Raw genomic sequence first — 54,775 nt, 5'->3', positions numbered from 1 at the left:
ACTTGGTAGGTCGATACCTTTCAGATCCAATCAATACCAAAGCAGTTGCCGGTGAAATTCTCATTCGCAATTCACGAGAAAACTGGATCACTAAGGCGCAGGAGTGGGATTACTTTTTAGGCATTGCTACTATCAAGCGGATTCAGTCTTTATTTCAAGGCACTTTAGTAGCACAAGGCGCGTTCTCTTTATATGACCGCAAAACAGTCCTAGAATTAGGTGGTTGGCCAGAAATGGTTGGCGAAGATATTGTGCTGACTTGGAGAATTCTGTCTGCAGGTCATAGGGTAGGGCATGCTGAGGATGCTTTGGCTTTTACGGATTGCCCCAACACCTTAAGTAAATTTATTCGTCAAAGAAGGCGCTGGTCTCGGGGATTGATAGAGGCCTTTAAGGATAATCCCATGATTCTTTTTAAGCCTAGACTATCCACACTCTATATTTGGTGGAATACGATGTTTCCACTGATGGATATTGCTTTTACCTTTGGCTTTATTCCTGGACTAATTCTCGCTTGCTTTGGTATTTTTTGGATAGCAGGCCCCATGACGCTATCGCTTTTGCCAATGGCTTTTTTACTCAATTGGCAAATGTATCTTAAAGGTAGGGCGATGTTCAACGATGAGCATTTAACAGTTCGGGCAAATATCTTGGGCTTCTTGTCTTATGTTTTTGCCTATGGTTTAGTACTTCAGCCAGCATGTGTTTATGGGTATTTCTCTGAGCTGTTTAATTTTAGAAAAAGCTGGGGCACTAAATGAGAAACTTTCTCCTCTTCAAATTACTGAAGCAATCTTTAATATATATCCTATTTGCACAGATTGTAATAACGCCCCTTGCTATTGCTCAGGGGCTTCCATTGGGTGCGAGAATTTATCAAAGTGTCGATACAGAGCGTAATTCTGTTAGCAAGATCATGGCTGAGTACTGGCGTGATGGAAAGAATGGTCAGGATGGGATTATTTTTGATTCACCATTTCAGCCCTATTATGAGGCGAATGATATCGAGGTGATGACTCAGGAGCGTAAGTCACTCAGGGTGTCTACATCATCTGAAAATATGGCTGGTACTTTTTACAATTTCCCTAAACCTATTTCAATGCGAAATAAGAGCCTTCGGTTTCGAGTTAAAGTCTCGAACTGGTCTCAGATTAAAGAGCTTAGTCTTATTTTAAGTTCGGGAGATGACTCTTTTACTCGTAGCTTTACGCTTGACCTCACAGAGAAATTACATGGTCAAACTAATAATAATTGGGTGGAAGTAACAGCGCCCATTAGTAATTTCTTTTCATACAATAGTCCCAACATGCTTGATATTTACTCTGCATTATGGAGAGTACGTGACAAAGGTGTGTCACGAGTAGAGACTGAAATAGCTGGATTTCAAATTATTGACAACGGTAGCATTGCGCGTATTAGCATTACCATCGATGATGGTGATCTCGATAGTCTTATTGCAAAGCGCATCATGGATCAATACGGGATGAAAGGTTCGCTATTCATTGATCCATCTGCAATTGGACAAAAAGGATTCTTGTCACAAAAGCAGCTTGATCTATTTGCAAGAGATGGTTGGAATATTGGCGGTCATGATATTAACTATAACCTTCGAGCCATGTCGACGCAGGAGGTTGATAGTTTTCTTGGCTCAACAGCCTCTTATTTAAAGGATCGCCAATATGCTGGTCGTGAGTATTTTGCTTATCCTGGCGGTCTAGATGATCCACGAATTAATGCTTTAGTGTTAAAACATTTCAAGTATGGCCTAAATGTTGATAGTACAAGCAATGCTGGAAGTACTATTAGTGACTACAGAATTAACCGTATGAGCATTGATCGTTGGACTACTTTAGCTCAGGTTAAAAAATGGATTGATGATGCAAAATCTAATCATGAATATTTAGTATTAAATTTTCATACATTTAGTGCTGCTCGTAGTACAGATGAAAATATTAGCCCTGAATTATTTTTAGAAATAATTCAATATATCGATGCTAGTCAAGTACTGGTACAAACTGTATCTGAAGCTGTAGAGAGTATTAACACTACTCAACTTAGCGAAGAAATAAAAGGCTTTCCAAGGATAAGCCTATTACCTATTGCTCAAGTAGATCGTATTACGCTCATTGATCCACGAAGACAGGATTTTGGTGTTGGTCTTGCGCAGACTGTCTATAGCAACCCAGGCGCTACATATTTAGGTCAGGAGTTACAGTTCTTGGCTAACTATAACGATGGTAACTATGCATTAAAGGGTGGTTTGGGTATTGGAGTATTAAGTGGAAAAAACTATTTAGTTGGTGATATGACAGCTATGAAATTTGTGAATGCAAATAGCTTAATTGCATTTGGGGTCTACGGTGATGTAGTCAATTCAGTTTTAGGTCTTCAACAAGGTGTTACTCAGCAGGGATGGAATATTGGAGGAGATCTATACAACGATTATGGAGGCCTATCGCTTAGCGGAACTCAAAGCTATTTCACGCAAGGAAATACTCAAACTGGTGGAACTGCAAAAATTTATGCGATGACTGCTTACGAGGGCGTACACATTTACATTAAGGACCGTTACTATATTAATAGTCAGGCAGATACTCCACTTTTCTATTCTCCACAATACTATCAGAGACTTACTACTGGCCTCGGCTGGCGAAAGGTTCTAGGTGAAAATATATATAGTGGTTGGGTTGATGCTGGACAAGCTAATGCTGCAGGAACAAAAATCTTTGCTGGCTCGGGAAGGTTCGCTTTAGACCATGTTCAAAATAAGGCAATCACTTATGGTGTAGCACTTGGCACTGATATCAGTGCGGCTAGTAATTATCAGTACTATTATTTGGATGCGCATTTTAAATACACTTTTTAATCGAAAATAGGCAATGAGTTTCCTTAATTTGATGCAAACGGTGTGCGTTAAGCCATAGCAAGAATATAGAGATATCAATACTAATGTTGAGTTCGCGGCTACGAGCCCAGTAGCATCAAATGATTATTACTTTAAGACTCGGGCAGGTTATGGAAAGTCTGCTAGGTTTTTAGGGCCTAATTACTTTTATCGCTATGTGATGGAAGAGTTGATCATCCCGTTTTAATATCATGCCCTCTTAAGGGGGGGGGTAGAGGCGCCCCAAAAGGCAACACGATTTCGCCCTTCATTTTTAGCTTGATACATTGCTAAGTCAGCCTGATTGAGTAATTCATTTAAAAGTATGTCCTGCTTATATTCCATGTTTTCATTCGGGTTAAAAATCGTTCCCCCAATACTAATTGTGATTTTTATTGAGGAAGAGGAGCTTGTTTCATTTGCCGTATTGGCTATGTGTTCGCGCAAACGCTCGGCAATTTGAGCAGCCCCTGTAGCATCTGTTTCTGGTAAAAGAATTAGAAATTCTTCCCCCCCAATACGGCCAACCGTGTCGATGGAGCGAAGGACTTCTTGGGATTGCCTTACTAAATTAATTAAAACTTCATCGCCAACATGATGACCAAGCTGATCATTTACATCTTTAAAATGATCAATGTCCATTTCTAATAAAGCAAAAGAGTGTTTATTTCTACGCGAGCGTTCAATTTCTTCCGAGACTCGATAGAGTATTTCAGTGCGACTTAAACTATTAGTGAGGGGGTCGTGCTGAGCAAGAGTTTCGAGCATCAGTTGATTGTTATCAGACTTGATAATTAATTTCCTAAGTCCAAGAACGCCGAGCAATAAGAATCCTGAAATTGGCAGTGACAATATTGCGTCTAATAAGTCGAAGCGACCAGACTCAAAGATATGAAATATTGGACCAATTCTTCTGCCAATCATTAAGCCAAGACCAGTAGCTAAAAATAACCAGCCCCAGCGATATATCGTTACTGAATGTCGAAATAATGACAGGCTAATAAGCGAGGCAAAGACCTGGCAGAGTAGTGATAAGCAGTAAAGGCCAATTGTTATATACAAAGCGTGCCTTAAATTTCATGATTAGATTAGATAGATTACAACTAAAAATTTAAAGAAAGTCCATAGATACAAGAACTAATGGGTATACACTGAACAAAAGGGTGAGGAATTCCACAAAACTCACAAAAACAGCGTATGACAGATGAATTAAGCAAAGAGCAGATAGTTAAACAGTCAGAACTTCGCTATAGGCGATTATTTGAGACCGCTCAAGATGGCATCTTGATCCTTGATTTTCAAACAGGCGTTATTCAAGACGCTAATCCATTTATTACTAACCTACTAGGCTTTACGAGGGATGAGCTCATCGGTAAAGAGTTATGGGAAATTGGCGCAATGGTAGATAAAGCCGCGGCCTTAACGGCATTTACTGTGCTTAAAGACAAAGGCTACATACGATATGAAGATTTGCCATTAAAAAGAAAAGATGAGCAAATTATCAATGTAGAGTTCGTCAGCAATGCCTATGGCGTTAATGGCGATCGTGTTATTCAATGTAATATTCGCGACATTTCAGATAGAAAAAAACTTGAAAAAGAATTGCTTGAGTATCAACACTCCGTCAATATTTCTATGAATGAAATGGTTGATACTCTTGCCAACGTCATTGTTGCTCGTGATCCCTATACTGGCGGACATCAAAAGCGTGTAGCAAATTTAGCTGTAGCAATTGCTGCCGAAATGAATTTACCTTTACATACAATTGAGGGTATTCGTATGGCCGCTTTAGTTCACGATATTGGAAAAATTACCATACCCGCAGAAATTCTAACGAAGCCTATTGCCTTAAGTAACTTTGAGGTGGCAATGTTAAGAAACCATGTTCAAGCCGGTTACGATATGCTCAAACATATTCACTTTCCCTGGAATATTGCTCAAACAGTTTTACAGCATCATGAGCGTTTAGATGGCAGTGGCTATCCCAACGCAATTAAAGGCGATGTAGTCTGTGAAGAGGCCCGAATTCTGGCTGTGGCAGATACTGTAGAGGCAATGTCATCAGATCGTCCTTATAGAAAAGGTAAGGGTATAGATGCCGCATTAGAAGAGATTGCTATGGGTAGTGACAAGCTATTTGATGCTGATGTAGTTAAGGCTTGCTTAAAGGTATTTAAAGTCGATGGATATGCATTCCCACCACTAATTTAAAGAAATTTTTTGGAATAAGGATTGGCGGTCATTGTTCAATCAAGCGTTACTTAAAGTAACGCTCGTTCACCCAAAAGTACTTTGGAGCAACGAAGTGTTAGATGGTTGCTCTAAAATCCTTTGGTTTTGAAAACCAAAGAGTGAGAGAGCTCTTTTAGTACATGCGTGAATTTGCTTACACATTTGCTTACACACCGACACTGACCACCCGCAGACCCCCTGTTTATAATGGTCTACCTTGGATGTCTGCTCTCATAATCCTTTGGTCCCAGGTTCAAGTCCTGGTGGGCCCACCAGAAAAGCAAACCCTCATCAGCAATGGTGGGGGTTTTGTATTTTGGGCTTCAGAGTCTATTGACTTACTTGAGCATTAAATATGCCAATAAGTATGGTTGGAGATGCTGTTTTGCCGTTCTTACTCTTGATGCCCTTTTCAAGAGTCGTACTTTTAAAGGGCGCTACTCAATTAGGTTGCCTCTACCCAATCTGCCCTTAATAAGGTCAATCCCATATTTGATAACAGCTACAAATAGTATTGATCCCGCAACGTCTCCACAAAACATGGCAACAAAGTGATTCCAGCTTCCCGAATCTAGGCCTCTAACCACAAACCATAATTGATGTAACCCCGAATTTAGTAAAGAGTAAGCTAGGATAACTATTAAAAGTTGCTTTAATGAAATATTACTCAGATCAGGCTCAACGTTTAGGTTGTGAATCACAAAATGCCTACCTAATAGTGGAGCTAATCCACAGATGACGGCTATTCCCATGGTTGAGATCGAATCTGCTTCAAAAAAGCCAATGTAATTAATAAATATAGAAGCTGCGGCTAAACCTAAAGCCCCAGAGTAATCAAGGATAAGAGTAATAAAGATGCGAATACCGGCTGGTAGAAAAATCCAATTTACACCTCTAGCTTCTTCCAGTGGGGTAGTAATGAATTGATTGAAATAAAAGAATGCTATGTAAAGAGTAGCGCTAACAAATATTTCAAAGAGAAATTGGCCTAAAGCCTTTAAATACGGCATTGAATAATTATGGATTTTAAAAATACATAGCACACTAGTGTTTACCCTGCGGGGGGGTAAAATTGACCGCATGAAAGCTATTAAACCTTCAGCCTACGCCCGATTTCTGAATGCCTTGGACTCTTTGGATCGTATGAGCCCAAGTAAGAAATTAGACTCTGTTGAGGAGCAACTCCTCAATCATATTTATCTTGCTTCTGTAAATGGCGAAACACTGCTGGTTGGTGATGTCATCCTGCTCGAGAAATTTGGATCTCAAGCAACTCTTCATGGGCGCCTTAAGAATTTGGTCAGCAAAGGCTTTATCCAGCTTGTCGACGATAAGGCTGATGGTCGCAGAAAGTCGGTTCACATTACCGCCAAAGCTGAAAAGTACTATCAACAATTATCTGAATGTTTGAGCAAGGCAACCAGACTTTAAGTCTTTATAAAGTCTATAAAAATTCAAAATATTTCTTGTAAATTTAAGTAACGATAGTTCTAGAGTTTTTCTAAGTAAGCCGATAGCATTCTCAAATGCATTTTTGGCCAACACTTCACCTCATTAAATTCAAGACCTCTCACGGCTTTAAAGGGTTAATTGCGACCTTTATTGCATTGGTTTTAGCTGGGAATGTCTCGTCTCAGGCTTCTCTAGGTGGAGCTCGTGAGTCAACTGCCAATGCGGTTACTTGCCATAAGTCCTCTATAAAAGAGCCGCTTACCTTCTATGGCAATCCTATGGATACATTTACGCTATATGATGGTTCAAGGTGGAAAGTGTCAAGCAGTGGGGCGTATGAATATAATCCTATCCGCTATCGAAATGTTCTTATTTGCCCCAGTGAGGAGCTGTTAGTAATAGACAAGAGAGCCTTATCAGTTTCAAGGCTGAATCAATAGGCATCACGATAGAAAGCTAGGTTTGGGCATCCTAGGCCCTCCTCAATTCTGCCTAGGGCCACCAAGAATCTCTATAGCCATCTTATTGGCTATTTATTCAATTGACGATTTGTTGTAGGCTGTGCGGCGATCCTGATGCCATCTGAAACAAAAGGCTTAACTCCGAGTGCAATATGCAGCTCGTGGGGATAAATCTTCTTGCCATTAGTAATTACTGTAGAAATCTTTCTAATATCTTCAATATTGGTGGTTGGGTCGCCATCGATAATGATTAGATCAGCAAGTTTATTTACCTCAATAGTGCCTCTGTCATGTAGCGTGTTAGTAACTTTAGCTCCACTCCATGTTGCGATTTGAAGAGCTTTTGCAGGAGAGATTCCAGCCTTCACATAAAGCTCTAATTCACTATGTAATCCAAATCCTGCCAAGGTATCGGTGCCAGCCACAAGAGTTACTCCGTTCTGATGTAGTAGACCTACAAGCTCGACCATCTTATTGTATGAGTTCTTATATCTATTTGCAGTTGCGGTATCTGGAATATTCATCGTTCCAGTTTTAAAGCTGCGCTGAAGATCTGGCGGTAAATGTTCGGCAATGCTCGCAAAAGGATCTGCCATTTCGCCATCTTGTTGCTTTATAAAATCAAAAGCGGATAAGGTTGGATCTATGGTGATTTCTTTATCTTTGAGTAATTTAATAAACTCTCTTACTTCTTGAGAATCAAAGTCTATTGAGCCGGTTTGCTCGGCTGGTAAATAAAATCTTTCTAATGTTCTTGTGTCTGTCTCATTACTTGCTAAAAAGTTGAGTACTACTTGATTGACGTGGTTTAGCTCATTAAATCCAGAATTAATCGCTTCATCAGCTTTCATAAAGCCAGGAACATGACCGCCAACCGTCATTCCCTTGTCGTGGGCATAGGCACTGGTTTCCTTGACGAATTCTTTTGGAAAAGAGCTGTAGATTTTGATGTGACGATAGCCATGCTCCGCATACCAATCAACTGCCTCCTTGGCTTGCTCAAGAGTCTCAATCATGATTCCATCAGACGATGCATATTCACTTTTACCCTCTATGAAGCCAGCAGGGATAATGTGTGGAAAAAGCAATCGATCATTCCGACTATCTCTAATGATCTCTTGAACTTCAGTATTTGAATTACCCATGTCACGAACTGTTGTTACACCGGCAGATAAGTGATACAAGCCCGACCATTTATTGATGTGAGTATGCATGTCAAATAATCCGGGTAAAAGCGTTTTTCCAGTACCGTCTATAGTGTCACCCTTAAACTCAAGCAGAGAATTCGCGGGGGTTATGTTTACTATTCGTTTATCCTCAATCAATACATCATGAGGTTCTGTTAAGAATGCATTCTTACTATCAAATAGACGAATATTTTTAATTAAAAAGGGTCTATAGATTGGGTGTTGGAGTTGTTGAGCCTTTTGAAAGAGAACCCTTTGGTTGGCTAAATTTTGTTTTTCACTGAGTACTGTGAGGTTCTCCTCCCAACCCTTTTCAACTAGGTATGAATAGCCCGGAATAATAGCGGCAAATAATCTGGGATTCTTTCCCGAAGTTGCCCAAATAAAATCTGGCTTTAGACCTATGCCAACCTGCATCATCAGCTTCACTTTTTGCTGATGTAAGCCTTTTGTGAGGGTTATCTCATCAAGCACTTCTTGTTTGAGTCCACCCGATGGTAATAGCGGTAAATAATTATTTTTACTCTTACTGAGGGCGCCGATCATTAAAGAGTTCACCTCCCAAGAAGAATTCATGGGGAGATAAAAACCACTTCGGTTTATGTTTCTTGAGCCATCCTCAGAATTGGAGTGCCATTGAATTAAATTATTTTTGTTTACAAAACTCTCATTGACCTCTCCGCCCATTTCAGATGTGCCTGAAACGCGATAGTGCTTCATCGTTCCATCCGAGGCCAAAATGATTTTTTCTTTTAGCGTTGGCCCCCTGCCATTTTCTTTAAAGTCAAAGTCAACCTCGACCTTATTGCCATGACGTTTGACAATCTGATGGCCTGCTTTGGCCCCATTTTCGAGAAGAATGACGTACTCCACCTCTGCAGAATTTGCTAGCACGGGAACCCATATTAATAAAAGGGTTAACAAGACGTTTCGAGAGAAGAGCATGAGATACAGGGGGCTAGAGCAAAGAGTGCAATATACGCAATCTTTATTACCTGGACATTACATTAATTCATTAATTCGGATTTCCAGGGCCTACTGGTTAGACCACTTTGCTTTTGGTGGACTGAAGTTTATGACAATCCATATTATGAATTCATGATCTAATGCAATTCAATATGAGTACTAAACGTTGGCAGATGCGCAGAAATTGCGCTCTCACTCCAAAGCAGTTGTTGCAGTTTTATATCGTATTGGTCTGCCTATCGTTAATCGTGGCAACTGGATTTTTCCTTGCTGGCGTCTGGATGATTCCCATCTTTACTGCTTTAGAGTTAGCCGCAGTAACCATTGGTTTTTTCATTTACTGTAGGCACGCATTAGATTGCGAAACAATCGAAGTTGAGGGTAAACGTCTTTTAGTGAAAAAGTTCATTGGGTATAAGGAGGCGATTTATGAATTCAATACCCAATGGGCGAAAATTGAACCACCCATTGAAAAATCCAAAACGTTTCACATAAGCCAGTCAGGTTTACGCGTTGAGCTTGGTCAATTTATCAGGGAGGAGCAACAGATTGCCTTGATCGCCCAAGTGCGTGCGCATCTAGGATGATTTTGAGCCGCACAGGCGCCATGCCACCAAAGCGCTAAAGAAAATTTGAGCGCAGATCAATAGAAGTGTGAGGCCATTTAATATTGCAAAGTAGTTTGCAAAAGGCGAGAGCATTACTGGCATGCCATCCTGAAGCGCTGTTTCCCTGAGGTAATCCATGCGGGGGATTAATAAAAAACTTGCAAGAGCAACACATAAAATCAATATTAGTGATGGTAGCCGTGTTGTCTTGAGAGTTGATATCCCTCTTTTGATCAAGAGGTTTGAGAGGCTCATGATGACAAATGCGCATCCTAAAAAGTAATACGAGAGATGCTGAATGATGAGGTGAGCCAACATCCCGCCTGCCTGAGAGTCTTCCATTGAGAGATAAGCGATGAGGCAGCCAAAAGCCTGAGCAATTGTCCCTCCCGCAATCAGCAGGGCGAGTAGACGTAATAGTCGAAGTGAAAGGCTGTGTTGGGTTTTGGGGGATTCAACCATGGGGTAATAAGGGTTAATTAGTGCGCTGCAGCAGAAAGCTTGAATCGGTTTCATACTAGCCCTAATCTCACTTTTTTGCCAAATAACACCATGGAAGTTACTAAAGCAGTCAAGGTTGCCCTTAATACCTTAGTTGACATTGCGAGCCATTCAAGCAATGGTCGGCTGGTGCCCGTGCCAGAGATAGCCCAAAGATTGCAAATGTCGATTAGTCGTATTGAGTTGTTGCTTAGACCTTTGCGGGAATCCGGATTGGTTGTTGGAATCAAAGGACGCACTGGAGGCTACCAGCTGTTAAAAGACCCTCGCATCATTACGATAAAAGACATTGTGTTAGCGATGAATCGTATCAAAAAGAGAAAAGTAGAGGTATCTGATATTGCAAAAGATCTCTATCAGTCATTAGAGACTTACATGATGAATTGCATCTCCAACGTCACATTGGCCTCTGCTATTAAAGATTACGTTCCTCGCTTTAGCGAAGTTCAAACAGCGCCCGAAAGAAAGCCTTATTTCCCCGCTCATTCTGAGGTAAAGGTAAAGCAAGATAAAAGGCCTAAAGGGGAAATTCAAAAGGTGGTGAAGAGTGCATTTAAAAAGGTAGAAGAAGCTCCTCGTGGACCCAATTCTATTTTTAGCTTTGCCGATTACCTCAATAGAAACTCGCCAGCAAACTAAGCTGATAAAGTCATTCGCAGTGGACATTCAAGAGGTTTCGTATCCTGATTTGGCATTTGTCGATATCGAAACTACGGGATCACACTTTGATCGAGATCGTATCACTGAGATTGGTATTAAAACGCTTGCCAGCAATCAAATTGAGGTATGGGAGCGTTTAATTAATCCACAAACGTTTATTCCGCAAAATATTCAAAGATTGACTGGCATCTCTCCGCACATGGTTGAGAATCAGCCATCGTTTGAACAGATCGCACAAGAGTTAAAAAAGGAGCTCGAAGGAAAAATATTCATTGCTCATAATGCCAGGTTTGATTATGGCTTTATCAAGGCCTCTTTCAAGAGGGTCGGAATCGACTTTAAGCCGAAAGTACTATGTACAGTAAAGCTCTCAAGATTGCTTTTCCCAACGCAAGCTCGCCATAACCTAGATACCATTATTAGCTCCCATGATTTAAAAGTGACTGCTCGTCACCGCGCACTAGGTGATGCAGATTTATTGCTTCAGTTTTGGCGAGTATGTGAATCGAAGTTTGGGAAAGCAAAATTAAATGAAGTGATTCATCAGCTAGTTGGAAATCCGAGTCTTCCTCCCAATATAGATAAGGATTTAATAGATTCGATTCCAGACGCTCCCGGCTGTTACATCTTTTATGGAGAGAATAAAGTTCCCATATACATTGGCAAAAGTATTTCATTGCGCAGTAGGGTGATGGGCCACTTTCAAGGCGCTTTAACGCAACGCAAAGAAATGAAACTCTCTCTGCAGATCAGGGATATCGATTGGATCGAGACTAGTGGAGAGCTAGGTGCTCTTATTCTGGAGTCTAGATTGATCAAAGAGCGTATGCCCAGCATGAATATCAAGCTTCGTCGGTCTAAAGATCTATGTGGGTGGAGCTTGGTAGAGGATCAGGCTGGTGTGCTCATACCTACATTGGTGACACACCATCAACTAACACCTGGTTTACAAGATAACTTATACGGTTTGTTTTACAGCAAACGAGAAGCACACTCTTATTTAAAGGCGATAGCCAAAAAATATCACCTTTGTGAGGTATTGCTTGGTTTAGAGAAGCGGGTTGAGGGTAAGTCATGCTTTGGTTATCAGGTCAAGCAGTGCAGCGGAGCATGTCTTCAGCTCACCCCAATACCTTTGCATAATTTGCAACTCAAGACTGCGTTAGAGCTATTTAAAGTACAGGTATGGCCATATGCTGGACCCATCGCCATTAAAGAAGGCGGTGAGATGATCGTCATTGATAAATGGTGCTATCTTGGTACTGCTATTAATCAAGAAGAGCTTTATGAGTTGGCTGCATCGGGTGAGGCAGAGTTCGACCTCGACATCTATAAGATAGTCAAAAAAGCCTTATCGGGAGCTTACAAAAAAGATGTGGTGCCGGTTGCAATTGAATAGGTAAGCCAAAAGCGTGTTGGTTGGGCATATATTTCATTTGCTTGTTATTCTTTGGAATGAATTCAATACCCACATCACAGTAAATGAATATCAATTCTGACTACAGCCAGAGAGTGGTAATTAACCATCACGACTTGCCATGGATCCCAAGTCCACAATTGGGCGTGGAGCGGCGCATGCTTGAGCGTATAGGTGATGAGGTAGCAAAAGCAACTTCAATCGTACGCTACCAACCCGGGTCTCAATTTCAATTGCATTCCCATGATTTGGGTGAAGAGATCTTCGTTTTAGATGGGGTTTTTAGTGATGAGACGGGAGATTATCCTGCGGGCACTTATTTAATGAACCCACCAGGCTCTTCGCATGCACCATTTAGTAAGGAGGGTTGCATTCTCTTTGTAAAACTCAGACATTTAGGGCCAGACCAAGTTGAGCGAGAAGTGATTGATACAAAGATGGCATCATGGTATCAAGGTATGGTTCCCGGTCTTCATGTGATGCCTCTGATGCAGCAGGGAAGTGGATCAACTCTTGTGCGCTGGGCGCCTCAAACTTATTTCAATCCCCATAAGCACTATGGGGGCGAAGAAATTTTTGTAGTCGATGGCGTATTTGAGGACGAGCATGGGCGCTATCCAGCAGGTTCATGGGTCAGAAGTCCACACATGAGCTTGCATCAACCTTTTAGCAAAGAGGGCTGCACAATCTTTGTAAAGACTGGACATTTGCTCTAGTAGAGATTCCAGGATTTAGAATTTACTGATGAATACAAAACTCAAAAGCATTGCTATTTTTTGCGGGTCTAATTTTGGAACTAGACCAATCTATAGAGAAGCAGCTATTAGCCTTGGTCAACTGTTAGCAAGGGAAGAAATTACCTTGATATACGGGGGAACTCAAACAGGATTAATGGGTGTGGTGGCTGATGCTGCTTTAGATGCAGGAGGCAAAATCATTGGCGTGATTTATCAGGGCTTACATGCGCGCGGCCAATCTCATCCAGGTTTATCTTCTCTAGAAATTGCTGAAGATCGACGCCAAAGAAGGGCGCGCATGATTGAATTGTCAGATGCATTTATCGCGCTGCCTGGAGGCTTAGGAACCCTAGAAGAATTATTTGAAGTGGCTACCTTAACGCAAATCGGTGATCACTCAAAACCCTGTGGTGTTCTCAATATCGATGGTTTTTATGATCCCTTAGCAGATCAATTGCATCGTGCAGTCGCTGAAGAGTTTATGAAGCCGGAGCACCGCGATATGATTTTGATTAAACCTACAGCCCAGTCTTTGATTGAGGGCTTATCGACTTGGCAACCACCAGTCATTACTAAATGGATTAATCAACCCAAGGCCTAGATATGAAAAATGCCAACCCTAGGGTTGGCATTTTGCTGTGTGCTTGTTGATTTAGTCTTACTTAATCCAGCTAATAAAGCTTTCTTTAGGGCGTCTCACTTTCTTGAGTTTGACTAACCAGTCTTCATCTTCCTTGCGGTATCCTAGTGGCAGCATGACTACGCTACGCAAACCTTTTTCTTTGAGATTAAGGATTTCATCTAAGGCCTTAGGGTCAAAGCCTTCCATTGGCGTGGAGTCCACTCCAAGTTCAGCTGCTGCGATCAAGGCGGTACCTAGGCCAATATAAGCTTGCTTTGCAGTGTGAATAAAATTAACTTCAGGGCCTTTAGCAGGGTAATTCTTTAAGAGCATTTGGCGATATGCAACGCCAGCATCATTCTTAAAGTTACGAACAGTCTCAGTCATATCAAAAGCGTCGTTGATGCGCTGAGCGGTGTAATCATCCCAAGCGGCAAAAACAACTAGATGGGAGCAATCAGTGATCTGCGACTGGTTGTTCGCAATGGCTTTGATCTTTTCACGCAGATCCTTATTGGTGATGACAATCAACTCATAAGGCTGTAAACCACTGGAGCTGGCGGTGAGTCTTACAGCATCTAGTATCTCCTCTACTTTTTCTGTTGGGACTGACTTACTTGCATCCATCTTCTTAGTGGCATAGCGCCACTGTAGCTTTTCTAAGAGACTCATTTACTTTCCTTTGGTTGATTGGATTAACGATTGACGATATTAGCTGAACTTTTTCATCTTGGCTTGAGCAAAGATGGCTACAGACCATGCTCTATCAAGTGCTGACTAAGTAAAGCGCAGGCTGGTGATTGATAGCCATTGGCTTTCATGGCGAGCAAGAGGTCACGCTTCGCCCATGCATCTTCAAGGCGGATGACTTTTAAATCCATCGCCTTGATTTGGGGTGCGCAGGCCTGGAGAGGCAGAACTCCGACGCCAAGATTCACCGCAATCATTTGGCACATCGCATCATAGCTTCTTACCTGAATACGCAGTCGCATCTGTTTACTGAGTCGCTCTGCTTGTCGAGAGGTCAGCTCCAGTAATGAGCTGCCGCGGTTAAGGCCGACAAAGTCATAGTCAAGACTCTCTTCAAAACTAATACTCTTTTTATTTTTGATTGGGTGAGCTTTACTACAAACAATCACAAGCTCATCATGCCCAATCACTTGGGTATCAAGCCCTGCAGTTGGAGTGCCATCAGCTAGTACGCCAATATCTGCAATGCCATCAAGCAGGGCTTGCACAATATCGCCACTCATTTGCTCTTCAACTTCCACCTGAATTTCAGGATGTTGTTTTAAGAAGCTCGCTAAAGCTGCAGGCAAAAATTCTGTGAGTGATGACATATTTGCCCAAAGACGCACATGACCTTTGATGCCTTTGGCATACTCGCCCAATTCATTGCTAAATTGCTCAAAGCCTTGAAAAAGTCTGAGCGCATGCTGCATAACGGCATGGCCAGCTTGAGTGAGAGTGACCCCTTTGGCTGATCTATCTAAAAGCATCAAACCAACGATTTCCTCGAGCTCGGAAATTCTCCTGCTTGCCGCTGAGAGTGCCAGATTACATTCATGAGCCCCTTTGGTGATGCTGCCGGACTGGGCAATTGCGCAAAAGAGCTTGAGGGTGACAAAGTCCACTCTGGCAGGGTTAATTTGGGGTTTCATAGGGCTATTCTAGCCAAGCCTTCGCAAAATGAGAAGGCTATCTGATTTCATAGCAATTCCCAAGCCCCCAAATGGAGGTTATTTTCTTGGTATTGCAAATTTAGATAGACGAGGATGCTGGATGGAGCCACTCTCAGGATTAAAGGTAATTGAAATGGGGCAGCTCATAGCCGGTCCATTTGCCGCTAAAACATTGGCTGATTTTGGAGCTGATGTAGTCAAGATTGAGCCGCCCAAGGTTGGTGATGCTTTGCGTAAGTGGCGCCTATTAAAAGATGGCACCTCTGTCTGGTGGCAAGTGCAGTCTAGAAACAAGCGTTCACTCTCATTAGATTTGCGTCAAGCAGAAGCCCAAGACATCGTCAGAAAGCTCGCAACAGAAGCAGATATTCTGATTGAAAACTTTCGCCCCGGAACATTAGAGGGTTGGGGGCTTGATCCAGAAAAATTACTCGAGCTCAATCCGAAGTTGATCATCCTCAGAATTAGTGGCTATGGACAGACTGGTCCATATAGAGATAAGCCAGGCTTTGGGGTTGTAGCTGAAGCCATGGGTGGCCTGCGCCATTTAACTGCTGAGCCAGGAAGGGTGCCTGTTCGTGTTGGCATCAGTATCGGCGATACCTTAGCGTCGCTCCACGGTGTGATTGGAATCTTGCTAGCGTTGCAGGAGCGTCACCGTAGCGGTAAAGGTCAGGTTATCGATATTGCGTTGTATGAAGCGGTATTTAATTGCATGGAAAGTTTGTTGCCAGAGTACAGCGCCTTTGGAGAGGTAAGGCAAGCTGCTGGTAGTGCGCTCCCCGGAATTGCGCCTACCAATGCCTATCTTTGTGCTGATGGTGGCTATGTATTAGTTGCAGGTAATGGCGATAGTATCTTTAAGCGCCTTATGAAGTTGATTGGTCGCGATGATTTAGGCAATGATCCACAACTAGAAAATAATGAAGGCCGCGTGAAGAGAGTGGTGGAATTAGATGCTGCAATTGGTGAGTGGGCAAAAACTGTTAGCACTGATAAAGCAGTAGAAGCGCTCGATTCTGTAGCGGTGCCTGCAGGCCGTATTTATACCGTAGCTGATATTGCAAATGATCCGCACTATAGAGCCCGTGAAAATATTCAAACGATCAAAATGCAGGATGGAAGTAGTCTTGAAGTGCCAGGCGTATTGCCGAAGCTTTCGCGCACCCCAGGCTCGATTAAAACCCTTGCACCGAACATTGGTCAAAACACCGACGAGATATTGCAAGAAATTGGTTTGAATGAATCTCAAATTGCCAGCTTGAAAGAGCGCGGCGTAGCATTTACTCAATAAGAAAATACGATGACCAGAATATATTTCAATGATGTTGTGACTAGAGATGGCTTTCAGATTGAGCCAAACTTTATTCCCACTGAAGATAAAGTAAAGCTCATTAATGGCTTAAGTGAATGCGGCTTTGCAAAAATAGAAGTTACCTCATTCACATCTCCCAAGGCGATACCGATGCTTAGGGATGCGGAGGAAGTGATGGGAAAAATCAAGCGCGTTCCTGGGGTTGAGTACACCGTGCTGGTTCCCAATTTACGTGGAGCCGAACGGGCATTTGAATCCCGGGCTGACGAGTTCAATTTAGTCATGTCAACCTCCGAGACTCACAATCTCGCCAATCTTCGGATGACAAGAGAGAAGAGTTTTGCTGGGCTGGCAGAAGTGATTCGATATGTTGATGGCAGAACGCCTATCAACGTTTCTTTATCGACTTGCTTTGGATGCCCGATGGAGGGCGATGTCCCTCAACAGGTTGTGGAGGAGTTCGCTAAACGTTTTGCTGATCTTGGTGTGCGAGGTTTAACCATTTGCGATACAACAGGCATGGCTAATCCTGTACAAGTACAGCAAATGTCTGAGGCTTTGCAAAAGCAATTTCCAGCGATGCAACTGACGATGCATTTTCATAACACCAGAGGTATGGGCCTTGCGAACGTCCTAGCTGCAGTTCAATCTGGCATTACGCGATTTGATGGCTCGCTTGGAGGGTTAGGTGGCTGTCCATACGCCCCTGGAGCTAGTGGCAACATCTCTAGTGAAGATGCTATCCATATGCTTGATGCAATGGGATATGACACCGGAATGGATATTCCTAAGTTGTTAGTTCTTGCGCGTGAATTGCCAGAAATCGTCGGGCATATCGTTCCTGGACAAGTTGCTAAAGCAGGACGCTCTTGCGATTTACATCCAGCGCCTTCCTATATCAATGAATTGAAGTGAGGTAAACATATGATCGACCATTTGGATCATTTAGTACCTACTACCGCCAATGAGGCAGCCTGTGTTGACTTCTATACAAGAGTGCTAGGCATGAAGCTTGAGTCATTTATCGGCGGTACTCCGCCAGTTGAGCGTAAAGCCTTTAAGTTCGGCAATCAAAAAATCAACCTACACATCAAAGGCAAAGAGTTTGAGCCGAAAGCAGCTATACCAACACCTGGCTCACTAGACCTTTGTTTCATTGCTGACCGACCTTTAAATGAGGTGGTTGAGCAATTGGCAAAAGCCCAGTGGCCAATTATTGAAGGTCCAGTGGTACGAACCGGCGCGACATCCAAGATCAATTCAGTCTATGTTCGTGATCCGGATCAGAATCTTATTGAGATCAGCGAGATTATTTTGTAATTTATTCATTTCTGATGCAGATTTAAACTCTCTCCAGAAATGGCGATGTTTTTTGTTTTTGGTTCGCAAATGCATGGTGGATCCACCAATCGATCCGCAGGTGGAAAAGCTATTCTGAAGCAGCGTATTCCATTTGATTAGCCGCGACCAACAAAGGGCATATTCGTTGCCATAATGGTCATATTCAAAATATTGCTCTCTAGGGGCAGTTGGGCCATATGTAATACTGCTTCACCTACATGATCAACATCCATGCGTGGCTCCACTTTGATGGAGTGGTCTGCCTGAATAATGCCAGCGGCCATACGTTCAGTCATTTCTGTAGCAGCATTGCCAATGTCAATTTGTCCACAAGCAATATTAAATGGTCTGCCATCTAGGGCAATCGTTTTAGTTAAGCCAGTTATTGCATGTTTAGTGCTGGTATACGGCGCAGACATCGGTCTTGGGGCATGAGCAGATATTGAGCCGTTATTAATAATGCGACCACCCTGAGGTGATTGTGCCTTCATCATGCGGATTGCCTCTTGAGAGCATAAAAATGCTCCGCATAAATTCGCATTGACGACATTCATCCACTGTTCGTAAGTGAGCTCTTCCATGGGGATAGCAGGGGCGCCAATGCCAGCATTATTAAAGAGCACGTCAATACGCCCAAATTTGTCCTTAAGAGCTGCAAAGAGCTTCTTGACTTGATCTGGCTTGCCGACATCACACGTAACTGCTAAGCAATTTTCTGCTGTACCGCCAATATCCACAATCGCTTTTTCTAGCTTATCAAGATTGCGCCCTGTGAGTACAACTTTATAGCCACCTTTTAAGAGTGCCTTGGCTGCTGCTCTGCCAATTCCAACGCCAGCACCGGTAACGAGTGCTACTTTTTGATTTGCTTGAGTCATGAGGTCTTTCTATATTTGTCTCTAATGAATTTTTTATTAATTTTATCTTCTGCAAGTCTACGCTTTAATGCGTGCACTCTTGCGGGTTTTTTCAAAGAAGTGGTCAGGCTTAGATTTAACCCACTGAATAAAACGTTGCATTTCTGGATGCTCTTGAAGTGCTGACGCGGTATGAAGATGGGTGGCTAGCTCAGTCTCGGTAAATAGTGCATGAATTTGACGATGGCAAATACGGTGTAGATACTCCGTTGTTTTGCCGCCCTTAGATTTCGGCACAAGATGATGCGCATCTTTTTGGGATTCTGGGATAGGACGATCACAAATAGGGCAGATAACTTCTTGAGCCTTAGGTATTAGCTTAGGCTCTAAAGAAATCAGTTTTTGTCGAATTTTTCCAATCATTGGTATTTGGCGTTTGATAGGGTGCCATGCCAGTTTATTAAATAAGTCTTAAACTTGCACTGTGCCAAGATTCTCTCCAAAAACACTTTCTGAATCCGATATTTCCCGCCTAATTGAAATGGCTTGGGAAGATCGCACTCCATTTGATGCAATCGAGCAGTCGTTTGGCTTATCAGAGTCTCAAGTCATCCAATTAATGAGGCACGAGCTCAAAAGAGGTTCGTTTGAGTTATGGCGTAAACGCGTGACTGGCAGAGCAACAAAACACGTCGCTTTAAGAAGTAAGTTAGTCGACCGCGCTTATTGCTCAACCCAATATAAACACAAATGAAATCTTCTAAAAGACTGGTTCTTATTTTGGGGGATCAGCTAGATCTCAAGAGCGCGGCACTAAAAGACTTTAATGTTCAGACAGATGAAGTTCTCATGGTGGAGTCTAAGCATGAGGCTCAGTATGTGTGGTCGCATCAAGCCAAGATCGCTCTATTTCTCTCGGCCATGCGACATTTTGCCCAGTCCTTGCGCGATTTAAATTACCCAATCACTTATATTCAAAACACCTCCTTATCAATCGTTGAGGCCCTCAAAGAAAAGATTCAAAAAGACAACATTACTCACTTAATTTGTCTTGAGCCAGGAGAGTGGCGCCTAAAACAAGAGATTGAGGGCTTGGCTAAAGAGCTTCAGCTGCAGTTGGATATGCGTGATGACGATCACTTTTATTGCTCGCATCAAGAGTTTCTCGATTGGGCATCCGGGAAAAAAGAGTTACGTCTTGAGTATTTTTACCGCTTGATGCGCAAGACCCATCAGATTTTGGTTGATGCAGACGGTAATCCCGAGGGTGGTCAGTGGAATTTTGATCAAGATAATCGCAAGCCATATCCTAAAAAGGGTCCTGGCATCATTGATGATCCTGTGTTGTTTGAGCCTGATGCAGTCACGCAAGAAGTCATTGCTTATGTAAGCCAGACGTACGCTAAACACCCGGGATCATTAGAGGCGTTTCGTTGGCCGGTCACTCGTGATCAAGCATTAGAGGCATTACATTATTTTGTTGAGTATCGCTTGCGTAACTTTGGTGTTTATCAAGATGCAATGTGGACTGATACACCATATGGCTGGCACTCCATACTTTCGAGCTCTCTTAATCTTAAATTGCTCAATCCTCGCGAGGTGATTGCAGCGGTTATCGATGCTTGGAAAAAATACTCCTTAGATTTATCAACTGTTGAAGGCTTTATTCGTCAAATTTTAGGCTGGCGAGAGTTTGTCAGGGGCATGTATTACTTAGATATGCCTAAGATGGCTCAGGATAACTATTACGAGCATCAAAGGGCTTTGCCAAAATGGTATTGGAGCGGAAAAACCAATATGGCCTGCATGAAAGATGCCATTGGCCAGACCATGAAGTATGGATATGCTCATCACATTCAACGTTTAATGGTCACCGGTAACTTTGCTTTACTGGCAGAAATTCTGCCTTCAGCTGTCTGTGATTGGTATTTGGCGGTTTATGTAGATGCCATTGAATGGGTGGAGCTGCCTAATACGGCGGGCATGGCTTTATTTGCTAATGGCGGCCGCTTTACCAGTAAGCCTTACATCGCTAGCGGGGCGTACATTAAGCGCATGAGCAATTACTGTGATTCCTGTAAATACAAACCTGACGTTCGCTTTGGTGAAACTGCCTGCCCAGTTACTACTTTGTATTGGAATTTTTTAATTAAGCATCGCGCTCAATTTGATGCTAGTCCACGTACGCGTTTAATGACGGCGAATCTCAAAAGAATTAGCGATGATGATCAAAAATTGATTGTGCAACATGCTCAGCACGTACTTGCTCACTTAGATGATCTTTAGGATTGCAGATGAGTAGCACATTCAAGGGTAATAAGAGCTATCTACCGAGTAAAACATGCGTTGTTTGCAAAAAAGAAATGACTTGGAGAAAGTCATGGGCAAAAAATTGGGAAATGATTAAGTATTGTTCTGATGCTTGTCGAAAAAAGGCGCCCAAAGATCAGTCTTAATCTAGAAATGAAATTACCAGGGTAATTTTTCGCCTGAGTAAGTTAGAAAACTTCCAGAATCTCCTACCCGAAGATTTTCAATCACCTGAAACATATCCGCTACCGCTTCTTGTGCAGGTCTTCCTATCTGCTCCCCACGAAATGGCTTAGAGAGTCTAGAGTTGACTGTACCGGGATGCATGGCAATCAGAGCAGCATTGGGTTTCGTGCGACCAAGTTCAATTGAAGCTGTTTTGATGAGCATGTTGAGTGCAGCTTTAGATGCGCGATAACTGTACCAGCCACCAAGACGGTTATCTTCAATGCTACCCACTTTGGCTGATAGGGTAACCATGATGCTATTTTTAGGATCGAGTAGTTTAGAAAAAGATCGAATCGTGAGTGCTGGACCAATTGCATTCATTTTCATGAGCTCTATTAATTGTTCAGCATTGAGATCATCCAACTTTTTCTCTGGCATCCAATCAGCGCTATGTAAGACCCCAATCGTATTAATAATGAGCTGAAATGGTCCTTCAGCGGCAAGCGCATTTGCGCAGGCTTCAATGGATGATGGATTTTGATAGTTCAGGGCATGTATAGAGTGGCGATGAATTCCCTCAACTCCTGAGCAATTGGGGTTATTTGTGAGAAGCTCCATAAAAGCAGAGCCAATGGTGCCAGAAGAGCCAATCACTAGGGCGCGAAAAGGGGTTGGGAGGATTTTCAAGAGGTCTTTATAGGCGGTTGTACTGTCAGCCAGTTTATTGAATAAGTCTTACACTTGCTTGATGAGTAACGATTTACAGAAACTGACCTTGTTTTATGATGGTGCATGTCCTTTGTGCCAGGCGGAGATCTTATTTCTTTCTGGTCGCAATCAAGCGGGGTTACTTGATTTTATTGATATCAACTCAGATCGTTACGATCCTGCAAAAGTAGGCGTGTCATGCGAGCAAGCACTAGCTGCTATGTATGGCCAATATGCTGATGGCAAATTAATTCATGGTGCGGTAGTTTTTCCGGAAGCGTATCGCAGGGCCAACTTGCCATTTTTGGCATGGCTATTTTCTAGAAAAGTCGTGCAGCTACCATTAAGATTGGGGTATCAGTTCTTTGCAAAAAATCGCCATGCGATTTCAAGAGTGCTGGGGCCAGGCGCATTGCGCTTGGTGCAGGCCATACATAAGATTAAGAACAAGGTAGGTTGATTGATGAAAATTCAATTCTTATTCATAAGGTTGATCGCTGCTACTTGTTTGATGTGTTCCTTGGTCTATGCCCGCGAACCAGAATATATTAATGAGGCTTTAAATCCTGCCAAAGTTCAAGGAAGTGGTAAGTTAACTTGGTGGGGGTTGCATGTCTATGATGCCACCTTGTATCGTAGCGCTATTCATCATTCTCCAGAGTTTGCCCTGGATTTACGTTACCAAAAATCATTTAGCGGCAATTCAATTGCCAATAGAACTACTGAGGAGATGAAAAAACTGGGAGTGCCAGATGCTCAGGCTCAGGGCTGGGGCAAGCAGTTAGCCACGTTTTTACCGAATGTGGAATCTGGCCAAAACATTACTGCAATCTATATTCCAAAGCAGGGCACCACATTCTATTTTGAAGGCAAGCCACTTGCGCAGATTCCTGGGGCTGATTTTCCAAAAGCTTTTTTTGGTATCTGGTTAGATCAAAAAACAAGCGCTCCAAAACTGCGTGAGCAATTACTCGGTCAAAATTGTCCGCCACCCCTTTTTCAAGAGACTTGTAATTAATGAAAAATATCACTCATAAATTCGCCGTACTGATCTTCTGCACATCATTTTTATTGGGTTGTGCCGGCCCTAAAATTTCCCAATACTCAAACGAAAAGCCTACGCTAGACCTAAGTGAGTATTTTGCCGGCACGATTGATGCTTATGGGATCTTTACGGATCGTAGTGGGGTAGTGGTAAAGCGCTTTACCGTCCTGATTCAAGCTAATTGGCGGGTGGTTGATGGAAAAAAGGTGGGCACCTTGGATGAAAGTTTTGACTATTCAGATGGCACAAAGCAAAAACGCGTTTGGACATTAACCGAGGTATCGCCAGGTAAATATATTGGTAAGGCCGATGATGTTGTTGGGGAAGCAAACGGCTCTTCTGCTGGTAATGCTCTGAATTGGGCTTATACCTTAGCCCTACCAGTAGATGGCACGATTTATCACGTTCAATTTGATGACTGGATGTATCTCGTTACACCCAAAGTGATGATTAATAAAGCTCAAATGAGTAAGTTTGGTATCAATTTAGGTGAAGTGACATTGAGCTTCTATAAACGCTAGGCGTATTCCCTGAGAGTGTTTAGTTTATGTACATGCTAGATTTCTTCTGGGCATAAAGATTAAATAAATCCTATTTTGGAGACATAGATGAAACAACATTCTTTTGTAACGCAGTTTTTAATTGGTTCAATTTTGGCAATCGCATCTTTCAATATTTTTGCACAAGCTACGCCTAAAGATTTCGTAATTGTTAAGCCTGATCAAGTGGTTTGGGGTGATGCGCCTGCGGGAGTAAAAACAGCCGTTTTGTATGGCGACCCAAATAAACCTGGAATGTATGTCGTTCGCAATATCTTTCCAGAAGGCATCATGAGCTCACCCCACTCTCATACTCAAGATCGTTTTGTTACTGTCATTAAGGGTACTTGGTATGCGGGTACAGATGCGAGTTGGGATCCTGCAACTACTTTTGGATTACCAGCGGGTAGCATGATGTTTCATCCAGCTGGCGTAGTGCATTTTGATGGTGCCATCAAAGGCCCAACAGAAATTCAGATTATTGGTATGGGCCCAGTAAGTACTACTCCGGTTTACAAAGATGCACCTCGCTTTGGAAATCCGAAGAAGCTCAACTAAGTCTTTGCCTTACTTAGAAACAAAAACCCCAGAAGCTTCTCTGGGGTTTTTGTTTGCTTCACTGCATTTATAAGAATCGACGCAATGATTAAGCGGCAATCTTGCTTGGCTCTTCTTCTCTAACTGAATGACGAATTAAATAGTCAAATGCCCCAAGCGAAGCTTTAGCACCTTCGCCCATTGCAATAATGATCTGCTTGTAAGGCACTGTTGTGCAGTCGCCTGCTGCAAATACGCCAGGCATCGATGTCTCACCTTTGGCATCAACCAAGATCTCGCCACGTGGAGAGAGATCAATAACCCCTTTGAGCCATTCCGTATTGGGTAGTAGACCAATTTGCACGAAGATGCCTTCGAGCTCAATGGTGTGCTCTGCTTTGGTGGTGCGATCTTCATAACGCAGACCATTCACTTTGCTGCCATCGCCTAATACTTCTTTTGTCAAAGCACTCTTGATTACGGAAACATTGGGAAGGCTAAAGAGCTTCTTCTGTAGCACTGCATCTGCACGCAATTGACTGTCAAATTCAATGAGGGTGACATGGCTCACGATTCCCGCCAAATCAATTGCTGCTTCAACCCCCGAATTTCCACCACCAATCACGGCAACCCGTTTACCCTTGAACAACGGACCATCGCAGTGAGGGCAGTAAGCAACCCCCTTATTGCGATACTCTTGTTCGCCAGGAACATTCATTTCTCTCCAGCGGGCTCCGGTACTGATAATCACGGACTTGCTCTTTAATACTGCGCCATTTGCCATCTCTACTTCAACCGCATCATCGGTTTTGCGTAAGGCGTTTGCGCGTTGCAAATTCATGATGTCGACTTCATAGTCCTTAACATGCTGCTCTAGAGCCTGAACGAGTTTTGGACCCTCTGTATGGGAGACGGAAATAAAGTTTTCGATACCTAAGGTATCCATCACTTGACCACCAAAGCGTTCAGCAACAATGCCAGTACGAATACCTTTGCGTGCAGCATAGATTGCTGCAGCAGAGCCTGCGGGGCCACCGCCAATCACTAAGACATCGAAATCATCTTTGGCATTAAGCTTGGCCGCTTCTTCTTCAGCGCCACCAGTATCGAGTTTGGCAATAATTTCTTCCACGCCCATGCGGCCCTGACCAAACACTTCACCGTTCAGAATGACAGTAGGCACAGCCATGATCTGATATTGGTCTACCAAGTTCTGGAAGAGAGCACCATCAATCATTTCATGCTCAACATTCGGATTGAGGGCTGCCATCAAGTTCAATGCTTGAACAACGTCAGGGCAGTTATGGCATGACAAAGAAATAAAGGTTTGAAAGCGGAATGTGCCATCAAGTTTGCGAATGCGCGCAATAATGTCTTCTTCCACTTTTGGTGGATATCCACTAGCTTGCAGTATTGCCAAGATAAATGATGTCATCTCATGGCCCATTGGTAGGCCAGCAAAAGTAATGCGTGCATCCTCACCGGTTTTGCTGACAGTAAAGCTCGGTACATTTTTTGCCTGACCACCTGTCTTAACAGTAATCTTGTCGGATTGCTCCGCAACTTCATTGAGGAGTTCGAGCATTTGGGCTGAAGCATCCCCTTGATCTAGGCTGGCAGTCAACGTGATCGGTGCAACGATTTTCTCGAAGTACGCTTTTAATTGGGTTTTGATATTGTTATCTAACATGGTGAAATCCTTTGTTTCAATTTCAGTGAGTCTATTGGGCAGGATCTAGTCCTCTCCAATAGACTCTCCGGAGAGAGTCTGATTGGCTATAGGGTTAGATCGATTAGATCTTGCCTACGAGGTCCAAAGAAGGAGTCAAAGTGGCTGCGCCTTCCTTCCATTTTGCTGGGCAAACTTCACCTGGGTGAGCCGCTGTATATTGAGCAGCCTTGAGCTTGCGCAATGTCTCAGAAACGTCACGAGCGATTTCATTAGAGTGAATCTCTGCAGTCTTGATCACGCCTTCTGGGTTGATGATGAAAGTACCGCGCAAAGCCAAACCTGCTTCAGGAATATGAACACCAAAAGCGTTTGTTAATGTGTGTGTTGGATCACCAACCAATGGGAACTTTGCTTTACCAACTGCTGGGGAAGTCTCGTGCCAAACTTTGTGTGAGAAATGAGTATCGGTTGTCACGATATACACCTCAGCGCCTAATTTTTGGAACTCAGCATAGTTCTCAGCTGCGTCTTCAATTTCTGTAGGGCAGTTAAATGTAAATGCTGCTGGCATGAAAATCAAAACTGACCAATGGCCTTTGAGGGTTTCGTCAGTAACGGTGACAAACTTGCCGTTGTGGAAAGCTTCGGTTTTGAATGGCTGAACTGCTGTATTAATAATAGACATGGTGCTCCTCTTGTTAAATAAATTGGGTTAATCAAACATGAAATGCTTTGACAACGGTGTTCATTCTAGGGACTATTTAATTATTTGTATAATGAATAATATCGATATAAATAATCGATTTATTAGATAACAGAAATAGGCTGTGCCTAAAGCGTAGATAATGGCTTTATATAGGCTTAAACGGCACTTTTTAGACTCAAGACAAAACACCATTTATGCAAAATTTACTGAAAAAGTTTTCTCAACTGCTTGCTATCGCTATATTTGGATTGATCCTAGTGGGCTGCCAATCTACTGCCAAAGATGGGAAGCCTCTGACACAGGAGCAGATTATTCAAAAGCGCCAAGCCACGATTGAAATGGCTAAAACAGGCCTAGATGCTCTGATTAAGCAAAACCCTAAGGTCAAAGAAGAGATTGAAAAGGCCCCTGGTTATGCGGTGTTTAGTGCGACCAATATCAATGTCGTGTTAATCGTGATCGCACGAGGTGAGGGAGTTTTATATGACAAGCGTCGTAAAGAACCAGTGTTTATGCAAGACATGAAGACGGGTGAGGGCTTGGGCGCGGGATATCAAACCCAGTATCAAATTGTGATTTTCAAAACCACTTCTGCGATTGATCAATTCCTATTGACATCTATTGATGGGCAAAAGGGTGGCATAGATGTGGATGCGAACTTTTCAGCAGGATCAGGCGGCACTATTCGCTCTTTTAACCCTGATATCACCATTTATACAGTTGGGTTATCTGGTTACGACTTGCAGGCTAACTATGGCGGCACCTTATATTTAGTTGATCAACAACTCAATGATGCAGCCACTCTCAATAGCTTGCCAAAAAAGTCTGCGCCAGCAAAATAAAGTCCTGGATTGAGACATAGAGACCCTATACAGGGCTCTACTGGTATATCTCTATAGAAACCCTCTAAAACCAGAGTAGATTGGTGATGTATCCATCACGCATCTCTCACTGAAAGGGGTTGTTATGAGCAAAAGTCCACAAAAGGCTGTCGAGGCAAGTAGAGCGGTAGGTCGAGTTGCCATGGAAAGTGCGCAAGCCATTGCGCAGATCAATCAAAAAGCGGCGCAAGAGTTTGCCGAGCTCATCCAAAAGCGTGTTTCTGATTTGATGAAAACTCAAGATCCTAAATCAGCCTTCGATTACGTACATGCTGAAGTTCTTCAGGACGCAGCCAAAGAAGTGACCCATTATCAGCAGCAGTTAATGGATGTTCTAAGAAGTGGCAATAAAGAGTTGGCTGAAATAGCCGAGGTGATGATTCAAGACTCGAAGGCCGATTTAATTCATTTTGTGAATGATGCGACTAATAATGCGCCAGCAGGTAGTGAGGCCTATGTCTCAGTATTTAAAACCTCGTTTAATAATGCCCTGCAAAATTTTGAGTTGGTACGCGCTGCCATGGCGGATTCATTTACTAATTTTGAAAAAAGTGTAGAGAGCGTAACGAATTTATCTGCTGCAAAGGGCTCATCTAAAAAGAAATAGCATGAGCACAGGGAGTTCTGCTCAATATTGCTGTTGAAATTGTAGGGCAGTTTGGATGGTTTGGAAATGTATCTCTACTGTAGTGTCCATCTCTTTGCCGTATCCGCCTGCCATCGAAAAGGCAAGGGGGATCTGTCTGTCCAGTACGTATTGAAAAACCATCTCATCCCTCTGTCGCATTCCTCCTTTAGAGATCTTTAGCCTCCCTAGTCGATCGCCTTCATGCGGATCAGCGCCTGCTAGGTAGATAATAAAGTCTGGATGAAAGCGATCCTCTAGTTGACCAAGGCACTTAGCCAGGGACTCCAAATAGGATTGATCATTGCACCCATCACCAAGGCCTAAGTCAAGATCGCTCACTTCTTTTTTGAAGGGGAAATTATTTTCACCATGAATAGATAGGGTGAAGATAGAAGAGTCATTCTGCAAAATCGATGCCGTACCGTTACCTTGATGAACGTCTAAATCAACAATGGCTATCTTGAGTTTGGGATTGATCTCCTTTTGTAGGGTGCGAGCAGCAATGGCAGAATCATTAAACACGCAAAAACCACTGCCAAGATTTCGGTAGGCATGGTGAGTGCCTCCTGCTAAATTGCCTGAGATGCCCTCCTTCATGGCGGTCTTGGCAGCAGCAATGGTTGCGCCTGCAGAGCGGCGTGAGCGCTCCACCATTTTTTCACTCCAAGGAAAGCCAATTTCCCTTTGCTCCTCTGCGCTGAGTTTGCCCTCGATGACTTTCAGAAGATAGCTCGGGTCATGGGCATACAGTATCTGTGTATCGGTTGCGGAGGGTGCTTCGACCAATTCCAGTTGCGCAAGCTTGCTGGCCAAATCTCGTACGCGAGAATACTTTTCCATTGGGAAGCGATGTCCCGCTGGAAGTGGCAAAACAAAATGGTCTGAATAAAAAGCTTTCAAACAGGATTTCCGATGTCACTAGAGTATTGCTCCAAAAATTCTAGAGATACTTTCTCTAGTGCCTTGATGTGGGTGCTCTCTAATTTAATGAGAGGAGCGCAATTCGCTTGCGCAGCTTCTAGCCAGCGATTAATACAAAGACACCATTGATCACCAGCTACTAAGCCTGGAAATTGATAGGCTGGCATTGGGGTGATGAGATTATTGCCTTTGCTCAGGCTAAATTGTAAAAACGCATCTGTGACGATGGCGCAGACTAAATGACTACCAACATCTTCTTCATTGGTTTTGCAGCAACCATCCCTAAAGAATCCTGTTAGAGGGTCAAAAGAGCAGGGCACCAAGGGCTGCCCAAAAACATTCAGTGCGACATCATGACTCATCAAATCAATCCTTAATCATTGTTGGGTGAATCTATTTAATGGAGTGTGGTCTCATTCGGCAAAAAATCGCTATTTGTGTCACACTTTCCTCATCAATAAAGCTTACAAAACCAATTTTGCAGTAAAACCAGACATCACGGGCAAGCCATGAGAATTGAAGATACCGATCCAGCAAGACACGCAGGCATTGAATACCCAATGGAAGTTGGCGCCCCTGTTTTTGCCCCAATTAAAGTGGTTGAGGAAAAAGATAAAGCGGTAAACGTTGCGCGCCAAAACGCCAAGCTTGAGTATGACCGCATCATGGAGCAAGCTGAAGTCTTAATGAAGCAAGCAAAAGCATTGCAGGCAAGGTTGGATGCAACAGAGATGGTGCATAGCGCCAAATTTAGTTTTAACCCCATCCATGGAAAAATCTATCACCTTTATTACGACAGCAGAAACTCAACTAACGTCCTTATCCAAAATGGACCTAAAGAGTGGAGTTGCGGCATTCCAGATGGTTGGACCTATGCCATGGCAGTAAAGAAGTTGGGCGATAGTACCTGGGCGGTGGTGGAAGAAAACGCCCTTACTGTATGATATTTTTACTAATAACAACTATATAAATAGGTGACATGTGACAAAAGCAAGAGTAGTGAGCCTGGATCAATTGGGAAGCGCTGACGTAATTAAAGTAATCGATAAAGAGTTGCCACCACCAGTAAAAGGGGAAGTGCAACTTCGTCAAACTGCTATTGGATTTAATTTCATCGACGTTTACCAGCGCTCTGGGGTGTACCCTCTCGAGTTGCCTACAGGCCTTGGTCATGAGGCAGTGGGCGTAGTTGAGGCTTTGGGCGAGGGCGTGACTGGGTTAAAGGTTGGCGATCGTGTCATGTATATGAATGCCGGTATTGGTGCCTACGCGAGTGCCCGTAATGTTGCGGCTGATAAATTAGTGCCTGTACCGAGCAATATTTCTGATGAAGTGGCTGCCGCAGTTTTCTTTAAGGCGATGACAGCGCAATACCTGGTTCAGAAAACTTATCAAGTCAAAGCGGGCGATATCGTTTTGGTTCACGCCGCTGCTGGCGGTGTTGGTCAAATTCTTGCTGGATGGGCAAAAGCATTGGGCGCATTTGTAGTGGGTACTGTTGGTTCGCAGGCAAAAGTAGCTGCAGCAAAAGCAGCTGGTTGTGATGCGGTAGTGGACTATTCCCAAACAAACTGGGTTGAAGAAGTATTGAACGCAACTGGCGGTAAAAAAGCTAACGTAGTATATGACTCTGTTGCGAAAGATACCTTCTTGGGTTCATTGGACTGTACTGCGCCATTTGGGACTGTTGCACTCTTTGGTGCTGCCTCAGGTCCTGCTCCAGAAATTCAGCCAGAGATCTTGAATAAAAAAGGTTGCCTATTCCTGACAAGACCGTCTGTGTTCCCACACAACGCGACACATGCTTTGTTGCAAGAGAATGCTAAAGCTGTATTTGATGCTATTGCCAAAGGTCATGTCAAAGTGCAAATTGGCGCAAAGTTTCCATTGGAACAAGCTGCAGATGCGCACCGTGCTGCTGAGGGTCGAAAAGTCTCTGGCGCTATTGTGATGATTCCGTAAATAGTATTTCAGCTGCCAAATAAAAAGATCACAGGAGATTGGGTTATGAGAAATATTTCATTCAAGAAAATACTTGCTTCGGCTTTAATGTTGCCATTGTTAGTAGCTACTGGAGGCATGGCTTTAGCGCAAACTTCAGCAGGCACTCAAGGTAAGACAGAGCTTCTATGGTTTAGTCAGGCGGGCTTTCGGATTAAATCTCCTGAGGGCAAGATGATTTTGATCGATCCATGGATCACTGGCGGACCAAAAACTCCCCCACAGTACAAAAATGATTTGGCTGCGATTGGTCCGATTGATTTGTTGTTAGTGACTCATGCACACGTCGATCACATTGGTGATGCACCTGCTGTGGCAAAAGCCAACAATATTAAGTTGTACGGTCCTGCAGATATGGTGACCCCGCTTACAACTTTAGGGATTATTCCAGCTGATCTTGGTTGGCGCTTTAACAAAACAGGTCGCGTTACGCCTTTGCCAGGCATTAAGGTAACCGCAGTTCAAGCAGAGCACTCCTCCTTATTGGTGTGGAAGAATCCAGCTACCGACAAAATGGAATCTCATCCTGCAGGCGAACCCATGGGATACATCATTGAGCTAGAAAATGGTTTCAAAATTTGGCACATGGGTGATACTGGCTTATTTAGCGATATGAAATTCATTAGCGAACACTACAAACCGGATTTGGTATTGATTCCCATCGGTGGCAATTTCACAATGGCCCCAGACGATGCAGCTTTTGCATTAAAAACTTGGATTAAGCCAAAGATGGTGATTCCAATGCACTACGGATCAAACCCGATGACAAAAGGCACCTTGGCAGAATTCCAGGCGGCGATGAAGGGTAGCAATATCAAGATCATCCCAATGACTGAAGGCGAAACAGTCCAGTTTTGATCTAAATTCAGGCTTAAACCGAAACCCCACATATATTGTGGGGTTTTTTGTTTCGAGGCGCTTGCAATTAGTTCGTATTAGTACTAAACTAGTTCTAGTTAGTACTTAATTGGAAGCAAATGACCTTTTTACCAACCCTTCGCAATCTGGTTTCTGCCTATCAGGCGTTTGAGCGTTATTCAGCGCCAGATGTAAAGGCCATGGGGCTAACTACAACCCAGTTCGATGTCATTGCAACACTTGGTAATCAACCCCTAATGACTTGCAAAGAATTGGGTGAAAAAACCTTGGTCACTAAAGGAACCTTAACAGGCGTACTTGAGAGGCTGGAGGCAAAAGGGATTTTGGAAAGAAAGCTCAATCCCGAAGATGCACGTAGTCAGATGATTGGATTAACGCAGGCTGGACAAACTTTGTTTGAAAAAGTATTTCCAGCCCACTTAAATCATTTGGATAAAGCATTTCAAAAATTAAGTGCTAAAGAGCTTGTAGAGATTACCTCTTCTCTACAGTTATTAAAAAATGTATTTGAAAATTAATTTTGATAGAAAAGGAAATCAATATGAACGCATTAAGCAAATCAATAGCTAACCCCTTGGTATTAGTTGCCAGAATTATATTAGCAGCGATTTTTATTTCTGCAGGCTTATCAAAGCTGGGTGGATTTGATGGGACAGTTGGATATATTGCATCCAAAGGCTTGCCACTACCAGGTTTGATTGCAGTGCTGACGATTGCCGTGGAAGTACTCGGTGGTATCGCCATTGTGATTGGTTATAAGGCGCGAGTAGCAGGCCTCTTGCTTGCAATTTTTACCCTATTAGCTGGCTTTATATTCCATAACTTCTGGGCTGTACCAGCTGATCAGGCTTACATTCAGAACATTATGTTTATGAAGAACCTTAGCATGGCTGGTGGCTTGTTATTGCTTACTGTATTCGGTGCGGGTGGATACTCAATTGATGCAAAAGCTGCGGCAAAAGAAGCGTAAAAATTAATACTAGCAATTCTATTTATTCAATATTTTTTTGGGAGATAAAAAATGACAAAAGTTGCTGTTGTATTTCATAGTGGTTATGGCCACACGGTAAAACAAGCAGAAGCAGTTGCTAAGGGTGCAAATGGAACCTTAGTAGCAATTGATGCTGAAGGTAATATTACAGATGCTCAGTGGGCCACATTGAATGAAGCCGATGCGATTGTATTTGGTTCGCCAACATACATGGGAACCGTAAGCTGGCAATTTAAGAAGTTTGCTGATGCTAGCTCCAAGCAATGGTTTTCTCAGCAATGGAAAGACAAAGTGTTCGGAGGCTTTACGAATTCCGCAACCATGAATGGTGATAAGCATTCCACTTTGCATTATTTCTTTACCTTGGCTATGCAGCATTCAGGTCTTTGGGTTGGAACAGGTTTGATGCCCTCAAATTCCAAAGCAGCAAAGCGTGATGATGTGAACTATGTTGGCTCATCTGCTGGCGCCATGATGCAAACCCCATCTGATGCTGGTGTTGATGAGGTCAATGCTGGTGATTTGGAAACAGCAAGACTCTACGGTCAGCGTATTGCAGAAATCACAAAACGCCTCAAATAAGTTGGATTTCCGCTGTTTGTCATAAAAGCCACCTTCGGGTGGTTTTTTATTGGTTTAAGCTCTCGGTCTATAATTGCCTAAGCAATTGAATTTAAAGAGATAATTCTCAAAAATCCCTTTCTGTACGTTTGACAGCCTGTAGGGGCTCTTGGACAATGCGCTTGGCGGTTTGATTCATGCCAAAACCCTTCATGACAGCCCATATTTCCTCAACTTCCAGTTCAGCTAGCCAGATGCTTGAGGCGCGCGCTTTGACCTGTGTGAGGGGGGATAAAAAACTATTCTCTGATTTGAGTCTTCGGGTTGGTCCTGGGGAATGCCTGCACGTACGTGGCGAAAATGGCGTTGGCAAAACGAGCTTATTGCGTCTTTTGACTGGATTGTCTAAACCTGAGGCTGGCGAAGTTCTCTGGAAGGATCAATCCATTTCTGTTGATCCTAAGGTTTTTCATCGCGAGCTCTTATTCCTAGGCCATCGTGATGCGCTTAAAGAGGATTTATCTGCTTTAGAAAATTTGCAAATGTATGCAGCCCTCGACAACGTGCAGTTGCCATTAGACAGTGTGTTGGCTGCCTTAGTGCGTTTTGGTTTGCGTGGCCGTGAAAATTTACCAGTACATTATTTGTCTGCAGGCCAAAAGCGCAGGGTATTGATGGCGCGCATGTCGACACGTAGGGCGAGTCTATGGATTTTGGATGAACCATTCAATGCTCTCGATGTGCATGCAGTTGCTGAATTGCAAGGCTTGATTGCTGAACATACTGCTGCTGGTGGTTTGGCCGTATTGACTAGCCACCAGGCTGTGAGCCTACCAAATGTCAGGGTGCTGGACTTATGAGCGCCGTATTTGCCATGATCCATCGTGATCTACTCTTAGTGATGCGTCGTAAGAGTGAAGTGCTTACAGCATTATTTTTCTTTGTTGTAGTCACGAGTTTATTTCCCCTAGGCATTGGTGCTGATGCTGCACTTTTGCGCAAGATCGCACCTGGTGTGATTTGGGTAGCCGCATTGCTGGCGACTTTGCTTGGCTTGCATCGCATGTTTGCCGCTGACTATGCAGATGGCACGCTAGAGCAAATGGCTTTATCACCTCAGCCGATGGTTTTATTGGTTGTAGGAAAAATGATTGCGCATTGGATCGTCTGCGGACTTCCGTTGGTGATCTTGGCCCCAATAATTGGTATTCAGTTTGATTTGGATTTGAGTTCTTTATATGTATTGATGGGAACCTTGTTAATGGGTACTCCCGTTCTATCGCTCTTAGGCTCTATTGGTGCCGCCTTAACCTTGGGAGTTCGTGGTGGCAGTGTCTTGATGAGTTTGTTGATCTTGCCGCTGTATATCCCAGTCCTCATCTTTGGAGCAGGGGCGGTATACGCTAATAGCGCGGGCCTAGAAACTTCCGGACATTTTTCCCTGTTGGGCGCCTTATTGATTTTGGCTTTAGCATTTGTACCTTGGGTTAGTGCTGCAGCAGTAAAGATTGCTATTGAATGACTGATATTAATAATTTCTCGAAGAGCCGCTTGGTCAATTGGTTTAAGTTGTCCAGCCCCAGTACCTTTTATCCGGTAGCAGGAAAACTGATTCCTTTTTTCTGGGTACTGACGGCTATTTTCGGCGCAGCAGGTCTGTGGATTAGTTTCTTTGTTGCCCCGGTAGATGCTGTGCAAGGACAGGGATATCGAATCATTTTTATTCATGTGCCTGCATCTTGGATGTCCATGTTCATCTATTTGGTGATGGCGGCATGGGCAGGATTGGGATTAGTGTTTAACACTCGCTTATCAGCCATGATGGCGCAAGCATTGGCCCCGATAGGTACCTGGATGGCTTTCTTGTCTCTATGGACTGGTGCGTTCTGGGGGAAGCCAATGTGGGGCGCATGGTGGGTATGGGACGCACGCTTAACTTCTGAATTGATATTGCTATTTCTTTATTTGGGCTTTATCGCTTTACAAGCCTCAATTGATAATCCTCGCAGAGCCGATAAAGCGGGCGCCATTTTGGCTCTCGTAGGCGTAGTGAATGTGCCCATTATTTATTTTTCTGTGAAGTGGTGGAATACCTTGCATCAAGGTGCCTCTGTTTCGCTAACAAAAGCGCCTGCCATGGCACAGACCATGTTGCTAGGAATGTTATTAATGGCTCTGTGCTTCTGGATGTACTCCATTGCTGTGGGTCTGATGCGGGTGCGCACGATTATTTTGGAGCGTGAAGCCCATACGGATTGGGTGCGACAATTGGACGAGGTAAAAAACTGATGTGGAATAGTCCAGCAGAGTTTTTTGCAATGGGGGGTTATGCCCTCTATGTATGGAGTAGTTTTGGCGTTTGCGCAGTCGTTTTGTTGTTAGAGCCGATCAGTATTCGAGCTCGCAGGAAGGCGATTATTCGTAGACTTAAGCTAGAGCGATTAGCAGAGCAGTTTGATACAGAAAGCAGTCAGTGAAGCCTAGATATAAACGTGCATTAGTTATTGTCGCTGCTCTAGCCGTCATTGGTATCGCTGCACTATTAATTTTGAATGCACTCAATAGCAATATCGCCTTGTATGTCACTCCAAGTGAAGTCGCGGCTGGTAAGGCACCTCAAGGGCAGGCTTTTCGGATTGGCGGCATGGTCAAGGATGGATCCTTAAAGCGCGATGGTTTGACAGTCCACTTTGTGATTACCGACCTTGTGAAAGACATCCCCGTTTCTTATACAGGCATCCTGCCAGACTTATTTAAAGAAGGTAAGGGTGCCGTGATTCAAGGGCGCATGAATGCAAACGGCGATTTCGTTGCAAGTGAAGTGCTGGCTAAACATGATGAAAACTATATGCCACCTGAAGCAAAGCATGCTCTAGAGCAAGCCCAAAAAAATGGAAGTAATAAATGATTCCTGAGTTTGGGCATTACGCTCTGATTTTGGCGCTCTGTATCGCCGTGATTCAAGGAGTCTTACCCTTGGTTGGTGCGCATTATGGTCGACGTGAATTCTTGGTGCTTGCAAGGCCTGCAGCGCAAACAACATTCATGCTACTTGCTGTTGCGTTCACAATCTTGGCTTGGAGTTTTTACGTCAATGATTTTTCTGTGCTTTATGTAGCCGAGCATTCAAATTCACAATTGCCAGTCATTTATCGCTTAGGTGCCGTTTGGGGCGGGCATGAAGGCTCCCTACTATTGTGGATTTTTCTGCTCAGCACTTGGACGATCTTGGTGGCTCAGCTCTCCAAAGCATTAGATGAGTTCATGGTTGCTAGAGTAATTGGTGTCTTGGGCTTGGTGACAAGTGGTTTGTTGCTGTTTGTATTAACCACATCTAACCCTTTTGAGCGACTTTTGCCTGCTGCTCAAGATGGTCGCTCTCTAAATCCTTTATTGCAGGATCCGGGTCTAGTCTTTCATCCCCCAATGTTATACATGGGCTATGTCGGCTTCTCAGTCGCATTTGCATTTGCAATCGCTTCCTTGTTATCCGGAAGGTTAGATGCTGCTTGGGCGCGCTGGTCACGTCCGTGGACAACAGCTGCATGGGTCTTTCTGACTTTAGGTATTGCCTTAGGTTCTTGGTGGGCCTATTACGAATTGGGTTGGGGCGGTTGGTGGTTCTGGGATCCTGTTGAAAATGCTTCCTTCATTCCTTGGCTCGTTGGCACTGCACTATTGCATTCATTGGCGGTGACAGAGAAGCGTGGCGGCTTTAAGAGTTGGACGGTACTGTTAGCCATTACCGCATTCTCATTGTCGCTATTGGGTACATTCTTAGTGCGCTCTGGTGTTCTGACATCTGTGCATGCATTCGCTACTGATCCAAGACGCGGCATCTTTATTTTGATTTTCTTATCACTAGTGGTTGGATCTTCATTAGCCCTTTATGCATGGCGCGCTCCTAAAAATACCTTGGGCGGTAAATTTAGCTTGAGCTCAAGAGAGACCTTTATCTTGCTAGGCAATGTATTTCTTGTTGTTTCAGCTGGATCTGTTTTGTTGGGTACGCTTTACCCACTATTAATTGATGCTCTCCATTTAGGAAAAATTTCTGTAGGGCCTCCGTATTTCAATAGCGTTTTTGTACCCATCATGATTCCCTTGTTAGTTCTCATGGGAATTGGCCCGTGGACCAACTGGAAGAATACTGATCTGATCTCTGTCATCAAGCGTCTCTGGCTTGCTGGTTTGGTTGCTGTATTAGCAGGAATTACTATTCCTTTAATCATGGGCCAATTTACCTGGCTTGCAGGACTTGGATTCTTGTTAGCATTTTGGGTGATTGCTTCAGGTTGTCAGCAAATTGTCAGACAGGCGAAATTAGGTAAACCGACGCGCTCTTTTATTGGCATGCAATTAGCCCATTTGGGCATTGCCATTTTTGTGATTGGCGTCACCATGGTTGGAGCCTATCAAGAAGAGAAAGATGTACGGATGTTCGCTGGCGATACCGTGAATGTCGGTGGTTATCAAATTCAGCTAGAGAGTGTTTCAACAGTGGCAGGCCCGAATTACGAAGCGATGCGTGGCACTTTCATATTGGCTAAGAATGGCACTACTCAAGCAAGTCTTTATCCAGAAAAGCGCAGTTACTTTTCTTCGACGATGCCAATGACTGAGGCAGCGATTGACGTGGGCTTAACCCGCGATATTTACGTTTCTCTGGGTGAGGAATTGAATGACAAATCCTGGGCGGTGAGGGTTTATTACAAGCCATTTGTGGATTGGATTTGGGGCGGCTGTTTATTGATGGCCTTAGGTGGTGTACTTGCGATCTCTGATAAGCGCTATCGGATGAAGCTAAGGAAAGCTTCGTCATGAAGGCTAAATTCCTCATTCCTTTACTGCTGTTTATTGTTCTCGTCGGTTTTTTGGCGGTTGGCCTGAATCGTGACCCTCATGAAGTGCCATCCCCTTTAATTAATAAGCCTGCACCGGCTTTTGAAATTGCTCAGTTGGCACAGGCAAATAAAACCTTCTCTCCTGCCAGCATGAAAGGCCAAGTTTGGATTCTTAATGTTTGGGCGTCATGGTGTGTGGCTTGTCGTGAGGAGCATCCTGTATTGGTTGAGTTGGGTAAGTCAGGTCAAGCACCATTGATTGGTTTGGATTACAAAGACAAACGCGAAGATGCGCTTGCAATGATAGAGAGACAGGGCAACCCTTATGTACTGTCTGCGTTTGATGCTAATGGTCGAGTTGGAATTGACTATGGTGTTTATGGTGTTCCAGAAACTTATGTGATTGATCAGGCAGGAGTTATCCGATTCAAGCATATTGGCCCTATTACCCAGCAGATTCTGAATCAAAAAATTTACCCTCTGCTGACTGAGTTAAAAAAGTCATGAAGCATATTTTCTTGGCGATTGTCGCGTTTCTGTGTTTGCATACTACATATGCAAATGATGCTGCACCCTTGGCTGATGATCCTGTGACTGAGCAACGCCTCATTAGTATCTCCGAGGAAATGCGCTGCCTAGTTTGCCAAAATGAATCTTTGGCAGGTTCACGTTCTGATTTGGCTAATGATCTTCGTAGAGAAATTCGCACTCTTATTAAAGAGGGTAAGAGCGATGATCAGATTAGAAGCTTTATGGTGGAGCGCTACGGTGATTTTGTCTTGTATCGTCCGCCAGTAAAGCCGATTACATGGCTGTTATGGATTGGCCCATTCGTGATTCTGGCAATCGGGATTGCCGTTTTACTTATCTACCTACGCCGTCGTAATACACTCGCCAGTAATAAAGCGCTGACTGCTGAAGATAACCAGAAAATTGATGCGCTGCTAAATACCTTAGGCAAGAATAATCGGGATGGAATCCATGGCTAGTTTCTTTATCGCAGCTTTTTTGCTGCTAGTACTAGTGCTGTTGCTCCTACTTAGACCATTTATCTTCTCAGGTAGTGCTGAGGGTACCTCTCGTCGTCAGATGAATGCCGCGATTTATCGTGAAGAGCTTGAGAAGTTGGCTGCTGAGCATTCTGCTGGAACCATCAATACTCAAGAGTATGAGATGAGTCATGCAGAAATGCGTCAACGTCTTTTTCAAGATACTAATGAAGAGGATGACAAGGCGGTCATGGGCTCCACCAGGAAAGTCATGACCGGTCTTTGCATCTTGATCGTCCTGATTTCATCTGGCTTGTATTTTTATTTGGGCGATGTTGTGCGTGTAGCGCAAAAAAATGAGCAGAAACCCATGAATCAAGCTGCTGTTGAGCAAATGGTTTCTGACTTTGCGTTGAAGATGGAAAAGGATCCTAATAACCTTAAGGGCTGGGCGATGTTGGGACGATCCTATCGAATTTTGGGTCGTAATGCAGAGGCTGCTAATGCTTTTAAGCGCGCGGGAAGTTTTCTAAATGATGATCCTGAATTGCTGGCTGAGTACGCCGATACATTGGTTGCGGTTGCCAATGGAAATTTTGCTGGCAAGCCTTTGCAACTCATTCATCAAGCACTAAAACTAGACCCTAATAACTTATTGGCTCTTTGGTTGTCTGGTACCGCTTCATTTACGAGTGGTAATTACCAAGCTGCAGTACAAACGTGGCAAAAGCTTTCTCAGCAACTGCCTCCTGGCTCAGAAGAGGCGCGTGCAATTGCGGGTTCAATTGCAGAGGCTAGATCTAAAGGTGGATTGGATGGTTCTGCTACTGCCAGTGCCCCTATTGCATCAGACAAGGGGGTCAGTGGCTCTGTTGAATTGTCGTCTGAGCTTAAATCCAAGATTAAGCCTGGTGATGTAGTGATGGTTATCGCAAGGCAGCCAGGCGAACGCATGCCGGTGGCTGTTCTAAAAGTACCTGTCACCAATTTCCCAATGAGCTTTGTATTGACTGATGCTTTAGCTATGAACCCTAATAACCCTATCTCCAAGCTGTCAGAAGTCGCTATTGAAGTTAGAATTTCTAAGACAGGTATGGCTAAAGCTGAAGCAGGAGATCTTCTCTCAGCAGTGCAAACTGTTAAGGTTGGCTCAAGCCAGGTGAAGTTTTTGGTTGATCAAGTTCGGCAGTAATGAGTAGCTTGGCTTTACTTGCTTGTAGTAATCAAGATTAAATAGAGGCCATATGATTTTTCTAAAAAGACAAATTTACAACCCGTTAGTCATTGCGATTGGCTTTTGTACTTTACTAATTTCTATTTTTGCTGTCTTGTGGGTTCTAGTTCCGCCACCACCTAAAGTGATTGAGTTAGCTACTGGTTTTCCAACCGGTCTCTATTACCAATTCGGTGAACACTTAAAAAAAGAGGTGGCATCTGATGGTGTGAATCTAGAGGTGAAGGCTACAGGGGGAACAATTGATAACCTAGCTTTGTTAAGCGATCCAAAGTCAGGTATCAACTTTGCCATGATTCAAGGGGGGGTTGCGGATATTGCTAAATATCCAGATCTAGTCTCTATTGCCGGAATGTTTTATGAGCCTGTATGGGTTTGGTATCGTGAGTCAGCATTCAAGAGCGATGGTGGTCGACTGCAGGTACTTGGACAGCTCAAAGGTAAGCGTGTCGCAATCGGTAATGAGGGTAGCGGAACTCTCGCCCTCAGTAAGACCCTTTTAAGTATCAGTGGTATCTCTGAGAGCGAAATCCGTGCAGAAAAATTAAAACCAGATCAAGCATTGGAAAAGCTCAATAGTGGCGATTTAGATGTTGCCTTTATAGTGGCTGCAGCAGAGGCACCAGTTTTGGAAAAGTTTTACAAAATTCCAGGCATTCGCTTGATGAGTTTTGATCAAGCTGATGCATACACGCGCAACTTGCCCTACTTATCTAAGGTTAGCGTCCCGCGCGGCCTTTTAAGCATTGAGCACGATATACCCCGCCAAGATATTCAGGTAATTGCACCAACAGCTACCTTGGTAACTCATGAAAATGTGAATCCAGCAATTATTTCTCTTTTACTTGGTGGATCCTATGACATTTTGAAGTCATATTCTCGTTTGCAAAAGCCCGGCGAATTTCCATCTAGCACAGGGATCGATTTCCCTTTACATATGGATGCTGAAATTTACTTAAAGGATGGTCCATCCTTTCTGCATCGCCACTTTCCTTTTTGGACGGCAGTTTGGGTTGGCCGCTTTGTCAAAATTGTTATTCCATTGCTGGTCATCTTTATTCCGCTGTTCACCTACATTCCTTCGGCTAAGAATTTCTTATTGCGTTTAAAGCTCTCACAGTTCTATGCTGAACTAAGAGAGATCGAAAAGCATGCCTTGAATCCTGGTTTGAAAGAAAAAAACTTTAAAGATCTTGAGGCAATCGAAGCGAAAGTAGACAACATCAAGGTCTCTATGATGGATTCCAAGGAGTTATACGATCTTAAAGGGCATATAGGCGATGTGCGCGCACGCCTAGAGCATCTTTATTCTTAATTGCTGAAGCGAGGACGATATGGGTAAAAAAAGTAGCTTCTGCATGATTGCTTTATGCAGCTTATTTCTAACGAAGGTAGTTTTTGCACAAGCTTATCCCAATAAGCCTATCTCCCTTGTTGTTCCTCAGGCTGCTGGTGGTACGAATGACATTGTCGCTCGTCTGATTGCTCCTGCGTTCGGGGATGCTATTGGTGCTTCAGTAGTGGTTGAGAATAGGCCTGGAGCTGGCGGCAATATTGGTACACAAAGTGTGGCGCGCTCGGCAAAGGATGGTTATACATTGCTTCTTACGATTAATAGTGCGCAAGCGATTAATCCAGCGCTCTATAAAAATCCTGGATTTGATCCGATCAACGACTTTGTACCGCTTTATTACATTGGTGCCACACCATATGTTTTAGTCTCACCCCCAGGATCGCCTTATAAAACACTTGCAGATGTCATCTCTGCAGCCAAGAAGAGACCTGGTGAGCTTTCCTATGCTTCTGCGGGCAATGGAACGATTAGTCATTTACTTGGCGCTATGCTCAATACCAGCGCAGGGGTAGATATGCAGCACATTCCATACAAAGGAGTGGCTCCCGCGATTAATGATGTTTTGGGTGGTCAAGTGGCACTGGCATTTGCTAGTCTGCCGTCAGCTTTAAATTACATTAAGGCTGGTAAGCTCCAAGCGATTGCGATTAGTTCCGCAAAGCGCTCTAGTGCCGCTCCTGAGATTCCAACAATTGCAGAAACCTACCCTGATTGCGTGGGTGAAGTTTGGGTTGCTTTATTTGCACCCGTTGGCACTTCAGCTGATGCTGTTAAGAAGATTCAGGCAGCAATGGATAGAATCATGGCTAAACCAGATGTGCGAGAAAAATTAATCGCGCAAGGCTTAGATCTTAGTCCTGTTCCACCGGCTAAATTAAGTGTGCTGCTGAAAGAGGAGTTGGCCAAGTGGGCCAAAATTGTGAAGGCATCTGGTGCGCAGTTAGATTAGTCGCTTGCAGCCGATTGCCCTAAAATGAACTCATGACCTCAGCCAATCTTTCTCCAACGCTTACTCCTGCCAAAGATATTTCTCAGGCTTTGCGGACGGATGGCTTCGCGGTGGTATCCGCCGAAACGGTAGCAGAGATTAGCAAGATTCCCTTAGCCAATTTAGAGCATCTACGACAATTCTGGGAAGGTTTGCCGCGTGATCCTTACCTTAAGGATGGTGGTCGTTACCGCTTTCGTCGCCATGCAAGTTACGAGGTTAAAAATAATGCACTGACTTTAGTACCACATCGTGCACACTGGCAGTCGGTGGACTATAACGCCTTACATGGCGGAATCGAGCGCTGGTTTGAGCCGATACAAGCCAAGGTCATGAATGATCCCGCATGGCAAGCCGTCTTACTTGGCTTGGCAAACGCACTAAGTAGTCTTAAACCAGTAAGCACTTGGTTTATTGAGGCACATCAGTTCCGAATTGATACGACCGATGGTATTGGTCGACCAACACCAGAGGGTGCTCATCGAGATGGCGTCGATTTTGTTGCTGTATTTTTGCTAGATCGAGTCGGCATTAAAGGTGGCGAGACCAGAATTTTTGATGCCAAAGGATCTACTGGTCTGCGATTTACTTTGACTCAGCCCTGGTCCTTATTGCTCATGAATGATGAGCGCATGATTCATGAATCTACGCCCATACAGCCATTAGCAAACTATGGATATCGCGATACCTTGGTATTGACCTTTAGATCAAACGGCTTCCAAGATTCACCAAATCGTAGTCAGCAGTAATTATTCGGCTTCCATTCCGGCTGCTTTGATGGCTTGAGCCCATTTCGCAGTTTCTAGCTTAATTTTCTGACCCAGTGCTTCTGGTGTTCCAGGTTGGGTTTCAAACCCTAAGGAAGCAAAACGTTCGGTCAACTCCTTTGACTTTGCTGCATTATTAATAGCGTTATTTAATTTCATCACAACATCCTTTGGTATACCTGCTGGACCAAATGCCGCGAAGAATGCAATCAATTCATAGTTCTTGATGCCTAATGCCTCGTTAACAGTGGGCAATTCTGGGATGGCTGGAGAGCGCTTGAGTGACGTCACCGCTAAGCCCCGAATTTTTCCTGCTTGCACCTGAGGTAGTGTCACTGCAAAGTCTGCAGTAAACATATTAACTTGGCCACCAATTAAATCGGTCATTGCGTTGGGACCGCTCTTGTAAGATACGCCAGTTATCTTGATGCCTGCAGCGCTGGCTAACATTTCTGAGGAGACGCGTTGCGAAGTGCTTGCATAAGCAAAGGTTACCTTTCCAGGATCCGCCTTTGCTAAGGAAACAAAGCCGTTGAGAGATTTCACAGGAAGTTCATTGTTGACTGCAACAATAAGTGGTACCGATCCAAAGTAGCCAATTGGCGTAAAAGCTGTATCTTGGTTATACGGTAAATTTTTAACCAAACTTTTGAGTGCTGCATTGGTGCTATTCGTGCCAAACAGTAGGGTGTAACCATCCGCTGGTGATTTAGCAACAACATCAGCACCAATCATGCCATTGGCTCCAGGGCGATTTTCAATGACAACAGGTTGGCCAAGAGACTCAGCCATTTTGGCTGCGAACGCTCTGCCGATTTGATCGGTAGCACTACCGGGGGCAAATGGAACAATCGCTTTAATTGGTTTTGAGGGGTAGCTATCCGCTAATGCTGATGCGCTCATTAGACTGAAGGCTAGGCTAATACAGTAGCCAAGGATGCACATTTTTTTCATGTTATCTCCACTTTGTATTTTTTTATAGTGTAGCCGTTAATACGATATCAGAGGGGATTTGGGATGTGGCTTGGGCGAGTAGAATAGATTTACGTTGTCACTAATATCCTATGCGCTTTAAATCAACTGGCTACACCCCTCTTATGCTCATGGCGCAGACTTGCGCCTTATTGGGTTTTGCCTGTTATGCGGTAGTTCTTACGCCTTTACAAGAGGAATGGCACCTCAGTAATCTTCAGTCTGGTCTTATTGCTAGTGCCTTTTTCTTTGGGTACATGCTTGCCGTGCCATTGGCTACAGCATTAACCGACCGTATAGATGCACGCAAAGTGTATTTAGTTGGTGGATTGGCTGCAAGTTCTGGTCTGTTGGGGATGGGCTTACTTGCGTATAACTTTTGGACCGCAATGTTTTTTATGGCAATCAATGGTGCTGGCCTAGCAGGAACTTATATGCCAGGCCTCAAAATTTTGTCAGATCGAATTCAGTCTGGAGAATTAACACGCCACATTGCTTTTTATACTGCCTTCTTCGGAATCGGGACGGGCTTTTCGTATTTATGTTCAGGCTGGATACTCAATAGCCTTGGTTGGCACTATGTATTTGAAATTATTGCCTTGGGACCATTCACTGCATTTTTAATTGTGCTCTTATTGATTCCACCACTTGCGCATGAAAAGTGGAGCGGCCCGTTCAAAATTAAATTGCAAGATCTATTTCCGGTAGATAAATGGAAATTGGTTTTAAAGGATAAAAAAGCGTCGGGCTTTATTTTTGGTTATACCGCTCACACTCTCGAGTTGTTTGCCTCGCGCAGTTGGATTGTTGCATTTCTAGCTTTTTGTGTTGCCACTTCTGGGGAATCTTCCTTCCTAGCCATCACCACATTGGCCGGAATAATCAATTTCTTTGGTGTGCCCGCATCCATTTTGGGTAACGAGGTTGCTCTACGAGTAGGTCGTCAAAAATGGGTAACTATTGTGATGCTTTCAAGTGCCATCCTAGGGGTTGCTCTTGCGAGCTCTACTGGTCAATCTTGGTGGTTGATTCTATGTCTAGCGGTCGCTCATTCTATATTTACGATGGCTGACTCTGCGACATTGACAGCGGGCCTTGTGATTAATGCCCAAGAAAATATTAAGGGCGCTGCTATGGGCCTACATTCCTTAATGGGTTTTGGTGGAGGTTTAATGGGCCCCGCCATTTTTGGTTTTGTATTGGACATCGCAGGTTCACGCTCTTCGCAAAGTGCTTGGGTATGGGCTTACGCTGCAGTCGTAATGTGGGGTGTCTTGTTTGTGATTTATGAACGTCGCAATGGTTGGGTAGATAAAACAGGTTCATGAACGAGACCAGTCGTATTAAGCCGATCTGCTATCACTGCTCAAGCAGTATTCTGCCTAGCGATGTGATTGAAGCAGAACTTGGGGGAGTGCAGCGACAGTTCTGTTGTCCAGGTTGCATGGCTATTGCTCAAACTATTCATGGTGAAGGGCTAGAAGTTTTCTATGCGCGCCGGGCGCGGACCAGTGATAAGCCGCCAGCTTATTTAGCTAGTAATGAAATTCCAGAAAAGCTCAAACCATACGATGACCCATCGTTGCGTAACCGCTTTACAAGGCCTCGTGGAGATAAGGATTGCTTAGAAACAACTTTGCGCCTTGAAAAAATTCGTTGTGCCGCTTGTGTTTGGTTATGTGAGCAACATTTACGCCGACAAGTCGGTGTGATCGATGTGCAAATTAACTATGTAACGCAAAAAGTCATGGTGCACTTTGATTCTGAAAAAACAAGCTTGGCTAGATTGCTCTTTGAAATTGAACGCATTGGTTATGAGGCTTGGCCATTTGAGCCATCTATCGCTTTAGATAAAGCAAAAAAAGAAAAGCGTCAGCTACTAACGCGTCTTGGCGTAGCAATGCTTGGCATGATGCAGGTCATGATGTATGCGTGGCCTACCTATGTGGGTGCAGATATTACTCCGGAGTTCGAGGTCTTATTGGGTTGGACAAGCTGGGCTTTGACGGTGCCAGTGATGGTGTACTCAGCAGGGCCAATATTTCAAGCAGCATGGCGCAGTATTCAATCTGTTAAGAAGACGCATATGTTGGGCATGGATGTACCTATTGCCTTAGCACTTGCTTTGGCTTTTATCGCTGGCACGATTAATTTAGTTAGGGGCTCCGGCCAAAGTTACTTTGACTCCATCACGATGTTTGTTGCGTTTATCTTGGCTGCACGTTATGTAGAGCTACTAGCAAGACAAGATGCGCAAGGTGGGGCAGAAGCATTAGCAAAACAACTTCCTGCAACGTGCGATCGCTTAATAAACTATCCGGACTCTCTAGAAGTGCAAATAGTGCCGGTAGTTAATTGCAATCCGGGTGATGTATTGCGTGTTTCACCTGGTGAAGTTGTGCCAGCAGATAGCATTTTGATTGATAACGCGAGTACTCTTGATGAGTCTTTACTAACTGGCGAATCAAAACCAGTTGAGAAAAAAATGGGCGATCGTGTTTACGCGGGAACGCATAATATTTTGAATCCACTCATCATGAGAATTGATGCAGTAGGGCAGTCTACCCGTATAGCGGGTATTGCATCTTTATTGGATCGAGCTCTATTGGCAAAGCCGGTGATGGTCAGTCTTGCAGAAAAGTGGGCTGCTTACTTTGTTGCATTTTTATTGCTCAGCGCATTCGTTTCATCGGCGATTTGGTTGTACTTTGATCCGAGTCAGGCTTGGACTGTATTAGTTTCGGTATTGGTTGCAAGTTGTCCATGCGCTTTGTCTCTTGCCGTACCTACTGCAATGGCTGCTGCACAGGGTGCGGTAACCAAGTTGGGTTTGTTGATTGTGAGGGGTCATGTTTTAGAGGGCTTGGTCAAGGCAACTGACCTAGTTTTAGATAAAACCGGTACTCTCACCATGGGTCAGCCAGAGCTACAAGAGATTGTTAACTTGCGCGCAGACTTTTCTCGTGAGGATGCTCTAGCACTTGCACTTGCTCTCGAGGCTGGGCAAAGACATCCATTGGCACTCTCATTATTGCGTGCAGCAGAGCTGGAGAAAATATCTCCAGCTGTTTTAAATGACTCCGTAATTAATGAACTGGGAAAAGGTTTAAGTGCGGGGCCATATCGCCTTGGAAGTGCTTTATGGATCGGTATAGGGCAGAACGCTCAACAGGGTCAGTATGGTCAAGTTCATCTTGCTGATGAAAAGGGCCTCATTGCTAGCTTTGTATTCTTGGATACGCCAAGAGTGGGCTTAAGAAATTTATTGCAGGCAGCAAAGTCTAGAAATATTGCTGTTCATTTGGTTTCTGGAGATGATCCTGCAACAGTTGCTTGGTGGGCTAAGCATGTGGGGATTGAAAGTTATCAAGGCGCCTGTACACCTGAAGAAAAATATGAATACATCGAGCGTTTACAAAATCAGAAACGGTTTGTTTGGGCAATAGGTGATGGCGTTAATGATGCGCCTTTGCTGGCACGTGCAGATATCTCGATTGCAGTAGGGGCGGGGGCTCCACTTGCCGCTGCTGGGGCAGATGCAATCTTGACCGCAAGCTCACTTGAGCCTTTGGCAAAAACTTTGGCACTTGCTGATAAAACACAGACCATCATTAAAGAGAACTTATGGTGGGCGCTGATTTATAACCTATTGGCGATCCCAGCAGCAATGTTGGGGTTGGTAAATCCTTGGATTGCCGGTATTGGCATGTCCCTGTCTTCTTTGGCAGTAACCTTAAACGCTTGGCGTTTGCGAAAAGCTTAGACTATCAAGATGGAAAGTCTCTTTATTTTGATCCCCCTGTCTTTGCTCTTGGTAGCGCTTTTGGCGTGGATTCTGCATTGGTCCATTAAAAGTGGTCAGTTTGATGACCTCAATGGTCCTGGCGAGTCTATTTTGATGGATGACGATACTCCATCCCCCCAAAAAGTTAGTGAACACTCTCAAAAATAACCACATATTTATTGAGAATTTCTGATCTAAGGGTTTATCTTGGAAGTGGCTGGTGATTTTGCCCCTTCCTTTTTGATGTAGATCAAACCCCCCTGAGTGCCCCAATTCGATAATCGATCCAGTCTATTTGGATTATGTCGCTGTTTGGTCACAAAAAAAGGAGAAACCATGGGACTTACCGTGGGGAGTAATCAAGATAACTTCAATTACAAGGTTGTCAGCCAATTTGCCATCGTTACCGTGCTTTGGGGAATCGTTGGCATGCTCGTCGGGGTCATTCTGGCGGCGCAACTCATTTGGCCTGAAATCACTTTCAATATTCCTTGGCTTAGCTATGGTCGTTTACGTCCATTGCACACCAATGCAGTCATTTTTGCCTTTGGTGGTTCAGCATTATTTGCTACTTCCTACTACATTGTGCAAAGAACCTGCCAGGTGCGCCTCTTCTGTGACAAGTTGGCAGCATTTACTTTCTGGGGCTGGCAGGCAGTCATTGTTTCTGCTGCAATCACTTTGCCATTAGGTATTACAACTTCTAAAGAGTACGCTGAACTTGAGTGGCCAATCGATTTATTGATTACTGTTGTTTGGGTCGCTTATGCAGTCGTTTTCTTTGGTACCGTGATCAAACGTAAGACTAAACATATTTATGTATCAAATTGGTTCTTCGGTGCCTATATTTTGACGATTGCAGTTTTGCATATCGTAAACAATATTGAAATGCCTGCAAGTCTCTTCAAGTCTTATTCAGCTTACTCTGGCGCACAAGATGCGATGATTCAGTGGTGGTATGGACATAATGCAGTGGGCTTCTTCTTGACCACTAGCTTCTTGGGCATGATGTATTACTTCATTCCAAAACAAGCTGAGCGTCCGATCTACTCCTATCGTTTATCTATTGTTCACTTCTGGGCTTTGAACTTCACATACATGTGGGCAGGTCCTCACCATTTACAACACACATCATTGCCTGACTGGACTCAGTCTTTAGGAATGGTGTTCTCACTAATCTTGTTGGCGCCATCATGGGGCGGCATGATTAACGGCATCATGACTTTATCTGGCGCATGGCATAAGTTGCGTCGTGACCCAATCTTAAAATTCTTGGTAGTAGCCTTGTCTTTCTACGGTATGTCGACTTTCGAAGGCTCGATGATGTCAATCAAGACAGTAAACAGCCTGTCACATTACACAGACTGGACTATCGGTCACGTTCATTCAGGTGCTCTAGGCTGGGTTGCCATGATCACGATTGGTTCTTTGTACTACTTGATCCCACGCTTGGTAGGTCAAAAAGATATGTACAGCACCAAATTAATTGAATTGCACTTCTGGATTGCAACGATTGGTGTGGTCATTTATATCGCTGCCATGTGGATTGCAGGTGTGATGCAAGGTTTGATGTGGAGAGCATTCGAGCCAGATGGTACTTTGACTTATAGCTTTGTGGAGTCAGTAAAGGCTACCTATCCTTTCTATGTCATTCGTTTGCTAGGCGGCCTGTGCTACTTGGGCGGTATGTTGTTGATGGCTTACAACGTCTACAAAACTGTGATTAACAAAAAATTTATAGACGCTCCCATTCCACAAGCGTCCATCGCCGCTCATTAAGGATAAGAACATGTCAGAACAACGTCGCTTTTTCTCCCACGAAACACTCGAGCGTAATGCTGGTTGGTTGATTATCGCTACTATTGCTGCAATATCGATTGCAGGTTTAGTGCAGATCGTGCCATTGTTTTTCCAGCATTCCACAACGGAGCCTAGCCCAGGTGTAGTGCCTTACTCGGCACTTCGCTTAGCTGGCCGCGATATCTATCAGCGCGAAGGTTGTTTGGGTTGCCATTCACAACAGATTCGTACGCTACGTTCAGAAGTAGAGCGTTATGGCCCTTACTCCTTGGCTGGTGAATCTGTATTTGATCATCCATTCCTATGGGGTAGTAAACGTACCGGTCCAGATTTAGCGCGCGTAGGCGGTCGCTACTCAGATGCATGGCATCAAATTCACTTAAATAATCCACGTGATGTAGTGCCTGAATCAAATATGCCCGCATATCCCTATCTTGCTAAGAATGCTGCAGATGCGAGCTCGATTCAATCTCATATGGTAGCAATGCGTCGTTTAGGTGTTCCTTATACCGACGAAGAGATTGCAAACGCGCCAAAAGAGCTAGAAGGTAAGACTGAGTTAGATGCCTTGGTTGCATATCTTCAAGGTCTTGGTATTAACCGTAGATACATCATTGTTGATGAGGTGGTTGCTAAGTAGTTCTTAGCAACTGAGACATATGCAAAATATCGCTCCCTACCTCTCAGCAATTTCTACCGTGCTTGGCTTGGTAGTTTTTTTAGGAATCGTTTGGTGGGCTTGGTCTGCAAAAAGACAGCCTGCTAATGAAGAATCCGCCGAACTTCCGTTCGATCTACCCGATGAATTCAGTAAGGATAAATCATGAGTGACTTTCTTGGTGCTGGTTGGAGTGCCTATATTGCCTTAGTAACATTAGTCGGTATTGTTTGGTGCATCTGGTTATTGCTTTCTCAACGTAAGACAAAGGTCACACTGAAGCCGGATGGCGATGTTGCAGATACTGGTCATGTATGGGACGGTGATTTGCGCGAGTTGAATAATCCATTGCCGCGTTGGTGGATGTGGATGTTCTTGATCTCTTGTATTTTTGGTTTGGTCTATTTGGTTCTCTACCCAGGACTGGGCTCATATCCAGGTATCTTGGGTTACAGCACTGATGGCGCTTTGATGAAGTCAATGACAACGGCCAATGATGAGCTCAAACCTATTTATGCTCAGTATGTGAAAATGGATATAGAGCAAATTGCTGCAGATCCTAAAGCTCGTGAGATGGGTCAGCGTTTATTCTTGAACTCTTGTGCGCAATGCCATGGTTCAGATGCCGGTGGTTCTAAAGGCTTCCCGAATTTGACTGATGGCGACTGGTTATATGGTGGCTCACCTGAAAACATCAAAACGACTATCACATATGGCCGTGGCGGTGTAATGCCTCCATTCCCACAATTAGATAGCAAGCAAATTGTGGATGTGGCGAACTATGTCCGCAGCTTATCTGGCTTGCCGTCTGATGATTTGAAAGCCGCGCGTGGTTCAGAAGTCTTTAAAGCGAACTGCGTAGCATGTCATGGCGCCGATGCTAAAGGCAATATCGCATTAGGTGCGCCAAACTTAACTGACAAGACTTGGTTGTATGGAAGTTCTGAAGCAACTATTGTTGAGACGGTGACTAAGGGTCGCATGGCAATGATGCCTGCGCAGGATAAAGTGTTAAGTCCCGAGAAGATTCAGTTGTTAACTGCTTATGTTTGGGGCTTGTCTAACAATAAGCAGCCAGCATCTAAGTAATTAGTGTCAAGCAATTCGCCGGGTGGTAAGCCCATTCCGATAGAAGTTATTGAGGAGTCTCTTTATGAGGTCCGGCGAAAGATTTATCCGCGTTCAGTCTCAGGACTCTTTGCCCGCTGGCGTTTTATTCTTGTTTTGGCTACTCAATTACTGTTCTATGGCTTACCATGGGTGAACTGGAATGGTCGTCAAGCAGTTCTCTTCGATTTAATTCAGCGTAAGTTTTATATCTTTGGTCTTGTGTTGTGGCCACAAGATATTATCTATCTAACGCTGCTACTGATTCTTTCTGCTTTAGCTCTATTTCTATTTACGGCAGTAGCAGGGCGCTTATTTTGCGGTTACGCATGCCCGCAAACAGTCTATACCGAAATCTTTATGTGGATCGAGCGCAAAGTAGAAGGCGATCGCTTTGCACGGATTCGTTTAGATGGCGAAGAGTGGCCTTGGGGAATACGGAAGTGGCGCCTCAAAATCACTAAGCACTTTCTTTGGCTTTTGATTGCATTCTGGACGGGCTTTACCTTTATTGGTTATTTCACGCCAATTACAACGCTCGGATCAGCATTGCTTCATTTGTCTCTTGGGCCATGGCAAACCTTCTGGCTGTGTTTCTATAGCTTTGCTACGTGGGGTAATGCAGGCTTTATGCGCGAGCAAGTTTGCAAATACATGTGCCCTTATGCACGCTTTCAAAGCGTCATGGTCGACAAAGACACTTTCTTGGTGACTTATGACAAGGTGCGTGGTGAGCCCAGGGGTAGTCGCAGCAAGTCAGTAGATCATGCTTCATTGGGTTTGGGTGATTGCGTAGATTGCAGTATTTGTGTTCAGGTCTGTCCAACTGGTATTGATATTCGTGATGGCATGCAGTACATGTGTATTGGTTGTGGAGCTTGTATTGATGCTTGTGATCAAGTGATGGAGAAAGTAGATTATCCAAAAGGATTGATTCGCTATACAACTGAAAGGGCGGTTGAGGATCGAGCATCCAATCAAAACGCTATTCGGCATATCTTGCGCCCACGGGTATTGATCTATACCGCCTTCATTACAGTGCTTGCCACGGCATTCTTGGTATCGCTAGCTACTCGAAATCCTTTGCGAGTTGATGTCATGCGTGATCGTGGTGCCTTGGCAAGAGAGGTTGATGGTGTACGGATTGAGAATATTTATCGTATTCAGATTATGAATGCCTCTGAAAATAAAATGAAAGTGCAAGTCACGGCCAGTGGTTTGAGGGATTTGAAAATCCTAAACTCCCAAGGGCAAGTTGTGTCTGAGATTGAAGTAGGGCCAGCAAGCAATCTCCTAATGCCAATCAAAGTGAGCACCGCCATTGGAGTAAATGAGCCAGGTAACTACCCGATCCATTTTGATGTAATTGCTCAAGAACTTTCTGGAAATGAGATGATTGCCAGAAAGCGTGATGAGAAATCCACTTTTATTATTCCCCGCTAAGCGTATAAGCAAGAGATCGAGAGGATAACAATGACCGAACAGCAAACTATCAAGCCTTGGTGGAAGCAGTTATGGCCCTGGCTTCTAATTAGCGGGCCAGCCGTCGCGATGATTGGCTGCGCAATTACGATTTGGCTAGCCATTAATCTTTATGCCGATAAGCCATTGCGTGATGGTGTTGTTAAGCAAGGCTTAAAAGTCGAGGAATTAAAAGATACGCAGGCCAAAAAATGAAATACCGCCTACTTATTTGGATCCTCTGGCCCTCTTTCTTGGTAGCTGGCATGGCTGAGGGCTTGTTATTTACAGTAATCCATCCACAAGACCTCTTATTTTTTGGGCATCACCCTGATATCTCGGATGAGGGTATTTACACCCTTGGATTTTTTGCGATTTGGTTATTCTGCGCAGTCTCAAGCGCACTAACAGCTTATATTTTGCCCGGCATTGAATCCCCAGAGGGTAAAGAGACGGATCGCAGCCTGCTTTAAGCTAGGCGTGCTTTACGGGAATATCAGTACTGACGCAGACTGTTCTGTCTGGGTTGGGGATACCAGCTAGTTCATGCAAGCCATTCATATCGATGAGTTTGATATGACGTTGTTTGATTTGAATGAGTCCGGATTCAGCAAAGCGTGACAACATGCGACTCACGGTTTCAATTTGAATACCGAGATAGCTACCAATATCCACACGGCTCATACGTAGATCAAATTCATTATTGAGATATCCGCGTGCTGCTAGGCGTTGTGAAAGACTCAATAGGAATGCCGCCAATCTCTCTTCAGCACGCATAGTACCCAATGAGAGAAGATGGCGTTGATCCTGAGTGAGTTCTCGACTCATGATCTTGTGGAATTGATTTTGTAAAACAGGAATCTGGCGTGCTAAATCTTCAAAAGCATCATAACGAATGATGCAGACTTCACTTTCTTCGAGGGCAAGCGCATCTGATTGGTAATGACCATCACCAATGCCGTCGAGCCCCAAGATTTCTCCTGGGAGATGAAAGCCAATCACTTGCTGGCGCCCATCTTGCAGACAATACTCTGTTTTGAGGGTTCCAAAGCGAACGCTATATACCGAGCTTAGTGGATCACCATGGCGATACAGACTTTCACCCTTTTGCAGATGAACCCGCTCTTGAACCAAGGAATCAATTTTCGAAACATCAGTAGGAGTGAGGCCAACCGGCAGACAAAACTGCCCTAGAACGCAAACAGAGCATTTGCTTGTTGGGGTATCGGTTGGCTTGTAATTCATTTTGATTGATTATGCAGACAGTTTATTCTACTAGGGTGAACACCCCATTTGCCACCTTATTAAGTCAGTGAAATGTTAACCATCAGCCTCCTTCTAGCGGTTT

At 44.0% G+C, this 54,775-nt stretch carries 65 protein-coding genes (2 of these 65 cut by a window edge); 50 read left to right on the top strand and 15 right to left on the bottom strand.

Features of this window, described 5'->3' with window-relative positions:
* A protein-coding gene (locus tag ICV38_RS08040) for a glycosyltransferase family 2 protein (RefSeq protein WP_215379155.1) crosses the window boundary here: on the top strand, positions 1–761 show its 3' portion. It extends 484 nt beyond the left edge of the window; only the last 761 of its 1,245 coding nucleotides appear in the window; its start codon lies beyond the left edge, outside the window; its stop codon occupies positions 759–761.
* Positions 758–2,866, top strand: coding sequence for a polysaccharide deacetylase family protein (locus tag ICV38_RS08035; protein ID WP_215379152.1), 2,109 nt, complete (start codon positions 758–760; stop codon positions 2,864–2,866). Before ICV38_RS08040 ends, ICV38_RS08035 begins: the two co-directional genes overlap by 4 nt.
* A 228-nt stretch (positions 2,867–3,094) precedes the next feature.
* On the opposite strand, the gene ICV38_RS08030 is transcribed toward ICV38_RS08035, so the two are convergent.
* The gene (locus ICV38_RS08030; RefSeq protein ID WP_215379140.1) at positions 3,095–3,946 is read right to left on the bottom strand and encodes a GGDEF domain-containing protein; all 852 of its coding nucleotides are present in this window, start codon (positions 3,944–3,946) and stop codon (positions 3,095–3,097) included.
* Positions 3,947–4,081: 135 nt separating this feature from the next.
* Here ICV38_RS08030 and ICV38_RS08025 point away from each other — a divergent pair, with 135 nt between their 5' ends.
* Positions 4,082–5,095, top strand: a complete 1,014-nt coding sequence (locus ICV38_RS08025; protein WP_215379137.1) for an HD-GYP domain-containing protein — start codon at positions 4,082–4,084, stop codon at positions 5,093–5,095.
* Between the two features lie 458 nt (positions 5,096–5,553).
* Here ICV38_RS08025 and ICV38_RS08020 read toward each other — a convergent pair whose 3' ends face one another.
* Positions 5,554–6,126 carry a hypothetical protein gene (locus tag ICV38_RS08020; RefSeq protein ID WP_251368137.1) on the bottom strand — a complete coding sequence of 191 codons (573 nt, stop codon included), beginning with the start codon at positions 6,124–6,126 and terminating at the stop codon, positions 5,554–5,556.
* 70 nt (positions 6,127–6,196) lie between these two features.
* On the opposite strand from ICV38_RS08020, the gene ICV38_RS08015 reads away from it, so the two are divergent.
* Positions 6,197–6,547 carry a MarR family transcriptional regulator gene (locus ICV38_RS08015; protein WP_215379134.1) on the top strand — a complete coding sequence of 117 codons (351 nt, stop codon included), beginning with the start codon at positions 6,197–6,199 and terminating at the stop codon, positions 6,545–6,547.
* Between the two features lie 550 nt (positions 6,548–7,097).
* Here ICV38_RS08015 and ICV38_RS08010 read toward each other — a convergent pair.
* A complete protein-coding gene (locus ICV38_RS08010; RefSeq protein ID WP_215379131.1) occupies positions 7,098–9,161 on the bottom strand; it encodes an amidohydrolase family protein in 2,064 nt (687 codons plus the stop codon).
* A 173-nt stretch (positions 9,162–9,334) separates the two neighbouring features.
* On the opposite strand from ICV38_RS08010, the gene ICV38_RS08005 reads away from it, so the two are divergent.
* Complete coding sequence (locus tag ICV38_RS08005; RefSeq protein ID WP_215379128.1) at positions 9,335–9,769, top strand: DUF2244 domain-containing protein; 435 nt, start codon at positions 9,335–9,337, stop codon at positions 9,767–9,769.
* Here ICV38_RS08005 and ICV38_RS08000 read toward each other — a convergent pair.
* Positions 9,761–10,306 carry a DUF4149 domain-containing protein gene (locus tag ICV38_RS08000; RefSeq protein ID WP_215379125.1) on the bottom strand — a complete coding sequence of 182 codons (546 nt, stop codon included), beginning with the start codon at positions 10,304–10,306 and terminating at the stop codon, positions 9,761–9,763. The two genes, ICV38_RS08005 and ICV38_RS08000, sit on opposite strands and share 9 nt — an antisense overlap.
* Positions 10,307–10,342: 36 nt before the next feature.
* Between ICV38_RS08000 and ICV38_RS07995 the strand changes: the two genes are divergently transcribed.
* From ICV38_RS07995 to ICV38_RS07980, 4 genes are all read left to right on the top strand, one after another.
* A complete protein-coding gene (locus ICV38_RS07995) occupies positions 10,343–10,930 on the top strand; it encodes an Rrf2 family transcriptional regulator (protein WP_215379122.1) in 588 nt (195 codons plus the stop codon).
* Positions 10,869–12,350: a 3'-5' exonuclease family protein gene (locus tag ICV38_RS07990; protein ID WP_251368136.1), complete on the top strand. Its 1,482-nt coding sequence runs from the start codon at positions 10,869–10,871 to the stop codon at positions 12,348–12,350. Before ICV38_RS07995 ends, ICV38_RS07990 begins: the two co-directional genes overlap by 62 nt.
* An 83-nt stretch (positions 12,351–12,433) precedes the next feature.
* Entirely contained in the window at positions 12,434–13,084 is a 651-nt protein-coding gene (locus ICV38_RS07985) for a cupin domain-containing protein (RefSeq protein ID WP_215379119.1), read from the top strand.
* Between the two features lie 28 nt (positions 13,085–13,112).
* Positions 13,113–13,706 (top strand): TIGR00730 family Rossman fold protein, encoded by a 594-nt coding sequence (locus tag ICV38_RS07980; protein WP_215379116.1) that lies wholly within the window; start codon positions 13,113–13,115, stop codon positions 13,704–13,706.
* 57 nt (positions 13,707–13,763) lie between these two features.
* Here ICV38_RS07980 and ICV38_RS07975 read toward each other — a convergent pair whose 3' ends face one another.
* Positions 13,764–14,399 carry an NAD(P)H-dependent oxidoreductase gene (locus ICV38_RS07975; protein WP_215379114.1) on the bottom strand — a complete coding sequence of 212 codons (636 nt, stop codon included), beginning with the start codon at positions 14,397–14,399 and terminating at the stop codon, positions 13,764–13,766.
* A gap of 77 nt (positions 14,400–14,476) precedes the next feature.
* Positions 14,477–15,388: a LysR family transcriptional regulator gene (locus tag ICV38_RS07970; protein ID WP_215379111.1), complete on the bottom strand. Its 912-nt coding sequence runs from the start codon at positions 15,386–15,388 to the stop codon at positions 14,477–14,479.
* 121 nt (positions 15,389–15,509) lie between these two features.
* Here ICV38_RS07970 and ICV38_RS07965 point away from each other — a divergent pair, with 121 nt between their 5' ends.
* Genes ICV38_RS07965 through ICV38_RS07955 form a run of 3 tightly spaced genes read left to right on the top strand, consistent with a single transcriptional unit; the run spans position 15,510 to position 18,044 of the window.
* The gene (locus tag ICV38_RS07965) at positions 15,510–16,703 is read left to right on the top strand and encodes a CaiB/BaiF CoA-transferase family protein (RefSeq protein ID WP_215379108.1); all 1,194 of its coding nucleotides are present in this window, start codon (positions 15,510–15,512) and stop codon (positions 16,701–16,703) included.
* Between the two features lie 9 nt (positions 16,704–16,712).
* Positions 16,713–17,639, top strand: a complete 927-nt coding sequence (locus tag ICV38_RS07960; protein WP_215379105.1) for a hydroxymethylglutaryl-CoA lyase — start codon at positions 16,713–16,715, stop codon at positions 17,637–17,639.
* 9 nt (positions 17,640–17,648) lie between these two features.
* On the top strand, positions 17,649–18,044 hold the full coding sequence (locus ICV38_RS07955; RefSeq protein WP_215379103.1) for a VOC family protein: 396 nt from the start codon (positions 17,649–17,651) through the stop codon (positions 18,042–18,044).
* A gap of 137 nt (positions 18,045–18,181) precedes the next feature.
* Here the strand turns inward: ICV38_RS07955 and ICV38_RS07950 are convergent, their stop codons facing one another.
* Both ICV38_RS07950 and ICV38_RS07945 read right to left on the bottom strand, forming a co-directional pair.
* Positions 18,182–18,943 (bottom strand): SDR family oxidoreductase, encoded by a 762-nt coding sequence (locus ICV38_RS07950; RefSeq protein ID WP_215379100.1) that lies wholly within the window; start codon positions 18,941–18,943, stop codon positions 18,182–18,184.
* A gap of 57 nt (positions 18,944–19,000) precedes the next feature.
* Positions 19,001–19,345, bottom strand: a complete 345-nt coding sequence (locus tag ICV38_RS07945; protein ID WP_215379097.1) for an HNH endonuclease — start codon at positions 19,343–19,345, stop codon at positions 19,001–19,003.
* A 61-nt stretch (positions 19,346–19,406) separates the two neighbouring features.
* Between ICV38_RS07945 and ICV38_RS07940 the strand changes: the two genes are divergently transcribed.
* Genes ICV38_RS07940 through ICV38_RS07930 form a run of 3 tightly spaced genes read left to right on the top strand, consistent with a single transcriptional unit; the run spans position 19,407 to position 21,378 of the window.
* The gene (locus tag ICV38_RS07940; RefSeq protein WP_215379083.1) at positions 19,407–19,676 is read left to right on the top strand and encodes a TIGR03643 family protein; all 270 of its coding nucleotides are present in this window, start codon (positions 19,407–19,409) and stop codon (positions 19,674–19,676) included.
* Positions 19,673–21,208, top strand: coding sequence for a cryptochrome/photolyase family protein (locus ICV38_RS07935; protein ID WP_215379081.1), 1,536 nt, complete (start codon positions 19,673–19,675; stop codon positions 21,206–21,208). The genes ICV38_RS07940 and ICV38_RS07935 overlap by 4 nt, the downstream gene beginning before the upstream one ends.
* Before the next feature lie 8 nt (positions 21,209–21,216).
* Complete coding sequence (locus ICV38_RS07930; RefSeq protein WP_215379078.1) at positions 21,217–21,378, top strand: DUF2256 domain-containing protein; 162 nt, start codon at positions 21,217–21,219, stop codon at positions 21,376–21,378.
* Positions 21,379–21,391: 13 nt separating this feature from the next.
* Here ICV38_RS07930 and ICV38_RS07925 read toward each other — a convergent pair whose 3' ends face one another.
* The gene (locus ICV38_RS07925; RefSeq protein ID WP_215379076.1) at positions 21,392–22,087 is read right to left on the bottom strand and encodes an SDR family NAD(P)-dependent oxidoreductase; all 696 of its coding nucleotides are present in this window, start codon (positions 22,085–22,087) and stop codon (positions 21,392–21,394) included.
* A 61-nt stretch (positions 22,088–22,148) separates the two neighbouring features.
* Here ICV38_RS07925 and ICV38_RS07920 point away from each other — a divergent pair, with 61 nt between their 5' ends.
* From ICV38_RS07920 to ICV38_RS07905, 4 genes are all read left to right on the top strand, one after another.
* Positions 22,149–22,568 (top strand): thiol-disulfide oxidoreductase DCC family protein, encoded by a 420-nt coding sequence (locus ICV38_RS07920; RefSeq protein WP_215379074.1) that lies wholly within the window; start codon positions 22,149–22,151, stop codon positions 22,566–22,568.
* A 3-nt stretch (positions 22,569–22,571) separates the two neighbouring features.
* On the top strand, positions 22,572–23,126 hold the full coding sequence (locus tag ICV38_RS07915; RefSeq protein ID WP_215379071.1) for a chalcone isomerase family protein: 555 nt from the start codon (positions 22,572–22,574) through the stop codon (positions 23,124–23,126).
* Entirely contained in the window at positions 23,126–23,674 is a 549-nt protein-coding gene (locus tag ICV38_RS07910) for a DUF3833 domain-containing protein (RefSeq protein ID WP_215379069.1), read from the top strand. Before ICV38_RS07915 ends, ICV38_RS07910 begins: the two co-directional genes overlap by 1 nt.
* Positions 23,675–23,761: 87 nt before the next feature.
* Positions 23,762–24,250 carry a cupin domain-containing protein gene (locus ICV38_RS07905; protein ID WP_215379066.1) on the top strand — a complete coding sequence of 163 codons (489 nt, stop codon included), beginning with the start codon at positions 23,762–23,764 and terminating at the stop codon, positions 24,248–24,250.
* An 88-nt stretch (positions 24,251–24,338) separates the two neighbouring features.
* Here ICV38_RS07905 and ahpF read toward each other — a convergent pair whose 3' ends face one another.
* Both ahpF and ahpC read right to left on the bottom strand, forming a co-directional pair.
* Positions 24,339–25,919: an alkyl hydroperoxide reductase subunit F gene (gene ahpF / locus ICV38_RS07900; protein ID WP_215379063.1), complete on the bottom strand. Its 1,581-nt coding sequence runs from the start codon at positions 25,917–25,919 to the stop codon at positions 24,339–24,341.
* Between the two features lie 103 nt (positions 25,920–26,022).
* Positions 26,023–26,586 carry an alkyl hydroperoxide reductase subunit C gene (gene ahpC, locus ICV38_RS07895; RefSeq protein ID WP_215379060.1) on the bottom strand — a complete coding sequence of 188 codons (564 nt, stop codon included), beginning with the start codon at positions 26,584–26,586 and terminating at the stop codon, positions 26,023–26,025.
* 215 nt (positions 26,587–26,801) lie between these two features.
* Here ahpC and ICV38_RS07890 point away from each other — a divergent pair, with 215 nt between their 5' ends.
* Together ICV38_RS07890 and ICV38_RS07885 are read left to right on the top strand one after the other, a co-directional pair.
* Positions 26,802–27,449 (top strand): hypothetical protein, encoded by a 648-nt coding sequence (locus ICV38_RS07890; protein WP_215379047.1) that lies wholly within the window; start codon positions 26,802–26,804, stop codon positions 27,447–27,449.
* Positions 27,450–27,573: 124 nt separating this feature from the next.
* Positions 27,574–28,095, top strand: a complete 522-nt coding sequence (locus tag ICV38_RS07885; RefSeq protein ID WP_215379043.1) for a phasin family protein — start codon at positions 27,574–27,576, stop codon at positions 28,093–28,095.
* Positions 28,096–28,116: 21 nt separating this feature from the next.
* Here ICV38_RS07885 and ICV38_RS07880 read toward each other — a convergent pair whose 3' ends face one another.
* Together ICV38_RS07880 and ICV38_RS07875 are read right to left on the bottom strand one after the other, a co-directional pair.
* Entirely contained in the window at positions 28,117–29,016 is a 900-nt protein-coding gene (locus tag ICV38_RS07880; RefSeq protein ID WP_215379040.1) for a histone deacetylase, read from the bottom strand.
* Positions 29,013–29,399 (bottom strand): DUF2237 family protein, encoded by a 387-nt coding sequence (locus tag ICV38_RS07875; RefSeq protein ID WP_215379037.1) that lies wholly within the window; start codon positions 29,397–29,399, stop codon positions 29,013–29,015. The genes ICV38_RS07880 and ICV38_RS07875 overlap by 4 nt, the downstream gene beginning before the upstream one ends.
* Before the next feature lie 147 nt (positions 29,400–29,546).
* On the opposite strand from ICV38_RS07875, the gene ICV38_RS07870 reads away from it, so the two are divergent.
* From ICV38_RS07870 to ICV38_RS07785, 18 genes are all read left to right on the top strand, one after another.
* The gene (locus tag ICV38_RS07870; protein ID WP_215379034.1) at positions 29,547–29,981 is read left to right on the top strand and encodes a DUF2452 domain-containing protein; all 435 of its coding nucleotides are present in this window, start codon (positions 29,547–29,549) and stop codon (positions 29,979–29,981) included.
* A gap of 37 nt (positions 29,982–30,018) precedes the next feature.
* Complete coding sequence (locus ICV38_RS07865; RefSeq protein WP_215379031.1) at positions 30,019–30,999, top strand: quinone oxidoreductase; 981 nt, start codon at positions 30,019–30,021, stop codon at positions 30,997–30,999.
* Between the two features lie 45 nt (positions 31,000–31,044).
* Positions 31,045–31,896, top strand: a complete 852-nt coding sequence (locus ICV38_RS07860) for a metal-dependent hydrolase (protein WP_215379019.1) — start codon at positions 31,045–31,047, stop codon at positions 31,894–31,896.
* A 119-nt stretch (positions 31,897–32,015) separates the two neighbouring features.
* Positions 32,016–32,435 (top strand): MarR family winged helix-turn-helix transcriptional regulator, encoded by a 420-nt coding sequence (locus ICV38_RS07855; RefSeq protein WP_215379016.1) that lies wholly within the window; start codon positions 32,016–32,018, stop codon positions 32,433–32,435.
* 23 nt (positions 32,436–32,458) lie between these two features.
* Positions 32,459–32,887 (top strand): DoxX family protein, encoded by a 429-nt coding sequence (locus ICV38_RS07850; protein ID WP_215379014.1) that lies wholly within the window; start codon positions 32,459–32,461, stop codon positions 32,885–32,887.
* 51 nt (positions 32,888–32,938) lie between these two features.
* Positions 32,939–33,490, top strand: a complete 552-nt coding sequence (locus tag ICV38_RS07845; RefSeq protein WP_215379011.1) for a flavodoxin family protein — start codon at positions 32,939–32,941, stop codon at positions 33,488–33,490.
* Positions 33,491–33,666: 176 nt separating this feature from the next.
* A complete protein-coding gene (gene ccmA / locus ICV38_RS07840; protein ID WP_251368135.1) occupies positions 33,667–34,329 on the top strand; it encodes a cytochrome c biogenesis heme-transporting ATPase CcmA in 663 nt (220 codons plus the stop codon).
* On the top strand, positions 34,326–34,991 hold the full coding sequence (gene ccmB, locus ICV38_RS07835; protein ID WP_215379008.1) for a heme exporter protein CcmB: 666 nt from the start codon (positions 34,326–34,328) through the stop codon (positions 34,989–34,991). The genes ccmA and ccmB overlap by 4 nt, the downstream gene beginning before the upstream one ends.
* A complete protein-coding gene (gene ccmC / locus ICV38_RS07830) occupies positions 34,988–35,758 on the top strand; it encodes a heme ABC transporter permease CcmC (protein ID WP_215379005.1) in 771 nt (256 codons plus the stop codon). The genes ccmB and ccmC overlap by 4 nt, the downstream gene beginning before the upstream one ends.
* A complete protein-coding gene (gene ccmD / locus ICV38_RS07825; RefSeq protein WP_215379002.1) occupies positions 35,758–35,946 on the top strand; it encodes a heme exporter protein CcmD in 189 nt (62 codons plus the stop codon). Before ccmC ends, ccmD begins: the two co-directional genes overlap by 1 nt.
* Positions 35,943–36,377 (top strand): cytochrome c maturation protein CcmE, encoded by a 435-nt coding sequence (gene ccmE, locus ICV38_RS07820; protein WP_215378999.1) that lies wholly within the window; start codon positions 35,943–35,945, stop codon positions 36,375–36,377. The genes ccmD and ccmE overlap by 4 nt, the downstream gene beginning before the upstream one ends.
* Entirely contained in the window at positions 36,374–38,293 is a 1,920-nt protein-coding gene (locus ICV38_RS07815) for a heme lyase CcmF/NrfE family subunit (RefSeq protein ID WP_215378997.1), read from the top strand. Before ccmE ends, ICV38_RS07815 begins: the two co-directional genes overlap by 4 nt.
* Positions 38,290–38,820, top strand: coding sequence for a DsbE family thiol:disulfide interchange protein (locus ICV38_RS07810; protein WP_215378994.1), 531 nt, complete (start codon positions 38,290–38,292; stop codon positions 38,818–38,820). Before ICV38_RS07815 ends, ICV38_RS07810 begins: the two co-directional genes overlap by 4 nt.
* A complete protein-coding gene (locus tag ICV38_RS07805; protein WP_215378982.1) occupies positions 38,817–39,302 on the top strand; it encodes a cytochrome c-type biogenesis protein in 486 nt (161 codons plus the stop codon). The genes ICV38_RS07810 and ICV38_RS07805 overlap by 4 nt, the downstream gene beginning before the upstream one ends.
* Entirely contained in the window at positions 39,295–40,494 is a 1,200-nt protein-coding gene (ccmI, locus tag ICV38_RS07800; RefSeq protein WP_215378979.1) for a c-type cytochrome biogenesis protein CcmI, read from the top strand. Before ICV38_RS07805 ends, ccmI begins: the two co-directional genes overlap by 8 nt.
* 52 nt (positions 40,495–40,546) lie before the next feature.
* Positions 40,547–41,851, top strand: a complete 1,305-nt coding sequence (locus ICV38_RS07795; protein WP_215378965.1) for a TAXI family TRAP transporter solute-binding subunit — start codon at positions 40,547–40,549, stop codon at positions 41,849–41,851.
* Positions 41,852–41,870: 19 nt separating this feature from the next.
* Positions 41,871–42,839 carry a tripartite tricarboxylate transporter substrate binding protein gene (locus ICV38_RS07790; protein ID WP_215378964.1) on the top strand — a complete coding sequence of 323 codons (969 nt, stop codon included), beginning with the start codon at positions 41,871–41,873 and terminating at the stop codon, positions 42,837–42,839.
* Between the two features lie 32 nt (positions 42,840–42,871).
* Positions 42,872–43,627 (top strand): 2OG-Fe dioxygenase family protein, encoded by a 756-nt coding sequence (locus ICV38_RS07785; protein ID WP_215378962.1) that lies wholly within the window; start codon positions 42,872–42,874, stop codon positions 43,625–43,627.
* On the opposite strand, the gene ICV38_RS07780 is transcribed toward ICV38_RS07785, so the two are convergent.
* Positions 43,628–44,548, bottom strand: coding sequence for a tripartite tricarboxylate transporter substrate binding protein (locus ICV38_RS07780; RefSeq protein WP_251368134.1), 921 nt, complete (start codon positions 44,546–44,548; stop codon positions 43,628–43,630).
* Between the two features lie 161 nt (positions 44,549–44,709).
* Here ICV38_RS07780 and ICV38_RS07775 point away from each other — a divergent pair, with 161 nt between their 5' ends.
* The 10 genes from ICV38_RS07775 (at position 44,710) to ICV38_RS07730 (ending at position 53,900) form a co-directional block, all read left to right on the top strand.
* Complete coding sequence (locus ICV38_RS07775; RefSeq protein WP_215378960.1) at positions 44,710–45,945, top strand: MFS transporter; 1,236 nt, start codon at positions 44,710–44,712, stop codon at positions 45,943–45,945.
* A complete protein-coding gene (locus ICV38_RS07770; protein ID WP_215378958.1) occupies positions 45,942–48,380 on the top strand; it encodes a heavy metal translocating P-type ATPase in 2,439 nt (812 codons plus the stop codon). The genes ICV38_RS07775 and ICV38_RS07770 overlap by 4 nt, the downstream gene beginning before the upstream one ends.
* Before the next feature lie 9 nt (positions 48,381–48,389).
* Positions 48,390–48,569: a cbb3-type cytochrome oxidase assembly protein CcoS gene (gene ccoS / locus ICV38_RS07765; protein WP_215378956.1), complete on the top strand. Its 180-nt coding sequence runs from the start codon at positions 48,390–48,392 to the stop codon at positions 48,567–48,569.
* A 168-nt stretch (positions 48,570–48,737) separates the two neighbouring features.
* Complete coding sequence (gene ccoN / locus ICV38_RS07760) at positions 48,738–50,180, top strand: cytochrome-c oxidase, cbb3-type subunit I (protein WP_215378944.1); 1,443 nt, start codon at positions 48,738–48,740, stop codon at positions 50,178–50,180.
* A 10-nt stretch (positions 50,181–50,190) separates the two neighbouring features.
* The gene (gene ccoO / locus ICV38_RS07755; protein WP_215378942.1) at positions 50,191–50,841 is read left to right on the top strand and encodes a cytochrome-c oxidase, cbb3-type subunit II; all 651 of its coding nucleotides are present in this window, start codon (positions 50,191–50,193) and stop codon (positions 50,839–50,841) included.
* 19 nt (positions 50,842–50,860) lie between these two features.
* The gene (locus ICV38_RS07750) at positions 50,861–51,028 is read left to right on the top strand and encodes a CcoQ/FixQ family Cbb3-type cytochrome c oxidase assembly chaperone (protein ID WP_068949049.1); all 168 of its coding nucleotides are present in this window, start codon (positions 50,861–50,863) and stop codon (positions 51,026–51,028) included.
* The gene (ccoP, locus tag ICV38_RS07745) at positions 51,025–51,948 is read left to right on the top strand and encodes a cytochrome-c oxidase, cbb3-type subunit III (protein ID WP_215378935.1); all 924 of its coding nucleotides are present in this window, start codon (positions 51,025–51,027) and stop codon (positions 51,946–51,948) included. Before ICV38_RS07750 ends, ccoP begins: the two co-directional genes overlap by 4 nt.
* A gap of 3 nt (positions 51,949–51,951) precedes the next feature.
* A complete protein-coding gene (ccoG, locus tag ICV38_RS07740) occupies positions 51,952–53,409 on the top strand; it encodes a cytochrome c oxidase accessory protein CcoG (protein ID WP_215378933.1) in 1,458 nt (485 codons plus the stop codon).
* Positions 53,410–53,439: 30 nt separating this feature from the next.
* Positions 53,440–53,643, top strand: a complete 204-nt coding sequence (locus tag ICV38_RS07735) for a hypothetical protein (RefSeq protein ID WP_215378932.1) — start codon at positions 53,440–53,442, stop codon at positions 53,641–53,643.
* A complete protein-coding gene (locus ICV38_RS07730) occupies positions 53,640–53,900 on the top strand; it encodes a hypothetical protein (protein ID WP_215378930.1) in 261 nt (86 codons plus the stop codon). Before ICV38_RS07735 ends, ICV38_RS07730 begins: the two co-directional genes overlap by 4 nt.
* Position 53,901: 1 nt before the next feature.
* On the opposite strand, the gene fnr is transcribed toward ICV38_RS07730, so the two are convergent.
* Entirely contained in the window at positions 53,902–54,672 is a 771-nt protein-coding gene (gene fnr, locus ICV38_RS07725; RefSeq protein WP_215378928.1) for a fumarate/nitrate reduction transcriptional regulator Fnr, read from the bottom strand.
* Between the two features lie 72 nt (positions 54,673–54,744).
* Between fnr and ICV38_RS07720 the strand changes: the two genes are divergently transcribed.
* A protein-coding gene (locus ICV38_RS07720) for a sulfite exporter TauE/SafE family protein (RefSeq protein ID WP_215378926.1) crosses the window boundary here: on the top strand, positions 54,745–54,775 show its beginning. It continues 689 nt past the right edge of the window; 31 of the gene's 720 nt are visible here — the first part of the coding sequence; its start codon is at positions 54,745–54,747; the stop codon falls past the right edge of the window.

This window comes from Polynucleobacter sp. MG-6-Vaara-E2 (assembly GCF_018687695.1).
Lineage (GTDB): Bacteria > Pseudomonadota > Gammaproteobacteria > Burkholderiales > Burkholderiaceae > Polynucleobacter.
Note: the sequence above shows the minus strand (reverse complement) of the source record. Positions and strands in the feature narration are given on the sequence as shown.

Bases quoted from the DNA above. Each gene is read 5' to 3' on its own strand.
- ICV38_RS08035 (WP_215379152.1), top strand. From the start codon at position 758: ATGAGAAACTTTCTCCTCTTCAAATTACTGAAGCAATCTTTAATATAT.
- ICV38_RS08025 (WP_215379137.1), top strand. From the start codon at position 4,082: ATGACAGATGAATTAAGCAAAGAGCAGATAGTTAAACAGTCAGAACTT.
- ICV38_RS08020 (WP_251368137.1), bottom strand. From the start codon at position 6,126: ATGCCGTATTTAAAGGCTTTAGGCCAATTTCTCTTTGAAATATTTGTT.
- ICV38_RS08015 (WP_215379134.1), top strand. From the start codon at position 6,197: ATGAAAGCTATTAAACCTTCAGCCTACGCCCGATTTCTGAATGCCTTG.
- ICV38_RS08010 (WP_215379131.1), bottom strand. From the start codon at position 9,161: ATGCTCTTCTCTCGAAACGTCTTGTTAACCCTTTTATTAATATGGGTT.
- ICV38_RS08005 (WP_215379128.1), top strand. From the start codon at position 9,335: ATGAGTACTAAACGTTGGCAGATGCGCAGAAATTGCGCTCTCACTCCA.
- ICV38_RS08000 (WP_215379125.1), bottom strand. From the start codon at position 10,306: ATGAAACCGATTCAAGCTTTCTGCTGCAGCGCACTAATTAACCCTTAT.
- ICV38_RS07995 (WP_215379122.1), top strand. From the start codon at position 10,343: ATGGAAGTTACTAAAGCAGTCAAGGTTGCCCTTAATACCTTAGTTGAC.
- ICV38_RS07985 (WP_215379119.1), top strand. From the start codon at position 12,434: ATGAATATCAATTCTGACTACAGCCAGAGAGTGGTAATTAACCATCAC.
- ICV38_RS07980 (WP_215379116.1), top strand. From the start codon at position 13,113: ATGAATACAAAACTCAAAAGCATTGCTATTTTTTGCGGGTCTAATTTT.
- ICV38_RS07975 (WP_215379114.1), bottom strand. From the start codon at position 14,399: ATGAGTCTCTTAGAAAAGCTACAGTGGCGCTATGCCACTAAGAAGATG.
- ICV38_RS07970 (WP_215379111.1), bottom strand. From the start codon at position 15,388: ATGAAACCCCAAATTAACCCTGCCAGAGTGGACTTTGTCACCCTCAAG.
- ICV38_RS07965 (WP_215379108.1), top strand. From the start codon at position 15,510: ATGGAGCCACTCTCAGGATTAAAGGTAATTGAAATGGGGCAGCTCATA.
- ICV38_RS07960 (WP_215379105.1), top strand. From the start codon at position 16,713: ATGACCAGAATATATTTCAATGATGTTGTGACTAGAGATGGCTTTCAG.
- ICV38_RS07955 (WP_215379103.1), top strand. From the start codon at position 17,649: ATGATCGACCATTTGGATCATTTAGTACCTACTACCGCCAATGAGGCA.
- ICV38_RS07950 (WP_215379100.1), bottom strand. From the start codon at position 18,943: ATGACTCAAGCAAATCAAAAAGTAGCACTCGTTACCGGTGCTGGCGTT.
- ICV38_RS07945 (WP_215379097.1), bottom strand. From the start codon at position 19,345: ATGATTGGAAAAATTCGACAAAAACTGATTTCTTTAGAGCCTAAGCTA.
- ICV38_RS07935 (WP_215379081.1), top strand. From the start codon at position 19,673: ATGAAATCTTCTAAAAGACTGGTTCTTATTTTGGGGGATCAGCTAGAT.
- ICV38_RS07930 (WP_215379078.1), top strand. From the start codon at position 21,217: ATGAGTAGCACATTCAAGGGTAATAAGAGCTATCTACCGAGTAAAACA.
- ICV38_RS07920 (WP_215379074.1), top strand. From the start codon at position 22,149: ATGAGTAACGATTTACAGAAACTGACCTTGTTTTATGATGGTGCATGT.
- ICV38_RS07915 (WP_215379071.1), top strand. From the start codon at position 22,572: ATGAAAATTCAATTCTTATTCATAAGGTTGATCGCTGCTACTTGTTTG.
- ICV38_RS07910 (WP_215379069.1), top strand. From the start codon at position 23,126: ATGAAAAATATCACTCATAAATTCGCCGTACTGATCTTCTGCACATCA.
- ICV38_RS07905 (WP_215379066.1), top strand. From the start codon at position 23,762: ATGAAACAACATTCTTTTGTAACGCAGTTTTTAATTGGTTCAATTTTG.
- ahpF (WP_215379063.1), bottom strand. From the start codon at position 25,919: ATGTTAGATAACAATATCAAAACCCAATTAAAAGCGTACTTCGAGAAA.
- ahpC (WP_215379060.1), bottom strand. From the start codon at position 26,586: ATGTCTATTATTAATACAGCAGTTCAGCCATTCAAAACCGAAGCTTTC.
- ICV38_RS07890 (WP_215379047.1), top strand. From the start codon at position 26,802: ATGCAAAATTTACTGAAAAAGTTTTCTCAACTGCTTGCTATCGCTATA.
- ICV38_RS07885 (WP_215379043.1), top strand. From the start codon at position 27,574: ATGAGCAAAAGTCCACAAAAGGCTGTCGAGGCAAGTAGAGCGGTAGGT.
- ICV38_RS07875 (WP_215379037.1), bottom strand. From the start codon at position 29,399: ATGAGTCATGATGTCGCACTGAATGTTTTTGGGCAGCCCTTGGTGCCC.
- ICV38_RS07870 (WP_215379034.1), top strand. From the start codon at position 29,547: ATGAGAATTGAAGATACCGATCCAGCAAGACACGCAGGCATTGAATAC.
- ICV38_RS07860 (WP_215379019.1), top strand. From the start codon at position 31,045: ATGAGAAATATTTCATTCAAGAAAATACTTGCTTCGGCTTTAATGTTG.
- ICV38_RS07855 (WP_215379016.1), top strand. From the start codon at position 32,016: ATGACCTTTTTACCAACCCTTCGCAATCTGGTTTCTGCCTATCAGGCG.
- ICV38_RS07850 (WP_215379014.1), top strand. From the start codon at position 32,459: ATGAACGCATTAAGCAAATCAATAGCTAACCCCTTGGTATTAGTTGCC.
- ICV38_RS07845 (WP_215379011.1), top strand. From the start codon at position 32,939: ATGACAAAAGTTGCTGTTGTATTTCATAGTGGTTATGGCCACACGGTA.
- ccmA (WP_251368135.1), top strand. From the start codon at position 33,667: ATGCCAAAACCCTTCATGACAGCCCATATTTCCTCAACTTCCAGTTCA.
- ccmB (WP_215379008.1), top strand. From the start codon at position 34,326: ATGAGCGCCGTATTTGCCATGATCCATCGTGATCTACTCTTAGTGATG.
- ccmC (WP_215379005.1), top strand. From the start codon at position 34,988: ATGACTGATATTAATAATTTCTCGAAGAGCCGCTTGGTCAATTGGTTT.
- ccmD (WP_215379002.1), top strand. From the start codon at position 35,758: ATGTGGAATAGTCCAGCAGAGTTTTTTGCAATGGGGGGTTATGCCCTC.
- ICV38_RS07815 (WP_215378997.1), top strand. From the start codon at position 36,374: ATGATTCCTGAGTTTGGGCATTACGCTCTGATTTTGGCGCTCTGTATC.
- ICV38_RS07810 (WP_215378994.1), top strand. From the start codon at position 38,290: ATGAAGGCTAAATTCCTCATTCCTTTACTGCTGTTTATTGTTCTCGTC.
- ICV38_RS07805 (WP_215378982.1), top strand. From the start codon at position 38,817: ATGAAGCATATTTTCTTGGCGATTGTCGCGTTTCTGTGTTTGCATACT.
- ccmI (WP_215378979.1), top strand. From the start codon at position 39,295: ATGGCTAGTTTCTTTATCGCAGCTTTTTTGCTGCTAGTACTAGTGCTG.
- ICV38_RS07795 (WP_215378965.1), top strand. From the start codon at position 40,547: ATGATTTTTCTAAAAAGACAAATTTACAACCCGTTAGTCATTGCGATT.
- ICV38_RS07790 (WP_215378964.1), top strand. From the start codon at position 41,871: ATGGGTAAAAAAAGTAGCTTCTGCATGATTGCTTTATGCAGCTTATTT.
- ICV38_RS07785 (WP_215378962.1), top strand. From the start codon at position 42,872: ATGACCTCAGCCAATCTTTCTCCAACGCTTACTCCTGCCAAAGATATT.
- ICV38_RS07780 (WP_251368134.1), bottom strand. From the start codon at position 44,548: ATGAGCGCATCAGCATTAGCGGATAGCTACCCCTCAAAACCAATTAAA.
- ICV38_RS07775 (WP_215378960.1), top strand. From the start codon at position 44,710: ATGCGCTTTAAATCAACTGGCTACACCCCTCTTATGCTCATGGCGCAG.
- ICV38_RS07770 (WP_215378958.1), top strand. From the start codon at position 45,942: ATGAACGAGACCAGTCGTATTAAGCCGATCTGCTATCACTGCTCAAGC.
- ccoS (WP_215378956.1), top strand. From the start codon at position 48,390: ATGGAAAGTCTCTTTATTTTGATCCCCCTGTCTTTGCTCTTGGTAGCG.
- ccoN (WP_215378944.1), top strand. From the start codon at position 48,738: ATGGGACTTACCGTGGGGAGTAATCAAGATAACTTCAATTACAAGGTT.
- ccoO (WP_215378942.1), top strand. From the start codon at position 50,191: ATGTCAGAACAACGTCGCTTTTTCTCCCACGAAACACTCGAGCGTAAT.
- ICV38_RS07750 (WP_068949049.1), top strand. From the start codon at position 50,861: ATGCAAAATATCGCTCCCTACCTCTCAGCAATTTCTACCGTGCTTGGC.
- ccoP (WP_215378935.1), top strand. From the start codon at position 51,025: ATGAGTGACTTTCTTGGTGCTGGTTGGAGTGCCTATATTGCCTTAGTA.
- ICV38_RS07735 (WP_215378932.1), top strand. From the start codon at position 53,440: ATGACCGAACAGCAAACTATCAAGCCTTGGTGGAAGCAGTTATGGCCC.
- ICV38_RS07730 (WP_215378930.1), top strand. From the start codon at position 53,640: ATGAAATACCGCCTACTTATTTGGATCCTCTGGCCCTCTTTCTTGGTA.
- fnr (WP_215378928.1), bottom strand. From the start codon at position 54,672: ATGAATTACAAGCCAACCGATACCCCAACAAGCAAATGCTCTGTTTGC.